This is a genomic window from Aurantiacibacter aquimixticola (assembly GCF_003605475.1).
Classification (GTDB): Bacteria; Pseudomonadota; Alphaproteobacteria; order Sphingomonadales; family Sphingomonadaceae; genus Alteraurantiacibacter; species Alteraurantiacibacter aquimixticola_B.
Genome location: NZ_RAHX01000001.1, coordinates 2,074,768 through 2,131,248 on the forward strand (window position 1 = coordinate 2,074,768; position 56,481 = coordinate 2,131,248).

The 56,481-nt window shown below is 63.9% G+C and carries 54 protein-coding genes and 2 pseudogenes (2 of these 56 cut by a window edge); 22 read left to right on the forward strand and 34 right to left on the reverse strand.

Features of this window, described 5'->3' with window-relative positions; translation table 11 throughout:
• From D6201_RS10480 to ctrA, 4 genes are all read right to left on the reverse strand, one after another.
• A protein-coding gene (locus D6201_RS10480; RefSeq protein ID WP_120048731.1) for an SLC13 family permease crosses the window boundary here: on the reverse strand, positions 1–3 show its 5' end (the start). The gene continues 1,785 nt to the left of window position 1, outside the view; only the first 3 of its 1,788 coding nucleotides appear in the window; it begins with the start codon at positions 1–3; its stop codon lies beyond the left edge, outside the window.
• Between the two features lie 70 nt (positions 4–73).
• Positions 74–760 carry an SDR family NAD(P)-dependent oxidoreductase gene (locus D6201_RS10485; protein WP_120048732.1) on the reverse strand — a complete coding sequence of 229 codons (687 nt, stop codon included), beginning with the start codon at positions 758–760 and terminating at the stop codon, positions 74–76.
• Between the two features lie 57 nt (positions 761–817).
• Positions 818–1,519: a tRNA (guanine(46)-N(7))-methyltransferase TrmB gene (gene trmB / locus D6201_RS10490; protein WP_120048733.1), complete on the reverse strand. Its 702-nt coding sequence runs from the start codon at positions 1,517–1,519 to the stop codon at positions 818–820.
• Between the two features lie 178 nt (positions 1,520–1,697).
• Entirely contained in the window at positions 1,698–2,393 is a 696-nt protein-coding gene (ctrA, locus tag D6201_RS10495; RefSeq protein WP_120048734.1) for a response regulator transcription factor CtrA, read from the reverse strand.
• 425 nt (positions 2,394–2,818) lie between these two features.
• Between ctrA and D6201_RS10500 the strand changes: the two genes are divergently transcribed.
• Complete coding sequence (locus D6201_RS10500; protein ID WP_120048735.1) at positions 2,819–4,585, forward strand: DEAD/DEAH box helicase; 1,767 nt, start codon at positions 2,819–2,821, stop codon at positions 4,583–4,585.
• Between the two features lie 287 nt (positions 4,586–4,872).
• Here the strand turns inward: D6201_RS10500 and D6201_RS10505 are convergent, their stop codons facing one another.
• From D6201_RS10505 to lptB, 5 genes are all read right to left on the reverse strand, one after another.
• Positions 4,873–5,205, reverse strand: a complete 333-nt coding sequence (locus tag D6201_RS10505; RefSeq protein ID WP_120048736.1) for a type II toxin-antitoxin system RelE/ParE family toxin — start codon at positions 5,203–5,205, stop codon at positions 4,873–4,875.
• Positions 5,156–5,410, reverse strand: a complete 255-nt coding sequence (locus D6201_RS10510; protein WP_120048737.1) for a type II toxin-antitoxin system ParD family antitoxin — start codon at positions 5,408–5,410, stop codon at positions 5,156–5,158. The genes D6201_RS10505 and D6201_RS10510 overlap by 50 nt, the downstream gene beginning before the upstream one ends.
• Positions 5,411–5,504: 94 nt before the next feature.
• Positions 5,505–5,711 (reverse strand): hypothetical protein, encoded by a 207-nt coding sequence (locus D6201_RS10515; RefSeq protein WP_133303995.1) that lies wholly within the window; start codon positions 5,709–5,711, stop codon positions 5,505–5,507.
• An 11-nt stretch (positions 5,712–5,722) separates the two neighbouring features.
• The gene (rpoN, locus tag D6201_RS10520) at positions 5,723–7,153 is read right to left on the reverse strand and encodes an RNA polymerase factor sigma-54 (protein ID WP_120048739.1); all 1,431 of its coding nucleotides are present in this window, start codon (positions 7,151–7,153) and stop codon (positions 5,723–5,725) included.
• A gap of 20 nt (positions 7,154–7,173) precedes the next feature.
• Positions 7,174–8,004: an LPS export ABC transporter ATP-binding protein gene (gene lptB / locus D6201_RS10525; protein ID WP_120048740.1), complete on the reverse strand. Its 831-nt coding sequence runs from the start codon at positions 8,002–8,004 to the stop codon at positions 7,174–7,176.
• A 160-nt stretch (positions 8,005–8,164) separates the two neighbouring features.
• On the opposite strand from lptB, the gene D6201_RS10530 reads away from it, so the two are divergent.
• Both D6201_RS10530 and D6201_RS10535 read left to right on the forward strand, forming a co-directional pair.
• Entirely contained in the window at positions 8,165–8,554 is a 390-nt protein-coding gene (locus tag D6201_RS10530; RefSeq protein ID WP_242447518.1) for a hypothetical protein, read from the forward strand.
• An 11-nt stretch (positions 8,555–8,565) separates the two neighbouring features.
• Positions 8,566–9,972, forward strand: coding sequence for a mechanosensitive ion channel family protein (locus D6201_RS10535; protein WP_193725700.1), 1,407 nt, complete (start codon positions 8,566–8,568; stop codon positions 9,970–9,972).
• Between the two features lie 304 nt (positions 9,973–10,276).
• On the opposite strand, the gene ppa is transcribed toward D6201_RS10535, so the two are convergent.
• On the reverse strand, positions 10,277–10,804 hold the full coding sequence (gene ppa / locus D6201_RS10540) for an inorganic diphosphatase (protein WP_120048741.1): 528 nt from the start codon (positions 10,802–10,804) through the stop codon (positions 10,277–10,279).
• 116 nt (positions 10,805–10,920) lie between these two features.
• Here ppa and hisS point away from each other — a divergent pair, with 116 nt between their 5' ends.
• The 7 genes from hisS to D6201_RS10575 all read left to right on the forward strand — a co-directional run bounded on the left by hisS (position 10,921) and on the right by D6201_RS10575 (position 19,133).
• Positions 10,921–12,201, forward strand: coding sequence for a histidine--tRNA ligase (gene hisS, locus D6201_RS10545; RefSeq protein ID WP_120048742.1), 1,281 nt, complete (start codon positions 10,921–10,923; stop codon positions 12,199–12,201).
• Entirely contained in the window at positions 12,201–13,268 is a 1,068-nt protein-coding gene (gene prfA, locus D6201_RS10550) for a peptide chain release factor 1 (RefSeq protein ID WP_120048743.1), read from the forward strand. Before hisS ends, prfA begins: the two co-directional genes overlap by 1 nt.
• A complete protein-coding gene (gene prmC, locus D6201_RS10555; RefSeq protein WP_120048744.1) occupies positions 13,265–14,089 on the forward strand; it encodes a peptide chain release factor N(5)-glutamine methyltransferase in 825 nt (274 codons plus the stop codon). The genes prfA and prmC overlap by 4 nt, the downstream gene beginning before the upstream one ends.
• A gap of 229 nt (positions 14,090–14,318) precedes the next feature.
• The gene (locus tag D6201_RS10560) at positions 14,319–15,002 is read left to right on the forward strand and encodes a DUF4167 domain-containing protein (RefSeq protein ID WP_242447519.1); all 684 of its coding nucleotides are present in this window, start codon (positions 14,319–14,321) and stop codon (positions 15,000–15,002) included.
• Between the two features lie 48 nt (positions 15,003–15,050).
• Positions 15,051–16,652: an apolipoprotein N-acyltransferase gene (lnt, locus tag D6201_RS10565; RefSeq protein ID WP_120049362.1), complete on the forward strand. Its 1,602-nt coding sequence runs from the start codon at positions 15,051–15,053 to the stop codon at positions 16,650–16,652.
• A 47-nt stretch (positions 16,653–16,699) separates the two neighbouring features.
• Positions 16,700–17,908, forward strand: coding sequence for a methionine adenosyltransferase (gene metK / locus D6201_RS10570; protein WP_120048745.1), 1,209 nt, complete (start codon positions 16,700–16,702; stop codon positions 17,906–17,908).
• Positions 17,909–17,930: 22 nt separating this feature from the next.
• Complete coding sequence (locus tag D6201_RS10575; protein ID WP_242447520.1) at positions 17,931–19,133, forward strand: DUF418 domain-containing protein; 1,203 nt, start codon at positions 17,931–17,933, stop codon at positions 19,131–19,133.
• On the opposite strand, the gene D6201_RS10580 is transcribed toward D6201_RS10575, so the two are convergent.
• The 4 genes from D6201_RS10580 to D6201_RS10595 all read right to left on the reverse strand — a co-directional run bounded on the left by D6201_RS10580 (position 19,117) and on the right by D6201_RS10595 (position 22,247).
• Entirely contained in the window at positions 19,117–20,391 is a 1,275-nt protein-coding gene (locus tag D6201_RS10580) for a spinster family MFS transporter (protein ID WP_165853542.1), read from the reverse strand. The genes D6201_RS10575 and D6201_RS10580 overlap by 17 nt on opposite strands.
• A 335-nt stretch (positions 20,392–20,726) precedes the next feature.
• A complete protein-coding gene (locus D6201_RS10585) occupies positions 20,727–21,101 on the reverse strand; it encodes a hypothetical protein (protein WP_120048747.1) in 375 nt (124 codons plus the stop codon).
• A 25-nt stretch (positions 21,102–21,126) separates the two neighbouring features.
• Positions 21,127–21,675 carry a hypothetical protein gene (locus tag D6201_RS10590; protein WP_120048748.1) on the reverse strand — a complete coding sequence of 183 codons (549 nt, stop codon included), beginning with the start codon at positions 21,673–21,675 and terminating at the stop codon, positions 21,127–21,129.
• 23 nt (positions 21,676–21,698) lie between these two features.
• Entirely contained in the window at positions 21,699–22,247 is a 549-nt protein-coding gene (locus D6201_RS10595; protein ID WP_120048749.1) for a GbsR/MarR family transcriptional regulator, read from the reverse strand.
• Between the two features lie 113 nt (positions 22,248–22,360).
• On the opposite strand from D6201_RS10595, the gene D6201_RS10600 reads away from it, so the two are divergent.
• Positions 22,361–23,347, forward strand: a complete 987-nt coding sequence (locus D6201_RS10600; protein ID WP_120048750.1) for an SRPBCC family protein — start codon at positions 22,361–22,363, stop codon at positions 23,345–23,347.
• Between the two features lie 40 nt (positions 23,348–23,387).
• Here the strand turns inward: D6201_RS10600 and D6201_RS10605 are convergent, their stop codons facing one another.
• The 3 genes from D6201_RS10605 to D6201_RS10615 are packed head-to-tail and all read right to left on the reverse strand — an operon-like array spanning position 23,388 to position 25,601.
• Positions 23,388–24,044 (reverse strand): CoA transferase subunit B, encoded by a 657-nt coding sequence (locus tag D6201_RS10605; protein ID WP_120048751.1) that lies wholly within the window; start codon positions 24,042–24,044, stop codon positions 23,388–23,390.
• An 11-nt stretch (positions 24,045–24,055) separates the two neighbouring features.
• On the reverse strand, positions 24,056–24,865 hold the full coding sequence (locus D6201_RS10610) for a hypothetical protein (RefSeq protein WP_120048752.1): 810 nt from the start codon (positions 24,863–24,865) through the stop codon (positions 24,056–24,058).
• A 13-nt stretch (positions 24,866–24,878) separates the two neighbouring features.
• The gene (locus tag D6201_RS10615) at positions 24,879–25,601 is read right to left on the reverse strand and encodes a CoA transferase subunit A (RefSeq protein WP_120048753.1); all 723 of its coding nucleotides are present in this window, start codon (positions 25,599–25,601) and stop codon (positions 24,879–24,881) included.
• A gap of 415 nt (positions 25,602–26,016) precedes the next feature.
• Between D6201_RS10615 and D6201_RS10620 the strand changes: the two genes are divergently transcribed.
• On the forward strand, positions 26,017–28,323 hold the full coding sequence (locus D6201_RS10620; protein WP_120048754.1) for a CDC48 family AAA ATPase: 2,307 nt from the start codon (positions 26,017–26,019) through the stop codon (positions 28,321–28,323).
• Between the two features lie 289 nt (positions 28,324–28,612).
• On the opposite strand, the gene D6201_RS10625 is transcribed toward D6201_RS10620, so the two are convergent.
• Together D6201_RS10625 and polA are read right to left on the reverse strand one after the other, a co-directional pair.
• A complete protein-coding gene (locus D6201_RS10625) occupies positions 28,613–29,689 on the reverse strand; it encodes a mechanosensitive ion channel family protein (RefSeq protein ID WP_120048755.1) in 1,077 nt (358 codons plus the stop codon).
• A gap of 54 nt (positions 29,690–29,743) precedes the next feature.
• On the reverse strand, positions 29,744–32,626 hold the full coding sequence (gene polA, locus D6201_RS10630) for a DNA polymerase I (RefSeq protein ID WP_120048756.1): 2,883 nt from the start codon (positions 32,624–32,626) through the stop codon (positions 29,744–29,746).
• Between the two features lie 224 nt (positions 32,627–32,850).
• On the opposite strand from polA, the gene D6201_RS10635 reads away from it, so the two are divergent.
• Positions 32,851–33,123, forward strand: coding sequence for a hypothetical protein (locus D6201_RS10635; RefSeq protein WP_120048757.1), 273 nt, complete (start codon positions 32,851–32,853; stop codon positions 33,121–33,123).
• A 99-nt stretch (positions 33,124–33,222) separates the two neighbouring features.
• On the opposite strand, the gene D6201_RS10640 is transcribed toward D6201_RS10635, so the two are convergent.
• The 3 genes from D6201_RS10640 to D6201_RS10650 form a co-directional block, all read right to left on the reverse strand.
• A complete protein-coding gene (locus tag D6201_RS10640) occupies positions 33,223–34,287 on the reverse strand; it encodes a serine hydrolase (RefSeq protein ID WP_120048758.1) in 1,065 nt (354 codons plus the stop codon).
• Positions 34,288–34,410: 123 nt separating this feature from the next.
• The gene (locus D6201_RS10645) at positions 34,411–34,818 is read right to left on the reverse strand and encodes a baeRF12 domain-containing protein (protein ID WP_193725701.1); all 408 of its coding nucleotides are present in this window, start codon (positions 34,816–34,818) and stop codon (positions 34,411–34,413) included.
• Between the two features lie 73 nt (positions 34,819–34,891).
• Entirely contained in the window at positions 34,892–35,680 is a 789-nt protein-coding gene (locus D6201_RS10650; protein ID WP_120048759.1) for a class I SAM-dependent methyltransferase, read from the reverse strand.
• Positions 35,681–35,801: 121 nt separating this feature from the next.
• Between D6201_RS10650 and D6201_RS10655 the strand changes: the two genes are divergently transcribed.
• The gene (locus D6201_RS10655) at positions 35,802–38,096 is read left to right on the forward strand and encodes a DUF305 domain-containing protein (RefSeq protein WP_120048760.1); all 2,295 of its coding nucleotides are present in this window, start codon (positions 35,802–35,804) and stop codon (positions 38,094–38,096) included.
• Positions 38,097–38,172: 76 nt separating this feature from the next.
• A complete protein-coding gene (locus tag D6201_RS10660; RefSeq protein ID WP_120048761.1) occupies positions 38,173–39,198 on the forward strand; it encodes an endonuclease/exonuclease/phosphatase family protein in 1,026 nt (341 codons plus the stop codon).
• Here D6201_RS10660 and D6201_RS10665 read toward each other — a convergent pair.
• The 5 genes and pseudogenes from D6201_RS10665 to D6201_RS10685 form a co-directional block, all read right to left on the reverse strand.
• Positions 39,172–40,164, reverse strand: a complete 993-nt coding sequence (locus D6201_RS10665) for a copper resistance protein B (protein WP_120048762.1) — start codon at positions 40,162–40,164, stop codon at positions 39,172–39,174. The genes D6201_RS10660 and D6201_RS10665 overlap by 27 nt on opposite strands.
• Positions 40,164–41,912, reverse strand: a pseudogene (locus D6201_RS10670) (copper resistance system multicopper oxidase). The gene D6201_RS10665 and the pseudogene D6201_RS10670 overlap by 1 nt, the downstream one beginning before the upstream one ends.
• 90 nt (positions 41,913–42,002) lie before the next feature.
• On the reverse strand, positions 42,003–43,655 hold the full coding sequence (gene groL, locus D6201_RS10675; protein WP_120048763.1) for a chaperonin GroEL: 1,653 nt from the start codon (positions 43,653–43,655) through the stop codon (positions 42,003–42,005).
• A gap of 54 nt (positions 43,656–43,709) precedes the next feature.
• On the reverse strand, positions 43,710–43,997 hold the full coding sequence (groES, locus tag D6201_RS10680) for a co-chaperone GroES (RefSeq protein ID WP_120048764.1): 288 nt from the start codon (positions 43,995–43,997) through the stop codon (positions 43,710–43,712).
• A 172-nt stretch (positions 43,998–44,169) separates the two neighbouring features.
• Positions 44,170–45,561, reverse strand: a complete 1,392-nt coding sequence (locus tag D6201_RS10685) for an MATE family efflux transporter (protein WP_120048765.1) — start codon at positions 45,559–45,561, stop codon at positions 44,170–44,172.
• Between the two features lie 119 nt (positions 45,562–45,680).
• Between D6201_RS10685 and D6201_RS10690 the strand changes: the two genes are divergently transcribed.
• Positions 45,681–46,226: an acyloxyacyl hydrolase gene (locus D6201_RS10690; RefSeq protein ID WP_120048766.1), complete on the forward strand. Its 546-nt coding sequence runs from the start codon at positions 45,681–45,683 to the stop codon at positions 46,224–46,226.
• 20 nt (positions 46,227–46,246) lie between these two features.
• On the opposite strand, the gene D6201_RS10695 is transcribed toward D6201_RS10690, so the two are convergent.
• The 7 genes from D6201_RS10695 to D6201_RS13195 form a co-directional block, all read right to left on the reverse strand.
• Positions 46,247–46,513, reverse strand: a complete 267-nt coding sequence (locus D6201_RS10695; protein ID WP_120048767.1) for a DUF1294 domain-containing protein — start codon at positions 46,511–46,513, stop codon at positions 46,247–46,249.
• A gap of 142 nt (positions 46,514–46,655) precedes the next feature.
• Complete coding sequence (gene rplL / locus D6201_RS10700) at positions 46,656–47,030, reverse strand: 50S ribosomal protein L7/L12 (RefSeq protein ID WP_120048768.1); 375 nt, start codon at positions 47,028–47,030, stop codon at positions 46,656–46,658.
• Positions 47,031–47,105: 75 nt separating this feature from the next.
• A complete protein-coding gene (rplJ, locus tag D6201_RS10705) occupies positions 47,106–47,621 on the reverse strand; it encodes a 50S ribosomal protein L10 (RefSeq protein WP_120049365.1) in 516 nt (171 codons plus the stop codon).
• A gap of 305 nt (positions 47,622–47,926) precedes the next feature.
• Entirely contained in the window at positions 47,927–48,172 is a 246-nt protein-coding gene (locus D6201_RS10710) for a hypothetical protein (RefSeq protein WP_120048769.1), read from the reverse strand.
• Positions 48,173–48,256: 84 nt separating this feature from the next.
• Positions 48,257–48,487, reverse strand: a complete 231-nt coding sequence (locus D6201_RS10715) for a helix-turn-helix domain-containing protein (protein ID WP_120048770.1) — start codon at positions 48,485–48,487, stop codon at positions 48,257–48,259.
• The gene (locus D6201_RS10720) at positions 48,487–49,032 is read right to left on the reverse strand and encodes a DUF2975 domain-containing protein (RefSeq protein ID WP_120048771.1); all 546 of its coding nucleotides are present in this window, start codon (positions 49,030–49,032) and stop codon (positions 48,487–48,489) included. Before D6201_RS10720 ends, D6201_RS10715 begins: the two co-directional genes overlap by 1 nt.
• 23 nt (positions 49,033–49,055) lie before the next feature.
• On the reverse strand, positions 49,056–49,187 hold the full coding sequence (locus tag D6201_RS13195; RefSeq protein WP_277949493.1) for a hypothetical protein: 132 nt from the start codon (positions 49,185–49,187) through the stop codon (positions 49,056–49,058).
• A gap of 84 nt (positions 49,188–49,271) precedes the next feature.
• On the opposite strand from D6201_RS13195, the gene D6201_RS10725 reads away from it, so the two are divergent.
• From D6201_RS10725 to rpoC, 6 genes and pseudogenes are all read left to right on the forward strand, one after another.
• Positions 49,272–49,478 (forward strand): hypothetical protein, encoded by a 207-nt coding sequence (locus D6201_RS10725; RefSeq protein ID WP_120048772.1) that lies wholly within the window; start codon positions 49,272–49,274, stop codon positions 49,476–49,478.
• 42 nt (positions 49,479–49,520) lie between these two features.
• Positions 49,521–49,955: pseudogene (locus D6201_RS10730) on the forward strand (SGNH hydrolase domain-containing protein); the annotation flags it as partial.
• Positions 49,956–50,007: 52 nt separating this feature from the next.
• Positions 50,008–50,388, forward strand: a complete 381-nt coding sequence (locus tag D6201_RS13240) for an SGNH hydrolase domain-containing protein (RefSeq protein ID WP_422664708.1) — start codon at positions 50,008–50,010, stop codon at positions 50,386–50,388.
• A gap of 258 nt (positions 50,389–50,646) precedes the next feature.
• Positions 50,647–54,834: a DNA-directed RNA polymerase subunit beta gene (gene rpoB / locus D6201_RS10735; RefSeq protein ID WP_120048774.1), complete on the forward strand. Its 4,188-nt coding sequence runs from the start codon at positions 50,647–50,649 to the stop codon at positions 54,832–54,834.
• A 3-nt stretch (positions 54,835–54,837) separates the two neighbouring features.
• Positions 54,838–55,065, forward strand: a complete 228-nt coding sequence (locus D6201_RS12850) for a hypothetical protein (protein WP_133303997.1) — start codon at positions 54,838–54,840, stop codon at positions 55,063–55,065.
• Positions 55,062–56,481 carry the start of a DNA-directed RNA polymerase subunit beta' gene (rpoC, locus tag D6201_RS10740; protein ID WP_120048775.1) on the forward strand. Its footprint extends 3,020 nt past the window's final position, so the window shows 1,420 of its 4,440 coding nt (coding positions 1–1,420); it begins with the start codon at positions 55,062–55,064; its stop codon lies off the right edge, out of view. The genes D6201_RS12850 and rpoC overlap by 4 nt, the downstream gene beginning before the upstream one ends.

Here is a 56,481-nt window from a genome sequence, read left to right on the forward strand (position 1 = left end):
CATCGAAAGTCAGGTGCAGCCGTCACAGCCGCGCATTTCGGACAATTCGCGCGGCCTGTCCAACGCTTTCGCTCTACCAGGGAACGGTCGAGCCATCGTAAGCGAGGAAGATGTGGCGCGGCTCGCTTTCAGCTTCGAGGAGGTCGAGCATGCCGATGACGCTGGTCTTTACGTCGAGCATGGCGTTCGGGCCGCCCATATCTGTCTGCACCCAGCCGGGGTGAAGAGAGATAACGCCTACGCCGCGCGCTTTCGCGTGGTTTTCGAACAAAGAGCGTGACAGCATGTTCTGCGAGACCTTGGACAGGCGATAGAGGTTCACGCCGCCGGAACTGTCGTCGATCGATCCCATCTTGCTGCTCATCATGCCGATCGTCCCGCCGTCCTTGACCAGCGGCAGCAGCGCGAGCGCCGCCTGTGCCGGGCCGACAGCATTGGTTTCCAGGATGTCGGCGACGCTTTCGCGCGTCAGGTCGTCCAGCGCCTGGTCGTCGCCGCCATAGATACCGGCATTGACGATAAGCAGGTCGACCGAGCCTTCGTCGCATTTACCCGTGAGCCCGGCGACACTGTCCTTCTCGGTCACATCGCAGGTGGCGATTTCGATCTGCGGTTCATACTTCGCAGCGGCGTCGCGCAGCCCTTCGCTCTGGCTACGTTCGGTGGCGATCACCTTGTATCCGCGATCCGCCAGTTCGCGAGCCAGGCCGAGGCCGATCCCACGCGATGCGCCTATGACGATGGCAGTCTTCCCGCTCATGCTATGCTCCTGTTCGTGTCTGCCCGATCAGCGAGCAGGAGCGGCGGCGGTTCCACTTCAGCGGCGGCGGAAGCGAAAATACCAGACTTCGTGCCCGAAAGTGTGCCGCGCCTTGTGCTCGTAGCGCGTTTCCGGCCAGCCCAAGGGGCGGTTGCGGAAGTCGTCCGGCCCCTCGATCACCCATTCGAAATCACCGGTGAAGCGGCGCATCACCATCAGCGCGTGGCGGACATAGATCGGATGATCCGTGCCGAAGCGAAATTCGCCGCCGGGCTTCAGCTTGTCGGCGATCATCCGCACCGGGCCGTCATTCATCATCCGCCGCTTGGCGTGGCGGTTCTTCGGCCACGGGTCGGGATGGAGGAGATAGGCCATGGTCAGCGCGCCGTCGGGGATGCGGTTCAGCACCTGAAGCGCGTCGCCGTGATGGATACGCACGTTGGCGAGCGTCTGGCTCTTCACATGGCCGAGCGCCTGCGCCACCCCGTTTAGGAAAGGCTCCGCACCGATCAGGCCGTGGTTCGGCAGAAGGTCGGCGCGATAGGCCAGGTGTTCCCCGCCGCCGAAGCCGATCTCGAAATGCAGCGGGCAATCCTCACCGAACAACCGCTCCGCCGTCACCGGGCCGTCTTCGGGCACTGCAATGCGGGGCAGCAGGGTATCGACCAATTCCTGCTGAGCGGCGCGCAGCGGCTTGCCCTGGCTGCGGCCGTAAAGCCGGTTGATCGTGGTCGGATCGCCATCCTTATGCGCTGTCATGGCGCGCGATTAGAATAATGCGCCCCGGAAGCCAACCGGCTGCCGAGGCGCATCGTATCCCGCCCAGGAGAATTAGATTTCCGGGTCGCATGACGACCCGGCAAGGCCGACCGGCCGCCGCGCGTTTCACGCGTTAGGCAAACGGGCGGATGCCCGCGCGGGCGCTTGAGGCCAAAAATTAGGCGGCCTCTTGCTCGGCCTCGGGATCGCGTAGCACGTAGCCGCGGCCCCATACCGTCTCGATATAATTATCCCCGCCGCATGCGCCCGAAAGCTTCTTGCGCAGCTTGCAGATGAATACGTCGATGATTTTGAGCTCAGGCTCGTCCATGCCGCCATAAAGGTGGTTCAGGAACATTTCCTTGGTGAGCGTGGTGCCCTTGCGAAGCGAGAGCAGCTCCAGCATCGCATATTCCTTGCCGGTCAGGTGAACGCGGGCGCCGTCGACTTCGACGGTTTTCGCATCCAGGTTCACCGCCAGCTTGCCGGTGCGGATGACGCTCTGCGAGTGGCCTTTGGAGCGGCGCACCACGGCGTGGATGCGGGCGACCAGTTCGTCCCGGTGGAACGGCTTGGTCACGTAATCGTCCGCGCCGAAACCGAAACTGCGGATCTTGGAGTCCATCTCGGCAATGCCGGAAAGGATCAGCACCGGCGTCTGCACCTTGGCGACGCGCAGCTTCTTCAGCACATCGTAGCCGTGCATGTCCGGCAGGTTCAGGTCGAGCAGAATGATATCGTAATCATACAGCTTGCCAAGGTCCAAGCCTTCCTCGCCGAGGTCGGTGGAATAGACGTTGAAGCCTTCGGTGGTGAGCATGAGCTCGATCGCCTTGGCGGTTGTCGGCTCGTCTTCGATCAGCAGAACGCGCATTGATGGTCCCCTTTGAACCCCGATGGTAACCCTCCCGTAAGAGGTGTTGCCGTGAATTAACCACGAGCCTTCTCACCAAAAAAGGTTAACAATGTGTTTCGCACGTTAAGACTTTTTGGTGAGTCCTTTTGGTGACACCCTTTAGTCTTGCGCTCGCGCCTCCGCGCGAGCGTCGTCTGTGCAGGTCTCCACGCCTTGCCGAGAACGTGCCGGGCAATCTTAAGGATTGTGCGTCGATGCATTAATATCCTGATTTTGCAGTGCAGCAAAATATCGCGGGCTATCGGGCGCGTTTGCCGCTATGCCGGCATGCGTCGGCGTTGCCGCAGCTTCTGCCCACCAAATGCCGCGTCCGAGCTGAATGCGCATTTCTCTTTTCCCTCCCCCGTCGCGACCCGGCGTGGCGTCTTCCTATGTGAGTTTGCATGTCCTTTGAAAATCTGCCGCCGATCCTTGGCGAAGCCTTGTCCGATCGCGGCTATTCCGCCCTCACGCCGGTACAGGCCGCCGTCACTGCCGCCGACGCAAAAGGGCGCGACCTGATTGTTTCGGCGCAGACCGGGTCGGGCAAGACGGTGGCCTTCGGTCTGGCGCTTGCGGACGAATTTCTGGGAGAATTGCGCGGCACCCCGCTGGTCGATAAGCCCCTGGCGCTGGTCGTCGCGCCCACGCGCGAACTGGCGTTGCAGGTCAGCCGCGAACTTGGCTGGCTGTATGCCAAGGCGGGTTTGCGGATCGCGACCTGCGTCGGCGGAATGGATGCGAGCAAGGAACGGCGCGCGCTGCGCGGTGGCCCGGCCGTGATCGTCGGCACGCCCGGCCGCCTGCGCGATCACCTGGAGCGCGGTGCGCTCGACCTGTCGGGCCTCGTCGGCGTGGTTCTCGACGAAGCGGACGAAATGCTCGATATGGGTTTTCGCGACGATCTGGAGGAAATCCTCGACGCCGCGCCGGATGGGCGGCGTACCCTGCTGTTCTCCGCCACTTTGCCCAAGCCCATCGTGCGGCTGGCCGAACGCTACCAGACCAACGCGCTGCGCCTCTCGCTTGCGGGCGAGAACCGCGGGCATGGCGATATCGCCTACCAGGCGATCACCGTCGCCCCGTCCGAGATCGAGAACGCGGTGGTAAACCTGCTGCGTTTTCACGAGGCGGAGACCGCGATCTGTTTCTGCGCCACGCGCGACAGCGTGCGGCGGCTGCACGCGACCTTGCAAAATCGCGGCTTCGGCGTGGTGGCGCTGTCCGGCGAGCATTCCCAGTCTGAGCGCAACCAGGCGCTGCAGGCCCTGCGGGACAGGCGCGCCCGCGTGTGCGTCGCCACCGATGTGGCCGCGCGCGGGCTCGACCTGCCGACGCTCAGCCTGGTGATCCATGTCGAGATTCCGCGCGATGCCGAAACGCTGCAGCATCGTTCCGGCCGCACCGGGCGAGCGGGCAAGAAAGGCACCGCCGCGATCGTGGTGCCGTATAACCGCCGCAAGCGCGTCGAGAGCATGCTGCGCGGCGCGAAGATTTCCGCCGAGTGGATGGACGCGCCCTCTGCCGAGGCGATCCGCGAGCAGGACCATGTCCGCCTGATGGAAAAGCTTACCGAGCCTGCCGAATACGACGAGGCCGACCGCAAAGTGGCGAGCGAGCTGATGAACCGCATGTCGCCCGAAGACATCGCCGCCGCGCTCGTGCAGGCGCACCGGGCAAAAATGCCGCAGCCCGAGGAATTGCTCGCCAACACGCCCGAAGCGCGCGAGAAGAGCAAGGCCGAGCGGCATCGCCCCGGTTTCGAGGATACGGTGTGGTTCAAGATGGGCATTGGTCGCCGCCAGAATGCCGAACCGCGCTGGCTGCTGCCGCTCATCTGCCGCCGGGGCCACATCACTCGCAACGAAATCGGCGCGATCCGCATCGGCCAGCACGAAAGCTGGTTCCAGGTGCCGCGCGCCGTCGCCCCCAAATTCGTCGACGCGGTTGCCCGCACCGCCTCCCCCGATGACGAGCAGGATGCGATCGCCATCGAGGAATCCGCCGAAGGCCCGCGCGTCGAAGCCCGCCAGAACCGCAAGCACGGCGGCCCGAAGGTCGCCGCCAAACCCCATCGCAAGGGCCCGGGCGGCAAATCCGGCAAGCCCGACAGGTTCAAACGCAAGCCGGGCAAGTTCAAGGGCAAACCAGCGCGTCCCGCAAAGCGATAGGTGGTCTGCGGCGGGGTTTTGTTGATGAAACACATTCGCGTCTGCGCATTGCAATAAGCGAACGAAAGTGGAGTGGGTGGCACGCGCCTCGCGCCGGGGATGGTTGAAAGATGCGGTGCCATGCCGGGGAGTGAGGCATATCGCGGGGTGTGTAGGAAAGGGGTTTTCCCATTCACGTTATCCCGGGCTTGATCCGGGATCGCGCTTCACTTCCGCAATGAAGGAAACGCCACACCCGGTACAAGGCCAGGGTGGCGTCGTCAGTTCTGAGGCCCAGTGCGTCCAGTTCAAAACCGCCGCTCGAAATCCATGCTGGCATGCAGCACGCGCACGATCAGTACGGCATCGTCGCTCGGCAGGTAGAACACGACATGTGCCTGCTGGCGAATTCGGCGCAGTCCGGGAGCGAGCTCCTCCGCGCTGCGACCCAGATGCGGATTGTCCAGCAGCGAGCGGAAGCAAGCCTGAAAGTCATCGCGACATTTGCGCGCCTGCCGTTCGCCGAATTCGCGCGTCGTATATTCGGCTATCGAGACAATGTCGCGGTCGGCTGGACCGCTGACGCGCAATTCACGCATCGGCCTGGTGCGCGCGCGCTTCCCCTTCTGCCCAGATGTCATCGAGCGAGCGGTCGCTCAGCCCGCCCGCAAGACCTTCGGCAATGGCCGCGCGCAGATTGGCGAGCTTGTCCTGCGCTTCCTGATCCCGCCGGACGAGATCGCGGATATATTCACTGTCATTGGTGAACGCCCCGCGCCTGATCTGCGCTTTGATCCAGGCGTCCTGCGTGTCGCTTAGCGTGATGGTTTTTCGGATTGTCGCCATGGGCGTGCAAGTATCATACTATTGGTGCAATCGCAATCCGGCCTTCTTTGCCAGCGTCTTCGTCGGCGCTTTGGCGGTTCGCGGCTTTTCAGTGTCAGTCGCTGGCTTCTTCCTCGCGGAGAACACCTATGTAGTAGGCCGGAAAGAGATACGGTAGCCCGACAGTTATGACCATCAGCACTCTTTCCTGAACGGATAAGGGGTCTTCGCTGCCGAATGGGAAGAAGTGCGCCTGCGCGAAAATAAAGAGCCATAACAATGCGAGCTGCATCGCCATTTTCTTGCCGTCATATCTGTCCAACATCTAGCCCCTCACATCCCCGCCAGCTTCTTCGCCCGCCGCCTCTGTACGCTCGAGCCGATTCCGATAGCTTCGCGGTATTTGGCCACCGTCCGCCGGGCGAGATCGAACCCCTCGTCCTTCAGCAGCGCCACCAGCGCATCATCCGATAGCACCTTCTTCGGGTCTTCGGCGTCGGTCAGCGCCTTGATCCTCGCCTTTACCGCCTCTGCGCTCGCGCCCTCGCCGTCGGCGGACGCGACGCCGCTGGAGAAAAAGTATTTCAGCTCGAACGTGCCCCGTTCGCAGTGGAGGAACTTGTTGCTGGTGACGCGGCTGACGGTGCTTTCGTGCATCTCGATGGCGTCCGCCACCTTGGCGAGCGTCAGCGGTTTCAGCTCGCTCACGCCGCGGCGGAAGAAGCCGTCCTGCTGCTTCACGATTTCGGCGGCGGTTTTCAGGATGGTCTTCTGCCGCTGGTCCAGCGCCTTGATCAGCCAGTTGGCGTCGGCCAGCTTTTCGCTCAGCCAGCCTTTCGCATCCTTGCCGGTGCTGCCTTCGCGCAGTTCCAGGTAATATTCGCGGTTGATGACGAGGCGGGGCAGTGTTTCGCGGTTGAGCTTGATGTCCCAGCCATCCCTCTTGGCCGAGATCAGCACGTCCGGCACCACGGCTGCGCTGGTGCTACCGCCGAAGCGCAGGCCGGGCTTGGGATCGTAGCTGCGCAGCTCGGACAGCATCTCGGCGAGGTCTTCCTCGTCCACATCGCAGATGCGGCGGATATGCGCGAAGGCCCCCTTGGCGACGAGTTCGAGATTGTCGATCATCACCTCCATGCACGGATCGTAGCGGTCCGCCTCCTTCGCCTGCAGCGCGAGGCATTCCGAAAGCGAGCGTGCGCCCACACCGGTGGGATCGAGCGATTGCACGCATTCCAGCGCGCCCTCGACCTCGGCCAGCGGGACGTTCAGCGCACCGGCAATGTCGCGCAAGGGCGTGGCGAGGTATCCGGCCTCGTCCAGCAGGCCGATAATGTGGCGGGCGATGAAAGCGGTCTGCGTGTCGCGGGCGCATGCGCCGACCTGGGCGTTCAGATGGTCGGCGAGGGAGAGATCGGCGTCCTCGCGGTTTTCGAAGTCGAACCCTTCGCCGCTGCCACCGCCCGACATCGCCTGCGACCAGTCACCAGTGTCCCGGTCCCGGTCGATTGCGCTTTCATCGATATCGAGCGCGCGTTCGCCTTCGGCAGAGGTGGCGTCGCGCGGTTCGGCCTCGGCGGGCGCTTCGCGGTCTTCGGCGCGCATCTCGCCCGCCTCGAGCAGCGGATTGTTCTCCAGCGCATCGCCGATGAAGGTCTCGATCTCGAGATTGGACGCCGCCAGCAGCTTGATCGCCTGCTGCAATTGCGGCGTCATCACCAGCGATTGCGATTGCCTGAGGTCTAAGCGTGGCCCCAGTGCCATGAGCTATCCCCCGCGTTCCATCACAGGGTGAAGTCATCGCCCAGATACAGGCGGCGCACATTTTCGTCGGCGACCAGCTCCTGCGGGCTGCCCGCGAACAGCACCTGACCGCCATAGATGATGCAGGCCCGGTCCACGATATCGAGCGTTTCGCGGACATTATGATCGGTGATGAGCACTCCGATCCCGCGGCCCTTCAGGTCCTTCACCAGATCGCGAATGTCACTGATGGAAAGCGGATCGATCCCGGCAAATGGCTCGTCCAGCAGCATGATGGAAGGCTTGGCGGCCAGCGCGCGGGCGATTTCGCAGCGGCGGCGCTCGCCGCCCGAAAGCGCCATGGCCGGGCTGGTGCGAAGGCGGGTGAGGCCGAATTCGTCGAGCAGGCGTTCAAGCTCGCTGGCGCGGACCTGCTTGTCTGGCTCCACCATTTCCAGCACGCAGGAAATATTCTGTTCCACCGTCATGCCGCGAAAGATGCTGGTTTCCTGCGGCAGATAGCCGAGGCCGAGAATGGCGCGGCGATACATGGGCAGGCGCGTCACATCGACACCGTCCATCAGGATGCGGCCGCTATCGGGCTTCACCAGTCCCATGATAGAATAGAAGCAGGTCGTCTTGCCCGCGCCATTGGGGCCGAGCAGGCCGAGCACTTCGCCCTTGGCCACGCTTAGCGAGATATCGGACAGCACGCTGCGCTTGTCGTAGCTCTTGGCGATGGAGACGACTTCGAGCCCGCCTTCGGGCGGCAGTTCCGGCGCGGCGGAGGCCGGGGCCTGCGCAATGCTTTCGGCAAGGGCTTCCTCGTCCAGGAATTCCCCGCCCAATGCTTCGTTATCCTGCGCGCTCATATTCCCGGCTCTAGCACGCCGCGCGCGGCTTTGAAGGGTGTTTGGCAAGAAACCTGCATGGTCGGCCCGCCCTGTGCCTTTTCCGACCTTTCCCGTTCATCGGCTTGAAAGAATCGCGAGGCTCTGAAATACCGATGTTCGGGATTGGAGAGGAATGGCGATGACAGACGCTACTTCGCACCATCCGCATGCGCAAAAGCGCAGCGGTGCGCACGACACCACCGGCCTGGACTGGCGCAAGAAGGTGAGCGACCACGTCGCCTTCGCGCTGCTCGTCTATACCGGCCTGCACATCTTCTGGACGATGACCCAGCTGAAATCGGGCAATGGCTCCGTCATGCCCTATTTCGCGCTGATCGTACTGGTGGCGGCGATCATTCCCGCCTGCCGCTGGATCGAAAAGCGCTGGGAAGGGCTGACCGCTGCGGATATCGGTGCTCCATCGCTGGCTCCGCTGTTCCGCCGCGAAATGGCGCTGCTGTGGCTCGCCGCCGTCGGCCTGCCCATCGCCCTGACCCTGGCGTTCAAGACGCTGGCGTCCGTTTTCTGAAAGCTCTTTCCATGACAATTCCGGCGCGCTGGCTCGCCCTTCTTCTGCTGGGCGTGGCGAGCGTGCCTGCCGCCGCGACCATTCCCGGGCTCGACGCGCCTGCCGAAGAGCAGGCGGCGGACAATTCGCCCGAGCCCGGCTCCATCGATGTCGAGCAGACGAGCGGGCAGGACGAGCGCATCGCCGTCCGCCTCGACGAGATTTTCGCCGCCGTCCCCAGCCTGGCCGAGGTGCGCGCGCGCGTGTCCGAAGGGGTGGTTACGCTGGAAGGTGTCGCGCCCGATCAGGCCGCCGTCGACCGCGCGGAGGCCATCGCCGCCGGTGTGGACGGCGTGGTGACTGTAGAGAACGGGATCGAGCGCGACGTTTCCATCGATGTTGGCGAGAGCATTGGCGGACTCGAGAGCCGGGTGAAGGATCTGCTGCGCGTGCTGCCGCTGGCAGGCTTCGCATTGCTGGTGGCGCTCCTGATCGGTGCGTTCGGCTATCTGCTCGCATCCTTCACCGGTTTCTGGCGTCGCGTCGCGCCCAACGGTTTCCTGGCCGAGCTGATGATTGGCGCGATCAAGGGCGTGTTCGTCATCATCGGCATCGTCATCGCCCTCGACATGATCGGGGCGGGCGCGCTGATGGGCGCGGTGCTGGGCGGCGCGGGCGTCATCGGCTTGGCGCTGGGTTTTGCCATGCGCGACACGGTGGAGAACTACGTCGCCTCGCTGATGCTGAGCCTGCGCCAGCCTTTCCGCGCCAACGATCATGTCATCATCGACACGCATGAAGGCCGCGTCATCCGCCTCACCAGTCGCGCCACGGTGCTGATGACGCTGGACGGCAACCACCTGCGTATTCCGAACTCGATGGTGTTTAAGGCGGTGATCCTGAACTTCACCCGCAACCCGCAGCGCCGCTTTGAGTTCGTGCTCGGCGTGGATGCGGATGACGATGCGGAGGCCGCGCGCAAGCTGGGCAAGAAAACGCTGGCGCAGATGCCCTTCGTGCTGGACGATCCCGCCCCCGAAGTCCGCATCACCGAGGTTGGCGACTCCAACGTGGTGCTGCAATTTCTCGGCTGGATCGATCAGGGCGAGACCAACTGGTTCAAGGCCAAGACCCACGCGATCGCGCTGGCGAAAGAGGCGCTGGAGGATGCAGGCTTCGCCTTGCCCGAGCCGATCTATCGCCTCCGCTTCGACCAGCGCACCGCATCCCTGCCGTTCGAGAATGTGGGCGAGGTTAAGGGCGAGCGGGACGGCGCCCCAACCCCGACACCCGCGCCGTCACCGAAGAAGCCGAAGCGCACCGCCGTCGAAGCCGATGTCTCCACCGACGACGAAATCGCCCGCATGGTCGAGAAAGAACGCGCGAGCGACGGGGAGCAGGAAAAGGACCTGCTCGATAGCGGTAGGCCGGTGGAGTGAGGGCTGTTGTTTGCTTTCCGATCCGACCTCCGTCGGATCGTCCTCGCTAGACGCGCAGCAAGCTGCGCCCGCTGCGGGCGGGCGGGCAGTTGGCCTTTGGCCATCTCCGCCTTCGGCTCCGATTCCGCCCTTGCCTCGCTTTGCTCTGATCTCCGCAGAGCCTCTGCAAGCTAGCGCTGGGATCGGGGCGCGATCAGCGAACGACAGAGCGCGAACGCGCGACGGTAGGCGCCCCGCACCCCGGACTTGATCCGGGGGAAGGGAGCAGCGCCGAGGACGAAGCCGCGGAGGCGGCTTCGCATAACTAAGATTTCGCCCGCTCGATACTCTCCAGCACGATGCGCTTCGCCTCTGCCGCATCGCCCCAGTTCCCGATCCGCACCCACTTCTCGGCTTCCAGATCCTTGTAGTGGGTGAAGAAGTGCTCGATCTGCTGGAAGATGATGCTCGGCAGGTCCTTCGTCTCACCGACATCGGAATAATACGGGAAGGTCGTGTCCACCGGCACGCAGATCAGCTTCTCGTCCCCGCCATGCTCGTCTTCCAGGTTGAGCACGCCGATGGGCCGCGCGCGCACCACGCAGCCGGCGATGAAGGGGGAACGGGCGATCACCAGCGCGTCCAGCGGGTCGCCATCGGGTGAAAGCGTGTGCGGGATGAAGCCGTAATTGCAGGGATAGCGCATCGGCGTGTGCAGGATGCGATCGACGAACAGCGCGCCCGACTGCTTGTCGAACTCGTACTTCACCGGCTCGCCGCCCGTTGGGACTTCGATGATGACGTTCAGGCTCTCCGGCGGATTGTCGCCCGTCGGGATATGTTCGATACGCATGGGGTATTTCGTTCCCTTTTTGGAATCTGAAAGGCACCCCCTCCCAAAACTGCGGCGCGCCTAGCGTAGTCGCGCGGGCATTGCCAGTGCCGAGCGCGAACCTTACAGGCACCGCCATGGCAAAGGGCAACACACCGCAGGCGATCCGCGGCACGCAGGACATTTTCGGACCCGAGGCGGAGGCCTTCGCCTTCGTGGTCGAGACGTTCGAGCGGGTGCGAAAGCTCTACCGCTTCCGCCGCGTCGAAATGCCGGTGTTCGAGCGGACCGAAGTGTTCAGCCGTGCGATCGGCGAGACGACCGATGTTGTCTCAAAAGAGATGTATTCCTTCGAGGATCGGGGTGGGGACTCGCTCACTCTGCGACCCGAATTCACCGCCGGGATCGCCCGCGCCTACCTCTCCAATGGCTGGCAGCAGCACGCGCCTTTGAAGGTGGCGACGCATGGCCCGCTGTTTCGCTACGAGCGCCCGCAAAAGGGCCGCTATCGCCAGTTCCACCAGATCGACGCCGAGATCATCGGTGCGGCGGAGCCGCAGGCCGATGTCGAGCTGCTGGCAATGGCCGACCAGGTGATCCGCGAGCTGGGCATCGAGGGCGTGACGCTGCACCTCAACACGCTCGGCGATGGCGACAGCCGCGAGGCGTGGCGCGCGGCGCTGGTCGAGTATTTCGGGGCTGTTCGCGGGGAGTTGTCGGAGGACTCGCAGGAGCGGCTGGAGAAAAACCCGCTACGCATTCTGGACTCGAAAGACCTGCGTGATCGCAAATTCGTCGCCGATGCGCCGAAGATCGATGCTTTCCTGTCGGACGAGGCGAAGGCGTTTTTCGACGCGGTGACGAGCGGGCTGGATGCGGCAGGCGTGAAATGGGTGCGGGCGGAGAGCCTTGTGCGTGGGCTGGATTATTATCGGCACACGGCGTTCGAGTTCATCCCGGACGAAGGCTCGGCGGCGGCGGACGCGCTCGGTTCGCAGAGCACGATCCTTGGCGGGGGGCGCTACGATGGGCTGATGGAGTCGCTGGGTGGTGCGCCGACGCCTGCGGTTGGCTGGGCTGCGGGGATTGAGCGTCTGGCGATGTTGATGGGAGGCAAGAGCCTGATCGACCAGCCGGACTGCGTAGCGGTAGCCGACGACGATGAGGTCATACCAGCAATGTTGACTGCGGTGCAGGCTCTCAGGATGAGCGGTGTAAGCGTTCAGATCATTGCGACTGGATCGACAAAGAAACGCCGCGACAAAGCTGTGAAGATGGACCCGAAGGCCATCGCTACTTTTAGGACGCCATCAAATGGCTTAGCGCGCGGACCTGCGTGGGGCGTCAGTGGCGGCGATGTAGAATTGCATGACCGCATTGATGCAGTATTGAGCCGGATCACCTTCGGTTCTGCTTGATGACCATCCCCGCCGAACGTCTCCACCAGATCGCCAATCGCTTCGCCGAGCTCGAGGCGCGGATGGCGTCTGGGCAGTTGGAGGGCGAGGCCTTTGTCCAGGCGTCCCGCGACTATGCCGAGCTGGAGCCGGTGGCGAAGTCGGCGGCCGACGTGCAGGCCATGCGCGAGGAGATCGCAGGGCTGGAGGAGATGCTTGCCGATCCCGAAATGAAGGCGATGGCGGAGGAGGAGCTGGCGCAGCTTCGCAAGCGCCTGCCCGAGGCCGAGCGCGCGCTTGCGCTTGCCATGCTGCCGCGCGATGCGGCGGACCAGCGGCCCGCCATGCTCGAAATCCGCGCGGGCACCGGCGGGGACGAGGCGGCGCTGTTCGCCGGCGATCTTTACCGCATGTATGAAAAGTTCGCTGCCGAGCAGGGCTGGAAAGTCGAGCCCGTCAGCATGAATGCGGCAGAGGTCGGCGGCTTCAAAGAAATCGTCGCCAACGTCACCGGGCAAGGCGTGTTCGCCAAGATGAAGTTCGAAAGCGGCGTTCACCGCGTGCAGCGTGTGCCTGTCACCGAAAGCGGTGGGCGCATCCACACCAGCGCGGCCACGGTGGCGGTGCTGCCCGAGCCTACCGAAGTCGACGTCTCCATCGACGACAACGACCTTCGCATCGACATCTATCGCTCCAGCGGCGCAGGCGGCCAGCATGTGAACACAACGGACAGCGCCGTGCGGATCACTCACGTGCCGACGGGCATCGTCGTCGCGATGCAGGACGAGCGCAGCCAGCACAAGAACCGCGACAAGGCGATGAAAGTGCTACGCGCGCGGCTCTACGAACAGCGGCGCGAGGAGGCCCATGGCGCGGAAGCGGAGGCGCGCAAGGCGATGGTCGGCAGCGGCGACCGCTCCGAACGCATCCGCACCTACAATTTCCCGCAAGGCCGCGTGACCGATCACCGCATCGGGCTGACGCTGCACAAGCTCGACGAAGTGCTTGCCGGCCCGGGGCTGGGTGAACTTACTTCCGCGCTGATCGCCGAGGACGAAGCCAAGCGGTTGGCGGCGATGGAATCGTGACGGTTGCCGAGGCGCTGCGCGCGGCGGCGGCGCGCCTGGCCACCACTTCCGACACTGCGCGGCTCGATGCGGAATTGCTGATGGCGCATGCGCTCGGCGTATCGCGGTCCGACATGCTGCTGCGGCATCCCGCTGACTCCGTGCCCGAGGCATTTGCCCCGCTGATCATGCGTCGCGCCGCGCATGAACCGATCGCGCACATCATCGGCCATCAGGAGTTTTACGGTCGCGAATTTATCGTGACGCCGGATGTCCTCATCCCCCGCGCCGACAGCGAAAGCGTGGTCGAGGCGGCGCTGGCAGCAGCCCCGCGAGCGCAGCGCGTGCTCGATCTCGGCACGGGGTCGGGCGCGCTGATGCTCACCCTGCTTGCCGAAATGCCGATGACCACAGGCGTCGGCGTCGAACGCTCGGGCAAGGCGCGCGTCGTGGCGCAGAACAACGCCGCCTCGCTCGGCCTGGCGGGCCGGGCGGAAATCCGCGCCGGAGACTGGACGGCGCGGGGCTGGGCGGATGATCTCGGCACCTTCGACCTCGTCATCGCCAATCCGCCCTATGTCGAGACAGGAGCCGATCTCGCGCCCGATGTGCGCGATTTCGAGCCTGCCGAGGCGCTGTTCGCCGGGGCGGAGGGGCTGGACGATTACCGCATTATCGCACCGCAATTGCCCGGTCTGTTGACAGATCAGGGGATAGCCGTGCTCGAAATCGGCGCATCGCAAGGCGATGCCGTCACGAAAATCGCTGAAGATCAGGGCTTTGCGACCCAAATCGTTAAGGATCTTGCTGGACGCGACCGCGCGGTCGTGTTGCGACATTAAGGCTTGGCAAAGGCGAATCGAGTAGCTACCTCTGAATGCAGGCCCCGGTTGCGGAGGAACGCCCGGGTCCACCACTCCTACATTTGCCTGGCAGGAGGCGGCTCGCCGCCCCCGCAATACGCAGATGCTGGAAGAGAAGCATTCGCATGAAGCGGTGCTTTCGATGAGGGGTCATGGATCGCGAAGCGCCATCAACGGCGTGCGATCGAAGCAAGGAAGCGAAGTTCCTTTGAACAGCAATCGAAACAACAATCGTCGCCGTGGTGGTGGTCGCAACAACAATCGTGGCGGCGGCAATCCGATGCAGAACAACCGGATCGACAGCCGGGCCCGTGGCAATGCGCCGCAGATGCTCGACAAGTACAAGAAGCTGGCGCACGAAGCCCAGCTGAACGACGACCGGGTGCAGACCGAATACTACCTGCAATTCGCCGATCACTATTTCCGCGTTCTCGCCGATGCGAAGGCGCAGAAGGAAGAGGCGCAGGCCAAGCGCGCCGCCGAACGCGGCGATCAGTCGGACGACAGTTCCGGTGACGATGAAGACGACAATCGCGGGCAGGACGGGCGCGGTCAGGATGGGCGCGGCCGCCAGCCGCGCCGGAATACGCGCCAGCGCCGGGATGAACCGCAGATCGCCGAAGGGGCCGAGGGCGAGAGCGGCGACCAGCAGGACGAGGACAATCCCTTCACCCGCGATGCGCCCAAGCCGAAAGCTGCGCGCAAGCCGCGCAAGAAGAGCGGCCCGTCCGACGCGGTGGAAAACGACGGCAGCCTCGATCCCGACATGCTTCCGCCTGCCATCGCGCGCGCCAATGATGGCGATGACGATGGCGAAAAGAAGCCGGCGAAGCCCCGCGCCCGTCGCCGCCCGAAGGATGACGGTGAAGAGGCGCTCGAAGCCGTCGGCTGAGCAACGGACACGGGATTGCAGGGCATGGCGCGCGGCGGAGCATCCACGATGTCTGACACGCGCGATCTGCCGATAATCGATACCACGCCGGGCAAGCCATGGCTCTGGGCGCTCGCGCTCGGCCTGCTTTCCGCCACCGGCTTCGAACCGCTCGGGCTGTGGCCCGTGGCGCTGCTCGCCGCCGGTCTGTTCGTCGTGCTTGCCGCGAGAGCGCCGAGCTGGAAACGCGCCGCCTGGCTCGGCTGGCTATTCGGCTGGGCGCATTTCACGCTCGCCAATTACTGGATTGCGACGGCTTTCACCTATCAGGCGGAAATGCCTGCCGTGCTCGGCTGGATCGCCGTGCCGCTGCTCGCCATCTATCTCGCGGTCTACCCGGCGCTCGCGTCGTTGGGGGCGCGCTTGGTTGTTCGGAAGGGAGCCGACTGGGCCTTCGCACTGGTTTTCGCAGGAGCCTTCGTCGTTACCGAATGGATGCGCGGCTGGGTCTTCACCGGCTACGCATGGAATCCCTTCGCAATGACGCTGCTCGGCCCTTTCGACCGGCCGGGCCTCGCCGCGCTTTCGCCCTTGCTCGGCACTTACGCGCTGTCGGGTCTCGCCATCCTCCTCGGCAGCGCAATCGCTTTGCTGGCGATGGAGCGGCGCTGGCGCGTAGGCGTGCTTGTCGCCGTGCTGATCGCCGCGGGGATGTACTGGCCCGGCACCGCACCGCGCGAGGGCGAGATCGCGGTCACGCTGGTGCAGCCCGACATCTTCCAGGAAACACTCAACGACCCTCGCGAATTCGCGAACAACTACCAGAAGCTCGCGCGCCTGTCCCCGCGCGTGCCGGCGAATGGCGATGGGCCGCGCCTTGTCCTGTGGCCCGAAAGCGGCATGGTCTTCTATCTGCGCGATGGCTATCCGCAGCGCTATTACGACCGCACGACGGCGATGGGCAGCCCCGATTTCGCGCGCCGCCTGCTCGGCGCGACGGTCGGCGAGGACAGCGTCCTGCTGACCGGCGCGGTGGACCTCGAAGTGGGCGCTGACGAAACCGGCCTGGTCCGCGCTCTTGGCGCACGAAATTCGGTGACGGCGCTTGCCGCCGATGGAGAAATCCTCGGTGGATACTCCAAGGCCGAGCTCGTGCCCTATGGCGAGTATCTGCCGATGCGCGGCTTGCTCGAACCCCTCGGTCTTTCGCGGCTGGTGGCCGGAAGCATCGATTTCTGGCCCGGCCCTGGTCCGCAGACGCTCGATCTCGGCGCGCAAGGCAAGGTGAGCGTGCAGATCTGTTACGAGATCATTTTTGCCGGCCAGGTCACCGACCGCGGCGCGCGGCCTGACTATATCTTCAATCCCTCCAATGAGGACTGGTTCGACGCTTCGGCCAAGCCGCAATTCCTCGCCCAGTCGCGTATGCGCGCTATCGAGGAAGGCCTGCCGGTCCTGCGCGCTACCACCACCGGGATCAGCGCGGTGATCGATGCGCGCGGCGTAGTTCGAGAATATCTCGCCGATCACGTTCCGGGCCGCATCGATACCCGCATTCCGCCCGCCGCTTCGCCTACCCTGTTCGCGCAGCTGGGCAATATCCTGTCCCTGATCTGGGCGGCGCTGTTCGCCATCGCCGGTGTCGTTGCCATGCGCCGCGCCGAGCGTTAGGGCCGCCCTTCGTTTTCAAAGAGTTTCACGAGAAGGCAATCTCTAACATGCGCCAATTCTACCTGTTCACGTCAGAAAGCGTTTCCGAGGGGCACCCGGACAAGGTTTCCGATCAGATTTCCGATGCCGTGGTCGACATGATGCTGCGCAAGGATCCAGAAGCGCGCGTCGCCTGCGAAACGCTCACCGCCACGCAGCGCGTGGTTCTGGCGGGCGAGATCCGCTGCAAGGGCGTGTACGAGGACGGCAAATGGGCCGACGGTGCGCTTGCGGAGATCGAGCGCACCGCGCGCGAAGTGGTGAAGGACATCGGCTACGCGCAGGACGGCTTTCATTGGGAAACGCTGATTTTCGAGAACCACCTGCACGGCCAGAGCCCGCATATCGCGCAGGGCGTCGATGCCAGCGGCAACAAGGACGAAGGCGCGGGCGATCAGGGCATCATGTTCGGCTTTGCCTGCGACGAGACGCCCGACCTGATGCCGGCGACGCTGGATTACAGCCACAAGATCCTCGAACGCATGGCCGCCGACCGCAAGAGCGGCGCGGCGCCTTTCCTCGAGCCCGACAGCAAGAGCCAGGTCACGCTGCGCTACGAGAACGGCAAGCCGGTCGCCTGCACGGCGGTGGTCGTCTCGACCCAGCATGCCGAGGGCTATGACGAGGGTGAGAAGGAAGCCGAACTGCACGCCTATGTGAAAGGCGTGGTGGGCGACATTCTTCCGGCTGGCTTCATCTCGGACGAGACCGTCTGGCACATCAACCCGACCGGCAGCTTCGTGATCGGCGGGCCGGATGGCGATGCCGGGCTGACGGGCCGCAAGATCATCGTCGACACCTATGGCGGCGCATCGCCGCATGGTGGCGGCGCTTTCAGCGGCAAGGATCCGACCAAGGTGGATCGCAGCGCGGCCTATATCACGCGATATCTTGCCAAGAACATCGTCGCGGCTGGTCTCGCCACACGCTGCACGATCCAGCTTGCCTACGCCATCGGCGTATCGAAGCCGCTGTCGCTCTATGTCGATACGCACGGCACGGGCGGCGGCGACGATGCGAGGCTGGAGGATGCGATCCGCTCGATCGAGAAGCTGGGCGGACTTACTCCGCGCGGCATTCGCACGCATCTGGGCCTCAACAAGCCGATCTATCGCAAGAGCGCGGCATACGGCCATTTTGGCCGAAAGGCGGAAGGCGACCACTTCCCGTGGGAGCGGACGGACCTCGTCGATGACTTGAAGGCGGCACTCGGCTGACTGGGCGGGGCGCTCTCACGCGATGAGCGCGCCTGGCACCTCGCTGTCTCCATCGTCGCGCATTCCCGCGCTCGATGCGCTGCGCGGCTTGGCCGTGATCGGGATCGTCCCGATGAACGTCATCGCCTTTTCCATGCCGCCGGCCGCTTACATTAACCCGCGCGCCTATGGCGGGGACGGGCCGGTAGAGGTGGCGCTGTGGGCGGTGAGCTTCGTGCTTATCGAGGACAAGTTCCGCGCGCTCTTCGCGATGATGTTCGGCGCGGGCGTGGCGATCCTGCTCGGCAAGGAGACCGCGCATTCCCTGCGCGGCCACTATCGCCGGATGATGGTGCTGCTGGTGATCGCCATGCTGCATGCGATCCTGCTGGCGAATAACGACGTGCTTCGCAGTTATGCGCTTGCGGGGCTCCTCTTGCCGATCGTCGTGCGATGGCGGGTGCGCACGCTGCTCTGGAGCGCGGCAGCGGTCATGGCCGTGCAACTGGCTTTCAGCGCGTGGTATACCTGGGGCTGGCTGACTTCGCTCGACAACCCGGCGGCGCAGGCAGTGGCGGAGAGCCTGTATGGCAACAGCCCGCAGGCTCTCGCCGATGCGACGGCCCGGGCCGAGGAGGGGCTGGGCGAGCGCGTGGTGCGCCGCTTCGCCGGTATCGCGCAGCAGGCGCGGTTCGTGATCGCTTCCCTGCCGAGCGCGCTCGCCGCGATGCTTGCAGGCATTGCACTCTGGCGCTCCGGCCTGCTGGCCGCGCAGTGGGAGCGAGGCCGTGCGCTGCGCCTCGCCGCCATCTGTGCGGTCGTGGCGCTGCCGGTGCTGGCTGGCCTCGCCGCGTGGTCGATCGCCAGTGGCTTCGATCCCATCGTGACCACCGCCAATGCGCTGGTGTGGAGCGCGCCCTTCGACCTGCTGCTCGGCGTTGGCTGGGCGGCGCTCGCCATAGCGCTTCTGGCAGGCAGACCGGCGGGCAGGCTGGCGGCGGCGGGGCGGATGGCGCTCACCAACTACCTTGCCACCAGTCTGGTCTTCGCCGCGCTGTTCTTCGGCTGGGGCTTAGGCCTGTACGGCGTCTCGCGGGTGGAGGCACTGCTCCTCGCTCTCATCCCCATCGCGGCGATGCTGACCTGGTCCCCGCTCTGGCTCGCCCGCTTCCGGCAGGGTCCGGCGGAGTGGCTCTGGCGCAGCGCATCGCAAGGGCGCATCCTGTCCCTCATACGCCGACCCTGACGCCTGCCCGAATCTTGGCGAGATCGCTCCCCATGTGCCGCGCGGCAAGGCCGTAATGCACCGCCGCCCAGACATAGACCGCGCCCGCCGCCGCCATCGCCAGCGCGAGGCCCTGCGCAGCGCCGTAAGTGGGTGCCAGCGTATCGCTCAGCGCGCCAAGCAGCGAGGGGCCGAGCCCGCCCGCGACGGTGTAGACGCCGGACAGAAGCGCCGAAGCGGTCGCCCGCATGCGTGGATGCATGAGGTTCTGCACGCTCGCATAGGTGATGCCGAGATAGCCGAGCGTCAGGAAGGTCGCGACGCTGACCAACGCCAGGAGGAGCCACAGTTCGGTCTGCAACAGGCCGATGGCGTAGAGGGGGCCGCCCGCCAGTAGCATCGCGCCGGGGATCAGCGCGTAGGCGGCGGGGCGTCGCTCGCCAAGCCTGTCTCCCAACCAGCCAGCTCCGAGGATGGAAAGCGCGGCGGGCAGGCTCGCCAGCAGCCCCGCATAGAGGCCCGCTTCGCCGAGAGAGATGCCGAAGCGGCGTATCAGCAGCGAAGCTATGAAGAAGTTCATGGCGTAGCTGAGGCCCGAGGCGAGGAAGCTGCCGATCACGAGGTTGCGCGCGCTCGGCATGCGGAAGAGGCGCGAGAGGACGGCGGAGAACGGGGGCACGTCCTCGCCTGCGCCGGGGTCGAACTGGCCGCGCGGCGGCTCTTTCACACAGAACCAGGCGACGAAGCCGAGCAGGAAGCCCGGTATCGCGGCGATGAGGAAGGTCGCCTGCCAGCCCAGCTCCTGTGCGATCCAGCCACCACCGACGAAGCCGATGAAGGCGCCCAGCGGTGGGGAGAGGAGCAGGATGGAGATGGCGAAGCCGCGCCGGTTTGCGGGGAAGTAGTCGGAGATGACCGACTGGTTGGAGGGCAGTCCGATCGCCTCGCCCAGCCCCACGCCCATGCGCGCGGCGAGCAGCTGCCCCCAGCTCGCCGCCGCGCCGCACAGCGCCGTCGCCAGCGACCACAGCACCACGCCGGCCGAGATGAGCGTCAATCGCCGCACCCGCTCGGCAAAGCGCGCGGTGACGAGGCCGCCCACCACGTTGAGGAGCGCGAAGGCCCAAGCCATCAACGAGACCTGCAGGTCGGTCAGCCCGAACTCGGCCTTCACCGGTTCGACCAGCACATTGACCACGATCCGGTCGATGAAGCCGACCGTCGCGATGCTCGCCAGCACGGCGAGCGCGAACCACGGTGACCGGCTGCGTGACCTCATCGAACCTCCCTTGCCGCCAGCTTGCACGAGAGGGGGGGTGTGACAAGTGTGACAGTGTTCAGGAGCAAAACCGGCCGTCTGTGACCTCTGGCGCGGCAAAGTGTGACCTTGCGACCCGATCCCGTGACCTTTGGCCGTAAATGCGTGACCTTTCCCGGCCCGATCCGTGACGTCACGGGTGTCACCTAGCGAAGCGAAAGTGTCACCCGGGGATGCCGGAGCGATGGAGAACGGTAAGCCGATCATGCGCGCGGACGAAGCACATCGCCGCGCCTGTAGGACAGCGAAACGGCGGCCTCCCGAAGGACGCCGCCGCTTGCTGGTTAGAGCGGATGTCAGGCTTGCGTCGCCAGCTTGTTCTCCCGCACCCAGTGTCCGACCTTTCGGCCGTAAAGCGCGATGGCGCGCATGTTGAAGAAGTGCCAGCAGCCCAGCACCAGCACGGCAAGGCCGACCTTGGTCGCAACGAAGCGGATGGCCTCGGTCAGCGTGGTCGGTTCGGTGCCGAGGCTGATGGTCAGCAGGATGAAGCCGATATTGACGAGGTAGAAGCCCACCACCAGCAGGTGGTTGGTGCTGCGCGCCAGCACCTCGTCATGGCCGAAACAGTCGATCAGGAACACCTCGCCACTGCGGCTGAGCGTGCGCGCCACCCATGCGGTGATGGCGATGGCGATGATGAGATAGGCGAAATAGCTGGCTTCGGTCATTGGTCTTCTCCTTCTTTCCTTCGGTTCAGTGCAGGAGCTCGTGAATTTCGTTTGGGGTTCGCGGGGGCCGACGATCGCGATACTCGCGGTAAGGGCAGATGCGCTCGACCCTATTGTCGCAGCGCCACGTGCCCCATGAACTTCCAGCGGACAGCCCAGCCACTCCGCCGAAGAAGGCGAAAAAAATGCTAAAGCCCGGCGGCAGCGCGATGAGCTGGCAGAATACCGGTGGGATTATCAGGCCGCCGACCAGCCCGATACATTCGTAAACGCCTCTGCTCTCGACCTTGCAGGCGGTGAGCAGGACCGTCGCTGGAAGCATGATCGTGAACATGAGAATGACGGTGCCGATAAATGCGATGAAAAGCGGCACGAAGCTGATGACGAACATAGCGCCATCGCCAACGAGCAATCCGATCAGGCCAAGCGGTATGAGCAAAATCGCAACCGGACCGCCTGCCCAAAGTCCGCCTGCGCGGATAGCCGCGTCGATCTGCTCCGCAGCTTCCTCGTCTCGCCAAAACTGTCCTTTCGGTAATAACAGAAATCGCTTGTCATGAGTGCGGCCGGTCATCGTATCGTCCTTTCTGCGGGAGCCTAGTGCTTGGTCGCCTTGCCGCCCGGCACGAAGCGGGCGACTTTACCGCCGAGCTTCATCAGCGCGACCAGCGTGCCTTTGGGCAGGCGGCGCACGTCATCGTACCAGCCGCCCAGCGTGCCGAGGAATTCGTGCATCCGCCCGATCCGCTCTCGCACATGGGCGGGAACGTCCTTGCGGCCTTCCAGCCGCTCGGTGAGTTCGCGCAGAGTGGCGATGGTGGGGTCGATCTCGCGCTTCTTGCGCTCGACCGCGATCTTCATCAGCATGTCCCACAGATCGGTTTCGGCGACGAAGTGATCGCGCCGGTCGCCGATCACATGGGTGCGCTTGACGATGCCATAACTCTGCAATTCCTTGAGCGCGGTGGAGATATTGGAGCGGGCAAGGCCCAGCGTGTCGCAGATCTCCTCCGCATGCAGCGGCCTGTCACTCAGATAGAGCAGCGCATGCACCTGGCTGACCGAGCGGTTCACCCCCCAATGGCTCCCCATCTCCCCCCAGTGGAGGATAAAGGCTTCGGCCTCGGGGATATCGATGATTTTCACGCGATGCCTTTCATTTCTGTAAAAACTGAAATAGAGGAAATCAGCGAGTCGGTCAAGCGCGTTTGCGCGGCGCGGCTCGAACCAAGGATTGGCCCGCGAAGAGGGGACACGACATGGCGACGGACATGCAGATCGAGGCCGGCTGGCGCATCGCTCGCGCGTGCCTGGTGGCAGCGGGGTGGGCGATTGCCTGCTTCTTCTTCGTCGAATGGGCGCGGCCCGATAGCGGCGTCGTTTCGGTGAGCTTCGCGATCATCCAGCCCGCCGCGATCAATGCCTTTCTCGCCTGTGTGGCCGACCCGATGCGGCGTCGTCCCTTGCGCTTCTACCTGCTGATTCCGGTGGTGAGCGCCATCGGCATGGTGCTCGTCTCGATTTTCGTCTTGCAGGAAGGCGCGGTGTGCATCGCCATGCTCTCGCCGTTGTGGATCGGTTTCGGCATGATCGGCGCATGGCTTGCCTACACGCTTCGCCCGCGCGCCGAGCGGGAGGCGGACCTCCGCGATACCTTCGCCGTCCACGGCCTGCTCGTGCTGCCGATGCTCGCGCTGATCTTGGAAGGCCTGGTGCCCGTGCCGATAGACACGCGCACGGTGACGCGCGAAGTGGTGATCGCTGCGCCTGCAGAGGACATCTGGCCGCTGATGCAGGGCATGGGCGACGTGCCCGACAATGCAGGCCACTGGACGGTTTCTCACAGCATTATCGGCCTGCCGCGCCCTGCTCTGGCAAAGCTCGATGGCAAGGGCATCGGCGCGCGTCGCCACGCCCGCTGGCAGCACGGCGTCCGCTTCGACGAAGTGGTTGACGGCTGGCAGGAGGGCCGCGCCATTCATTGGCAATTCGATTTCGCCCAGAGCGCCGGGTGGGAAATCACCGATCCGCATCTGCGGCCCGACGGCCCGTATATGCGCATCCTTTCGGGCGGCTACGATCTGGAGCCGCTCGGCGATGGCCGCCATCTCTTGTCGCTGCACACCACTTACGAGGCGCAGACTCATTTCAATGGCTACGCCTCGCTATGGGGTGAGCTGTTCCTCGGCGACATTCACGACAATGTGCTGGCCGTGATCCGCCAGCGCGCCGAGGGCGCAATCTAGGCGCGAAGGTTTTCCAGACGAAATGCGCGGTTCGCTGCACCTAAAGCGCGACCTCGTACTTCGCGCTCGTCTTTTCCGCCACCTCGTCCGCCGTCACGCCCGGCGCCAGTTCGATCAGGCGGAAGGGGCTGTCATGGTCCGCCCGGTGGAACACGGCGAGATTGGTGACGATCATGTCGACCACATTCGTGCCCGTCAGCGGCAGCGTGCATTCGGGGATGAACTTCGGATCGCCGTGCTTGGAGGTGTGATCCATCACCACGATGATCTTCTTGACGCCCGCGACCAGATCCATCGCGCCGCCCATGCCCTTCACCATCTTGCCGGGGATCATCCAGTTGGCGATGTCGCCATTCTCGGCCACTTCCATCGCGCCCAGCACGGTAAGGTCGATATGCCCGCCGCGGATCATGGAGAAGCTGGTGGCGCTGTCGAAATAGGCGCTGTGCGGCAGTTCGCTGATGGTCTGCTTGCCCGCATTGATCAGGTCCGCGTCGACCTCGTCCGGATAAGGGAAGGGGCCGATGCCGAGCATCCCGTTCTCGCTCTGCAGCGTCACCTGCATGCCCTCGGGAATGTGGTTGGCGACGAGCGTCGGAATGCCGATGCCAAGATTGACGTAATAGCCGTCCTCCAGCTCCTTGGCGGCGCGGGCGGCCATTTCGTCTCGCGACCAACCGGCGGGTTTATCGGACATGGGCTGTTCCTTCAGTCGATGGGATTGGGGATGAGAAACCACCCCTCGCCGATCATCGCTTCAAGCGCGGCGGCGGCATCGGGATAGCGGAGATGAAGATAGACGTCGTCGAAATCGGCGCGCGTGTCGCCGGCGATGGCAATGGGGCAATGCGTTTCGAGCAGGGCACGCCGGCGGACCTGCTTCTCCTCGCCCGGGAAACGTTGGACAAATAGAGGATCGCGGCCGGTGGGGTCGAGCCCGCTTTCGCGAAGTATCGTGCGGATGCGCCCGGCATCGCCCGGTTCGCGGTCGGTCATCCAGGCGACGGCGATTTCGCTCTGGCGCAGCGCACCGAGTGCGGTGACGAGCTGCCCGTCGACCTGCGTACCAGGCTCGAGCGGCATGAGCCGGCCTTCGGGATCAAGATCGACCAGCACGACCGGCGTCGGTGCTTCGCATTGCGCCCGGTCGGGCTGCAGATCCGTCGGCTTGGCGAGCATGGCGGACGCGGGCAGGATTGGCGTTTCCACACCGCGATCGGACACGGCAGCGAGCGTATGATCGCGCAGCGCGGCATAGGCGCTTCCGGCCAGCAGAGGCGTGGCGGGCGCGGGCAGCTCGCTCATGTCGAGCACGACGAAATCGCCAAGCGCTTCCAGATCGACATCCTCCGCCTCGAACGGATTGCCTTCCGCTATCGCTTCGCGCGTGCGCTCTCCCGACAGGCCCGAATAGGCCATCGCCCCCGTGCTCGCGACGATCGGCACCGCGGCGAGCGCGATGCAGCCCTGCAGCAGCAGGGTCGCGAGAATGAGGGGGAGGGCGCGGGCGATAGTCATGCCGGAGAAGAAGCTAGGCCGCTTCCCGCTCGCGCGTCGTGGTGAATTCGATCTTCTTGTCGTAGGGCGCGCCAACAACCATGCGGTTCACGAACACGCCGGGCAGGTGGATGCTGTCGGGATCGAGCTCGCCCGCTTTCACCACTTCTTCCACCTCGACCACGCAGATCTTGCCGCAGGTCGCGGCGGGCTGATTGAAATTTCGCGCGGTCTTGCGGAAGACGAGATTGCCGGTCTCGTCCGCTTTCCATGCCTTGACGATGGAAAGGTCGGCAAAGATGCCGCGTTCGAGGATGTAGTCCTCGACCACGCCGTCGCGATTGGGAAACTGCTTCACTTCCTTGCCTTCGGCCACTTGCGTGCCGACGCCCGTCTTGGTGTAGAAGCCGGGAATGCCCGCGCCGCCTGCGCGCATCCGCTCCGCCAGCGTGCCCTGCGGGCAGAACTCCACTTCCAGCTCGCCCGAAAGAAACTGCCGCTCGAATTCCTTGTTCTCGCCGACATAGCTGGAGATCATCTTGGAGACCTGCTTGGTGCGCAGCAGCTTGCCGATGCCTTCATTGTCGATCCCGGCATTGTTGCTGGCGAAGGTCAGGTTCTTCACGCCGCTATCCTGGATCGCGACCAGCAGCCGTTCGGGAATGCCGCACAGGCCGAAGCCGCCCGCCGCAATCAGCATGTCGTCGCGCAGCAGCCCGTCGAGAGCGGCGGCGGCATCGGGATAGAGTTTCTGCATCGGGCAAGTCCTTCCGGGCGCGAGAAGTTTCGGGTGCCGGATAGATGCAAGCGGCGGCGATGTCACCCCGGCAGCACTATGTTGCGGTGCAGCGAAAATGTCCCGTCAAAGATCGCGCATACGCATGCGCAGCATGGATGACTGGAGAGATAACGCCCTCTTCTCAGACGGATATAGCCAGGTTGCATCTCACGCAACGCAGCTTGCCCTTTTCGCACTTGCGAAATGCTGCCCGCCCCAGCATATGTCTCCCTGCCTTTCAGGCATCCTCTCCCAAAACTTTTCAGGCCCGGTCGGTTTCGACCGGGCCTTTTCTTTTGTCCGCTCGGCACCATCGCGCAGCTGGCCTGTTTGCAAAGTGGCGGGGGCGCTCCTAGCTCCTCTATCGACACGAAATGCAGGACAAGGGCGGCGCATGGCTGAAAGTGATGCAGCGGTAATCGAAGAAGGCACGGTCAGGTTGCAGGTGGCGGCCGCCCGGCAGGAAGAATCGGGACGCGGTGTGGTGCGCATGCCGCGTAGCGCGTTCCAGGCGCTCGGCATCACCGAAGGCGATCCGGTCGAAATCGAAGGCAAGCGCGCCACTGTCGCCATCGCCGCTGCGGCCTATAATGAGGACGAGGCGCTCGACGTCATCCGGCTGGACGGCCTCCAGCGCGGCAATGCCGAAACCGCATCGGGCGAGCACGTGATGGTGAAGCGCGCCGAAAGCCAGCCCGCCACTCGCGTGGTGTTCGCACCCGCACGCCGCGAAATGCGTCTGCAGGGCCCGACCGAGGCGCTGAAACGCGTCTTCTTCAAGAAGCCTGTGGTTGCCGGCGATCTCGTCGCCACGCATGGCCAGCAGCCCGTGCAGAACGTGCCGCCCGAAGTGCGCCGAATGTTCAACGCGCCCGCTTATGCGCTGACGCAGATCCGCCTGCAGGTCGTCTCCACCACGCCCAAGGGCATCGTCCATATCGACGAGAACACCGAAGTCGAGCTGCGCGCCGAGTTCGAGGAGCCGCGCGATGCGCGCGGCATGATCAATTACGACGATGTCGGCGGGATGGAAGAGACCATCAAGGCGCTGCGCGAAATGGTCGAGCTGCCGCTGCGTTATCCGGAGCTGTTCACCCGGCTCGGCGTCGATCCGCCCAAGGGCGTGCTGCTCCACGGCCCGCCCGGCACTGGCAAGACGCGGCTGGCGCAGGCCGTCGCCAACGAGTCCGATGCAGAATTCTTCACCATCAACGGGCCGGAGATCATGGGCAGCGCCTATGGCGAGAGCGAGAAACGCCTGCGCGAAGTGTTCGAGGAAGCCGAGCGCAGCCAACCCGCCATCGTCTTCATCGACGAGATCGATTCCATCGCGCCCAAGCGCCAGAACGTGCAGGGCGAGGCGGAGAAGCGGCTGGTCGCCCAGCTGCTGACGCTGATGGACGGATTGCAGGCGCGCGCCAATCTTGTCGTGATCGCTGCCACCAATCGCCCGGATGCGATCGACGAGGCGCTGCGCCGCCCCGGCCGGTTCGATCGGGAAATCGTGATCGGCGTGCCGGACGATAACGGCCGGCGCGAGATACTGGCGATCCATACGCGCGGCATGCCGCTTGGCGAGGGCGTGGACCTCGCCGAGCTTTCGCGCTCCACGCATGGTTTCGTCGGCGCGGACCTTGCTGCGCTAACCCGGGAAGCGGCGATCGAGGCGGTCCGGCGGATCATGCCAAAGCTCGACCTCGACGCGCGCGAAATTCCTGCACAGGTTCTCGAGGAATTGTGCGTCGAGAAGAACGATTTCCGCGAGGCGCTCAAACGCGTGCAGCCATCGGCCATGCGCGAAGTGCTGGTGCAGGCGCCGACCGTCGGCTGGGACGATCTCGGCGGATTGCAGGACGCAATCGACAAGCTGAAGGAGGGCGTGGAGCTGCCGCTCAAGAACCCGCAGGCGTTCGACCGGTTGGGCATTCGCCCGGCCAAGGGCTTCCTGCTTTATGGCCCGCCTGGCACCGGCAAGACCTTGCTCGCCAAGGCGGTGGCCAAGGAAGCCGAGGCCAATTTCATCTCGATGAAGAGCTCGGATTTGCTGTCCAAATGGTATGGCGAGAGCGAGCAGCAGATCGCCCGCATGTTCGCCCGCGCCCGCGCGGTTGCACCCTGCGTCGTCTTCATCGACGAGATCGACAGTCTCGTACCCGCCCGCGGCTCCGGTGCAGGCGAGCCGCAGGTGACGGCGCGCGTGGTGAACACGATCCTGGCCGAAATGGACGGGATGGAGGAGTTGTCCTCCATCGTCGTGATCGGCGCGACCAACCGCCCGACGCTTGTCGATCCTGCCTTGCTGCGCCCCGGCCGGTTCGACGAGCTCGTCTATGTCGGCGCGCCGGACGAGGAAGGCCGCAAGCATATCCTCAAGATCCATACGGCGAATATGCCTCTGGCGGACGATGTCGATCTCGGCGCGGTGGCCAAGCAGGCGGAGCGCTTCACGGGTGCCGATCTGGAGGACGTGGTCCGCCGCGCCGGCCTTGTCGCCATCCGCCGCGCGGACGGTGCTCCCGACCAGGTGACGAAGGCCGATTTCGACGAAGCGATGGAAGACAGCCGCGCCACCGTCACCGCGAAGATGGAGCAGGAATATGCGAAGATGAAAGGCGAGCTGAAAAAGCGCGCCGCATCGCCGCAGCCCATCGGCTTCATCACCGAGGGCATGGTGGAGAGCACGCGGGATAGTAAGCATTAGGCTCGCTTGTTTTTCGATCCGACATCCGTCGGTTCGTCCTCGCTAGAGGCGCGGCAAGCTGCGCCCGCTGCGGGCGGGAGTTCGCCCTTGCCTCGCTTTGCTCGGAGCTCCGCGACCAGCCATCTTGGAAAGCGCAAGCATCGGGCGCGATCAGCGCTCGACAGAGCGCGAACGCGCGACTGCGGGCGCCCCGCACCCCGGACTTGATCCGGGGGAAGGGAACAGCACCGAGGACGCACCCGTGGATGTGGGTGCATGAAACAAAAAATCTACGCCACGTATGTTAGCATTATTTCGCAACCCGCGCATTCGCCGATTCGACTTCCAGCCGGTGTCGGATCAGCGCACCGGGCATTTCGCGGCGCAACCAATCGAGCATGTGTTCCCGCACCGCGCAGCGCAGGTTCCAGACGTCGGGAATGGTCGCGGCGCTGACCGAAATGCGCAGCTCCATGCTTTCGGGATAGGCTTCGGTCATCAGCACGGCGGCGGTGCGTCCGTCCCACAATTCGTGCTGGCCGACGAAACGCTCCAGCTCGGCGCGGATTGGCGCGACTTCGGTGGCTGGGTCGAGATGCAGGAACACCGGCCCGGTCAGTATCTCGCTCTTGCGCGACCAGTTCTCGAAGCTGGAATCGAGCACGGAGGCGGTGGGCACCACCACGGCGCGCTCGTCCCAGGTGCGCACGATGATGAAGGCCATGTGGATTTCCTCCACCCGGCCGGTATGCCCTTCGATCACCACCATGTCGCCTAGCCGCAGCGGCTCGGTGATGGCGATCTGTAATCCCGCGATCAGCGATTTGAGCGCAGGTTGCGCGGCGGCACCGACCGCCAGCGCGGCAAGACCTGCGGAGGCGAGCAGCGTCGCGCCGATGTTCTTTACGGCCGGGATGGTGAACAGCATCAGACCGACGGTGATGAAGATGATCGCGAAGGTCGCCGTGCGCGACAGGATGGAAATGCGCGTGCGGCGACTGCGCACGGCAACGGGATCGGTCGCCGCATCCAGCCGCAGCTCCATCGCCCCGGTAAAGGCCTTCACTAGCGAATAAACGATCCAGCCGAGCAGGGCGGGGCGCAGGAACTGGCCGAGCGGCTCCCACACGGCGGCAAGGGAGGAATCGACCTGCGCCGCCAGCGTGATGGCGATGGCGATGAGCGACCATTTGATCGGCGATGCAATCTTGCGCAGCACCAGGTCGTCGATTTCTGAGTCGGACTTGCTGGCAATCTTCATCACCACGGCGAAAGAGACGCGGTAGATCAGCCACGCGATCAGGATGGCGGCCACGAGCACCACCAGCGCCTCGCTCACCTCAAGCCACTGGACTTCGAAATTGTGCGGATCGTATTTGTCGAACATGCCGCGCGCCCTAATGGTGCGGCGCGGCAAATTCAACGAAAGTCGGCTGCTGACTTAATGCGCGTCGTCCCAACTCGGCCCGTGCCCGATCTCGATGCCGAGCGGCACGTCCAGCTCTACCGCGGGCAGCGCCGCTTCGGCCATCACCCGCTCGATCACCGGGCTGGCGGCTTCGACATCGCCCTTCGGCAGTTCGAATACCAACTCGTCATGCACCTGCAGCAGCATGCGCACATGGCCGAGACCGGCATCGTCGAGCGCGGGATTCATACGCGCCATGGCCCGCTTGATGATGTCGGCGCTGGTGCCCTGGATCGGCGCGTTGATGGCGGCGCGCTCGCTACCGGCACGCTCGTTGGGGTTTTTCGCACTGATGCGGGGGAACCACGTCTTGCGGCCGAAAAGCGTTTCCGAATAGCCTTTTTCGCGCACCGTCTCGAGCGTGCGGACGATGTATTTCTGAATGCCGGGAAAGCGCTGGAAATAGGTATCGATCATGTCCTGCGCTTCGTCCGCCTCCACGCCGAGGCGACCGGCAAGCCCCCAGCGCGAAATGCCGTAGAGGATGGCGAAATTGATCGTCTTGGCAGCCGCGCGGCTGTCCCGCGTCACTTCGCCATACATTTCCTTCGCGGTGCGGGAGTGGATGTCCTCCCCGCTGGCGAACGCCTCCTTCAGCGTTTCGACATCCGCCATATGCGCGGCGAGACGCAACTCGATCTGCGAATAGTCGGCGGCAAGCAGCACATTTCCCTCATCCGGCACGAAGGCCTTGCGGATCTGCCGCCCGATCTCAGTGCGGATGGGGATATTCTGCAGGTTCGGGTCGGTAGAGGAGAGCCGCCCGGTCTGCGCGCCGACCAGGCTGTAACTGGTATGCACGCGGCCCGTATTCTCGTTGATCGCGGCCTGCAAGGCGTCCGTATACGTACTCTTGAGCTTGGAAAGCTGGCGATATTCCAGCACCTTGGTGGCGATCGGCGCGCCTTCCTTGTCGAGCCGCTCGAGCACGCTCTGATCGGTCGAATGCTGACCGCTCTTGCCCTTCTTGCCACCCTTGTAACCGAGCGTGTCGAACAACACTTCGCCCAACTGTTTCGGGCTGCCGATGGTGAATTCCTGACCCGCCTCGGCATGGATTTCCTTTTCCAGCCGCCCGATTTCCTCGGCAAAGGTTTCGGAGAGGCGCGAAAGCTCGGCGCGGTCGACCTTGATACCGTGGCGCTCCATCGCGGCGACCACCGGGATCAGCGGACGATCCACCCGCTGGTAAATGCGCGCCGCCCCTTCCATCGGCATTCGGCGAGCAAGATGCATGTGCAGCCGCCAGGTGACATCGGCATCCTCGGCGGCATATTCGGTCGCCTTGCCCAGCGGCACTTCGCCGAAAGGGATCGCCTTCTTGCCGGTGCCGCAGACATCCTTGTATTTCAGGCATGTGTGGCCGAGATGGCGCTCCGCCAGTTCGTCCATGCCGTGCCCGCCGCCGATCCCGTCGAGCGAGCGCCCGGCATCGAGATCGAAACTCATCACCATCGTATCATCGATGGGGGCGATATCGATCCCGTTCCGCGCCAGCACATTGATATCGTATTTGATGTTCTGCCCGATCTTGAGCACCGCATCGCTTTCGAGCAGCGGCTTCAGCGCGGCGAGCGCCTGTGCCTTGCCCACCTGCTGCGGAGGATTGGCGAACATGTCGCTGCCACCCCCATCTTCATTGAGGTGCGCGAGCGGAATGTAGCAGGCATCGTTCGGGCCGAGCGCGAGGCTGATCCCGACCAGATCGCAGACCATGCAGTCGAGATCGCTGGTCTCGGTATCCACCGCGACCCTATGCGCAGCCTGGGCGCGGGCGATCCATTCCTGGAGCCGCTCCATCGTCTGCACGGTTTCGTAGGCAGAACGATCGACGTCGGGCATGTCCGGCAGAGGCTGGACATTGCCGCCCGGCGAAGCAGCGGCGCCCTCAGTGTCGGCACGATTGCGCCCTTCGAGATTGGTCGTACGGCCCGGACTGCCGGAGCCTGCTTCCAACCGCTTGAGCAGCGAATTGAAGCCGTGGAGTTCGAGAAATTCGGCGAGCGGTTCGGGCGCGATGCCGTCCAGCTTCATATCCTCGAGCGCGATGGGTAGCCCGCAATCCTTTTTGAGCTCCACCAGCACGCGGCTGAGTTCCGCGCTTTCGCGGCCTTCGAGCAGGCGTTCCTTCAGCTTGGATTTTTTCATGTCCGGCGCGGCGTCGAGCGCGGCGGCGAGCGAGCCATTGTCGTTGATCAGCTTGGACGCCGTCTTCGGGCCAACGCCGTAAATGCCGGGGATATTGTCGACGCTGTCGCCCATCAGCGCAAGAACGTCGCCCAGCAATTCGGGCGGCACGCCGAATTTCTCCTCGACCTCCTCGCGCCCGATGCGCGCATCCTTCATCGTGTCGAGCATGTCGATGCAGCCGCCAGTCTCCACGCCGGGCTCGAGATCCTCATCGGCGCATTGGCCGATCAGCTGCATCAGATCCTTGTCGGAAGATACGATGGTGACGTCCCATCCCTTTTTCGTCGCGGCGATGGCGTAGCTGGCGATCATGTCGTCCGCCTCGACATCGGGCTCCTCGATCATGGGAAGCGAGAATGCGCGCGTCGCGTCGCGAATCAGCGGGAATTGCGGCACCAGATCCTCGGGCGGGTCGGGGCGGTGCGCCTTGTAATCGGGATAAAGATCGTTCCGGAAGGAATGGCTCGACTTGTCGAGCACTACGGCGAGGTGAGTCGGACCGTCGGCCTTGTCGAGATCGTCTGCCAGCTTCCACAGCATGGTGGAGTAGCCATAGACCGCCCCAACGGGTGTCCCTTCAGGGTTGGTGAGCGGCGGCAGGCGGTGATAGGCGCGGAAGATATAGGCCGAACCATCGACCAAGTAGAGATGCTGTTTTTCGGCCATGCGCGCCTGCTAGCACGCGTTTCGGGCCCGGTCAGCCAAGAAAAATGATGGCGAAAAAATGGCGGAATTGCGCGGTTTGTGCCGCAATCGCGCCCAATTGTGGCCACATTTGGCTTGCGCCGCCCCAATTGTGGCATTATTTAGGCAATCGAGCCGGTCATCAGACTGGCTTCGGGCCGGAACGTTTCCAGCCCTGAATGTTCGCAGATTAAGGGGTTTATCCTATGCGTAAGATCGTTCTCGCCGCTGCCGTCGCCGGCGCCGCTCTCTCCCTCTCGGCTTGCTCCGAGCAGACCGAAGCCGATGCCGAAGGTGCCGTTGAAGGCGCCATGGCCGACACCGAAGCCAATGCCGACGCCATGGGCGACGACATCGACGCGGCCGCTGCCGACGCCGAAGTCGCCATGGACGACGCTGCCGCCGACGTCGACGGCGAAATGACCGAAATGGAAGCCGAAGTCGAAGGCGAAACCATGACGGAAGCCGAAGAAGACTGATTTCAGTCCTTCGACTACACGAACAAAGAAGGGCGTGGCCAGCGATGGCCGCGCCCTTTCTTTATGCGCTGGTGATGGGAGCCGCGCTGGCGCTCGGCTTTACCGAACAGCGTTGTATTGCGCGTTGGCGTAATTGCGACGCGAGGCCTCTTCGGCGAAACCGTCATAGATGCCGCGTGCGATGGAGGCGATACGCGCATCGCGGCGTAGGCGGGAGCGAGTCTTGTTCGCATTCTCATCCGCCTGGTTGGCGCTTTGACCGGTGACGTAGATCGCCATGGCAATGGCTCGCCCATCGGGCATTTCGATGATCCCGATATCGCTCGCCGTGCGATTGAGCGTGCCGGTCTTGTGCGCGACATTCACGTAGCTGGGCATCTGCGCCGGAATACGCCGCGTCCCGGTGCGACAGCGTTCCATCGCGGAAATGATCACATTGCGGCTCGTCCCGCTGAGCCAGCGCCCCTGATAGATACCGGCAAGCATCTGCACCATCGTATTGGGCGTCGCGCTATCGCGACGGTCGATATAGGTCACCGGGTCATGCTCGCCATCGTCGCGCACCAGCGTGGCGATGTCGCGATCCAGGCTGAAATCTTCGAGGCCGGCGCGGCGCGCCCAGTCGTTCACGGCCTGCGGGCCGCCGACGGCGGCAAGCAGAGCATCGGTGGCCGGGTTGGAACTGCGCGTGATCATCAGGTCGATCAGGCGATGCGCGGTCATGTATTCGCCTTGGCGAACCGGCGCCGCGGCGCTGGAGAAGCGGCGGGAACGTACGGCCCACAGAAGCGGAAACTCGCTCGTCAGGCTCCACCGGCCCTGATCGACACCTTCGAGGAAAGTCGCGGCGATTGCGATCTTGCTGGTGCTGGCCATCGGGAAGCGCTGATCGCCCAGGATCGAGATCGATTCCCCGGTCGTCAGGTCGATCGCGGCGACGCCGATACGGCCCTGGCTGCCTTCCGCAAGTTGCGAGATGCGCTGCTGGACGGCGCTGTTGGTGCTGGCGGAATTGGTGGCGAAGTCGCGCGGCGCGCGGACCTCGGTGCCGAAGGCGTTGTCGAAAGCGTTTTCGAACCCCGCTTCCTGAGCATTTGCAGGGGCCAGTGGCGCAAGTGCAAGCGCCACCAGTGAAACGAAACGACCGATCCGTGATACCTTCATTTCACTCACCTGCCCGAAACATGCTTTGCAAATGCTTAACATGTTTCACGCTGGCGATAAGAGCGCGACGAAGCGCGCGGATTTGTAGCCGGACCGAGTCGTTTCGTGGGTTTTCGTTGAAAATCAGGCGGCAATGAGCGCCTGCTCGATCTTGTCGAGAGGCTCGCTGGTCAGCGTCTTGTCGAGTTCGCCGACCACGCGCTTTTCCAGTTCCTGATGATAATGGCGGCGCATTTCGCCGAGCGTCTTGGGATCGGCGATGATCACGATGTCGTCGATTTCGCCCTTCATCGCCTTGTCGTTGAGGTATTCCGTCACCGCTGCGCCGTGCGCCAGTTCCTCGAGATCGGTATTGCCCTTCAGCTTGCTGGCGGCATCCTGGTGCTTGACCCCGGCGCTGTAATTGCTCGGGTCGAGATTCGGCTCGCTCACCTTGCTCAGCTTGGGCTCGAAGATCTGTCCGTCATTGCGCAGCAGGACGAAACGCTCTCCATCGACCAGGGCGACGTGGGCTTTGTGCGGGACTTTCACTCTCGTATTCTCCTTGGATGTGTCTGTTGCACAACCAACACGCGAGGAGGGCGATGGTGCCGCGCGGCTGCGCCTATTCAGGTTTGCGCAGACGCCAGGCGAACTGGTCCGTCCGGCCACGGATTTCATCATCGAACACATTGGCAGTGCGCGGATCGCCTGGCCGGGCATAGAGATCGCTCTCGGCCTCCAGCTCGAAGCCGGCATCGGTCAGCAGGCGCATAGCCATTTCGCGGTCCATTCGGTGCAGCGTGTTCGCCGCTTCCGCGCCGCCCCCTTCCGCCGCCAGGTGATCGACCACGACCAGCGTACCGCCGGGCTTCAGCGCGTCGAAGAGCATGCGCGCAGTGCGTTCGGGAGTGTCCTCGGGGAATTGCTCGAGCCAAAGATCGTGCAGGTTCATCACCGTGACGATGGTGTCGAGCGGTTCGGGCCAGCCCGGCGCGGTCAGCGGCGCGCGCAGCGCAAAGACGCGGATGGGATTGCCGTCATTATCGGAATAGCGGCGCACGGTCTGGTCCTGATCCGCTGCATAATCGGCATTGAAAGCGATGAACTCTTCCGGCTGGAAGGCGTAAACTCGCCCGTCGCCGCCCACCGCCGTCGCCAGCAGGCGCGTGACATAGCCGCCGCCCATGATGAAATCGCCGACCACGTCGCCGCTATCGATCTGCGCGAAGGCCAGCAATTCTGCCGGTTTGCGCGCGTCGTCCTGCGCCACATCGTCCGTCCGGGCGATGTCGCTCACGGCCTGGCGATAGCGGTCGGGCGAATATTCCGCAGACGCTTCGGGCTGTTCGGGCGCATCCTGCGCGCATCCGGCCAAAACCAGCGCGGCGGCAGTTAACGTTATCAATCGCATCGGTGCCTCCCTGCAATCAGCCCGGATTAATCGACGAACGGCAATGCGCAAAGTGTTGACGCGGACCGCCCAACTGGGCTTCGTGCACGCCGAACGGAATTTACCCCTATCGGAGCCCTTCATGACATTTACCCGTCCTGCCCTTGCTTCCCTGTCCTTTGCCGCGATGCTGATGGCGTCTGCCGCGCCCGCGCTCGCGCAGGATGTGCAGATCGTGCAGCCAGGTGCGCCGGGCAGTGGCCCTCGCGTGCTGAGCGAAGCGGAAGCGACGCAGCTGGCGCGTATCGAATATCTGCCTGCCGACATTTCCTTCATGCGCAACATGATTGTCCACCATGAGCAGGCGGTCGAAATGTCGGCGCTGGTGGCGGACCGCACCAATAACGAGACGGTCATCGCCATCGCCGACCGGATCGACGCCTCGCAGCAGGACGAAATCCAGTTCATGACCGACTGGCTGACCGATCGCGGCCACCAGCCGCAAATGCACAGCGCCGGCCACATGAACCACATGGACATGGCGGGCATGGCGAGCGCCGATCAGATGGCCGAGCTCGCCGCATCGCGCGGCATCAATTTCGATCGCCTGTTCCTGCAACTGATGAGCGAGCACCATCGCGGCGCGCTCGAAATGGTCAGCGATCTCTACCAGGTGCAGGGCAGCGCGACCGATCCGGTGCTGTTCGATTTCACCGCCGAGGTCCGCAGCGACCAGATGGCCGAAATCGCCCGGATGACGCAGACGCTGTCCGAACTGTCCGACGATCCGCGTGCGGGTCTCGCGGGCGGCCTTTTCGATGCGGAAGAAGCGATCAGCAATCTTCGCCATGTCGCGTTTCTGCGCAAGCCTGCAGGTTTCTTCGATCCCGCCAACCCGACCGGCGGCCGGATGATCATCCCGCCGGTAATCGAGGAGCACGCCGAGGGACATGAGGGCCACGAAGGCCACATGGCCGCGGGCGCTGCCGAGGAGGGCGATGGCGAAGCGACCGAGACAAGCGGCGAGGAACTGGCCGAAGCCGCCGTGGCCGCACGCCCGGCCCAGCCCGTGCGCTATGCCCAGCGCGGCGGTCTTCTGGACTTCGCCAATACCGACATGGCCTTTTCCGGCGACCTGATGGTCGCGGGCAATTATCACGGCTTCAACGCCTATCGCCTCGACGATGAAGGCGTACCGCAGCTGATGAGCTCTGTCGTGTGTCCCGGCGGACAGGGCGACGTTTCGATCGTCGGCGATCTACTGATCATGAGCGTCGAGCAGACGCGCGGGCGCGTCGATTGCGGCCTTGAAGGCGTAGTGCAGGATGTCAGCCAGGAACGCTTCCGCGGCCTTCGCATATTCGACATTTCCGACATTCGCGCGCCCGTGCAGGTCGGCCAGGTGCAGACGTGTCGCGGCAGCCACACGCACTCTGTCGTCAATGCCAATGACGAGCGGATCGTGGTCTACAATTCGGGCACGTCGGGTGTGCGTGACGAGGAAGAGCTGACAGGCTGCATCGGCTTCATCCCCGGCGACGACCGCACCGCGCTGTTCAGCATCGACGTGATCGAAATTCCGGTGGCAGACCCCAGCCGCGCCCGCATCACCTCCTCCCCGCGCGTCTTCGCCGGCGAGGACGGCACGCCGGGCGGCCTGTGGCTGGGCGGGGACCATGGCGACGGCACCCAGCGGACCGCGCCGACGGACCAGTGCCACGACATCACCGTGTTCCCGACGAAGAATCTCGCAGCGGGCGCCTGTTCGGGCAATGGCATCATCTTCGACATTTCGGACCCGTACAATCCGCGCCGCCTCGACGCGGTGACCGATGACGGCTTCGCCTATTGGCACTCCGCCACCTTCAACAATGATGGCAGCGTGGTGCTGTTCACCGATGAATGGGGTGGCGGCGGGCGTCCGCGCTGCCAGGCGACCGATCCGCGAAATTGGGGCGCCAATGCGTTCTACGAGATCGTCGACGGCCAGCTGGAGCGCCGCGGCACTTACAAGATCCCCGCGCCGCAGGGCGAGATGGAGAACTGCGTTGCGCATAACGGCTCGATCATCCCGGTGCCGGGCCGCAACATCTTCGCGCAGGCCTGGTATCAGGGCGGGCTGTCCGTGATCGATTTCACCGACCCGAACAATCCGTTCGAGATCGCCTTCTTCGATCGCGGCCCGGTGGATGAAAGCCAGCTGGTCACCGGCGGCTACTGGTCGGTCTACTGGTATAACGGCAAGATCTACGCGACCGAGATCGCGCGCGGTGTCGACGTGTTCGAACTGACGCCGAGCGAGCACCTGACACAGGCGGAGATCGACGCGGCGGAAAATGCCGATATGGGCGAGACCTTCAATCCGCAGACGCAATATCCGGTGACGTGGAGCCAGGATCTGATCCGTGCCGCGGAGCGCAGCCGCCGCGGCGGGTGATCCGTCTGAAACAATTGCTCAACAGAAAGGGGCGCGCTGACGACAGTGCGCCCCTTTCTCATTTGGAAATACCTGCATGAAATCGACCTCCAGAGCCGCCAAGCTTCTGCTCGCCCTTGCCGTCATTCTACTGCTGGCCACGCTCATTTCGCTGGTGGACACCAATCGCGGCGTGGTTCGGATGCTCGACACCATGCGCGAACCGATGATCTATCTCGCGGCGATAGTGGCCGCGCTGGGCCTGATGTTCGCCAGGTCCGCGCGCTGGCTCGTACTGGCCATGACGGGCGCGACCATCGCGATCAATTTGTGGCGCATCTGGCCCTACACCATGTTGGCCGCCGCCGAAGTGCCGCTGCCCGACGATGTGGACGGTATGAGCTGCGCGCGCGTGCTGTCGCTCAACGTCAAGCAGTCGAACACGCAATACGATCGCACCGCCGCGCTGATCGACCGGGTCGATCCCGACATCCTGCTGCTGATGGAAACGAATGCGCGCTGGCTTGCCGAGCTGGAACCGCAGCTGGCACGCTATGGCGAGCGGGTGGAGCGGCCGCTGGAGAATACCTACGGGATGATTTTTGCAACGCGACTGCAAGTCGATGCTGCGCAAATGGTCGCAAACACCTCTGCCGATACGCCCACGCTCTATGCGACATTGCGCGTAGCCGATGGCGCCCGGTTCGCGCTGATCGGCCTGCATCCGCGACCTCCGCTTCCGGGCGAAAGCACCGCCAGCCGCGATGCCAATATCGCCAATGCCGGCGCGCGCACGCCGGACGACTTGCGCAACGTTCTCGCGATCGGCGATTTTAATGATGTGCCGTGGTCGGAGACGACGCAGCGTTTCGTGCATGAAGGCGGCTACCGCGATCCGCGCGCCGGTCGCGGCTCCTACGCCACCTTTCCGGCGGATTACGCACTGCTTGGCTGGCCGCTCGATCAGATCTTCGTGAAGGAGGGCGTTAAGGTCGAGACGCTCGACATCGGCGAGGATGTCGGATCGGATCACCTGCCTCTGATCGCGAAGATCTGCGTGGACCCGGCCGCAGCGGATTCCGATGTCGGCGGCGCGTCAGAACCAGGCGCGCAGGCCGAGTAGGAAGACGATGCCGTCGGGGTCGTCCCCAGCGGCGCGGATTATGTCGGCGGTGCGGCCGGTCGCGGCTTCGTACTCGACGCCTACATAGGGCGCGAACTCCGGCACGAATTCGTAGCGCAGGCGCAGTCCGGTCTCGATCTTGGGCAGGCCTGCGCCGAGACCGCGTTCGGGAATGTCCTGCGCCGACAATTCAAATTCGATGCGCGGCTGGAGAACGAGCTTCTGCGTCAGGCGCATGTCGTGCTCCGCCTCGACCCGGGCGAGCAGATTCCCGTCGTCCGAGAGGAAGGCGGTTGCATCGAGGTGGATCATGTAAGGGGCCAGACCCTGCACGCCGATTGCGGCATAGGCTGTGGTGCCGGGCTCCACATCGAGCCTGATGCCGCCTTGCAGATCGAAGAATGGCCCGATGGCGCGGCTGTAGAGCAGCTGCACTTCGGCACCTTCCAGGTCGCCGCCGAATTCTCCTTCGCCCTCGGTCTTGAACACCACGCGGTTCACGGCCGTTCCGTACCAAGCCTGCGCGTCCCACAGATATTCGTCCTCGTCCCCGCCGAGCCGGGCCTCGAGCCGTTCGATCAGCGGGAAGAAGAAGGTCTGGTCGCCATGCGTCGCGCGATTGTAGCCGCGCGCGGCGACCATGTTTTCCTCGCCCCAGATGGCATCGGCGGCATGCGCCGGTCCCTCGAAAGCGCGGGGCGGCGGTGGGCCTGTCGGGATCTCCATCCCGGCGTGGTCGTGCTGCGGCTGTGTTGCCGGAGCCGGACGCGCGGTCGGGCCGAGCCTGATCTGGCCAAGTGGATTGGCCTGCGCCTCGCTCGGCGCGTCTTCCTCGGGCATGCCGTGCCCCGTATCGTCCTGGTCTTCGGGCTCCTCCTGAGCATCGTGGCCTCCATGCGCCGAATGATCCTGCGCCGCGGAAGGCGAAGCGATCAGCGCGGCGCCCGCGAACAGAAGCGCTCGCATCAGCCCTGCGCTTCCGCTTCGGGGAAGGGTCGCACGGTCACCACCTGCATCATACCGGCATGCATGTGGTAGAGCAGGTGGCAGTGGAAGGCCCAGTCGCCTGGCTCGTTCGCGGTCAGGTCGAATGTCGCCGTCCCGCCGGGCTGCACCACAACAGTATGCTTGAGCGGCTGGTTCATCATCCCCGCGCCGTTCACCAGCTCGAAGAAATGGCCATGCAGGTGGATCGGATGCGCCATCATCGTGTCGTTGACGAGCTTCACGCGCACACGCTCGTCAAAGCCGAAGCGGATCGGATCGTCGGTGACGGCTGAGAACTGCTTGCCGTCGAAGGACCACATGTAGCGCTCCATATTGCCGGTGAGATGTATCTCCAGCTGGCGTTCGGGCATGCGGTGCGGATTGGCGCGTTTCGCCTTCAGATCGATGTAGCGCAGCACGCGGTGATCGACACTGTCGAGGCCGAGGCCGGGAAAATCCATGCGATCCACCGGCATGGGCGCAACCATGTCGAGGCCGGGGCCGACCTTCACGGCGGGCGGCAATAGCGAGGTATCGCGCATGTCGTGGGACATGGCCTCTCCGCCACCATTGGCGGGCATGGCATGACCCATCGCCCCATGGTCCATCCCGCCATGGCCACCGGAACCATGCTACATGCCGCCCATCCCCATATCGACCATGGTGAGTGTCGGTATCTGTCGCAGCGGCGGCGGGCTGGCGCGGCGACCGGGCTGCGATGTAAGTGAGGCGGCGCCCATGCCCGAGCGGTTCATCGCCTCTGCCACCAGCGCATGGCTGCCCGCGCCCGGCTGCACGATCACGTCATAGGTTTCGGCAACGCCGATCTGGAATTCGTCCACCTCGACATCGTCCACATCCTGCCCGTCCGCCGCGATCACCGTCATCGGCACGCCGGCAAGGCGGACATTGAAGAACGTCATGGCGGAGCCGTTGATGACGCGCAGGCGAATGCGTTCGCCCGGAGTGAAATCGAACAGCAGATCGTCCGCCGGGCCGTGGCCGTTGACGAGGAAGGTGTAGGTCGCGTCGGTCACGTCGGAGATGTCGCGCGGATTCATCCGCATGGCACCCCACATCAGCCGGTCTTCCATGCTCATCTCGCCATCGGACAGCGTCTGCATCTGGCGATTGAAGTAATGCTCGCCCACGGCCAGCATGCGCGCGATCTCATGCGGGTGGCGCGGTGTGAACTCGCTCAGCAGCACCACATAGTCGCGGTCATAGCGGGGGTCCGGCTCGGCCGCGTCGATCACGATTGGGCCATAATGCCCTGCCTGCTCCTGCAGCCCCGAATGGCTGTGCCACCAATATGTCCCGTTCTGGCGAATGGGGAAGCGATACCGGAACGTCTCACCCGGCTTGATGCCGGGAAAGCTGACGCCCGGCACCCCGTCGAACTGGAAGGGCAGCAGCAGGCCGTGCTAGTGGATCGAGCTGTCTTCATCGAGACCGTTGGCGACATTGAGCGTCACATCCTGGCCTTCGGTCAGCCGGATCAGCGGGCCGGGGACAGTGCCATTGACAGCAATGGCATGGCCGCTGCGAGAGCCCGTGGTGAAATGATGCTCGCCGATCGAAAGATCGATGCTCTCGCCCGAAAGCGTGCCGAAGCCGTTGCGCGCATGGGTCAGCGAACGCTTCCGCGCCCAGGCGGGCACGGCAAGCCCCGCGGCGGCCAGCGCGCTGCAACCGGCGAGGAAGCGGCGGCGGGTCGGATTAGGCATGATGGGCATATAGAATTCGCGCCGCGGATGAGAAAGGGGCCGAAAGACCAAGTCTTCCGGCCCCGCTCTTTGGGTCGAGAAGCGGGCGCTTTAGAAGCCGCCCATGCCACCCATGCCGCCCATGCCGCCCATATCGGGCATGGCAGGTGCGTTGGACTTGTCTTCCGGCTTCTCGCTGATCGCCGCTTCGGTGGTGATCAGCAGGCCGGCGACGGAAGCCGCGTCCTGCAGCGCGGTGCGCACGACCTTGGTCGGATCGATCACGCCGGCATTGACCAGGTTCTCGTACTGGTCGGTGGCTGCATTGAAGCCGAGGCTGTCATCGTTGCCGTCGATCAGCTTGCCCGCGACGACTGCGCCGTCATGGCCGGCATTCTCGGCGATCTGGCGGATCGGCGCCTGCAGCGAGCGGCGGACGATGTCGACGCCGCGCGTCTGGTCGTCATTCGCGCCAGTCAGGCCTTCGAGAGCCTTGGTGGCGTACAGCAGCGCGGTACCGCCGCCCGGGACAATGCCTTCTTCGACGGCAGCACGGGTGGCGTGCAGCGCGTCGTCGACACGGTCCTTGCGCTCCTTCACCTCGATTTCGGTCGCACCGCCAACCTTGATGACGGCGACGCCGCCGGCCAGCTTGGCGAGGCGTTCCTGCAGCTTTTCCTTGTCGTAGTCGGACGAGGTCGTCTCGATCTGCGCGCGGATCTGCTCGACGCGGGCCTTGATGGCATCCTGGTCACCGGCACCGTCGACGATGGTCGTATTGTCCTTGTCGATGGTGACGCGCTTGGCTTCACCCAACATGGAGAGGCCGACATTCTCGAGCTTGATGCCGAGATCTTCGGAAATCATCTCGCCATTGGTCAGGATCGAGATGTCCTGCAGCATGGCCTTGCGACGATCGCCGAAGCCCGGTGCCTTCACCGCCGCGACCTTCAGGCCGCCGCGCAGCTTGTTGACCACGAGGGTCGCCAGCGCTTCGCCTTCGATGTCCTCGGCAATGATAAGCAGCGGACGGCCCGCCTGCACGACGGATTCGAGCACCGGCAGCATGGCCTGCAGGTTGCTGAGCTTCTTTTCGTGGATCAGGATGTAGGGATCGTCGAGCTCGACGGTCATCTTTTCCGGATTGGTCACGAAATAGGGGCTGAGATAGCCGCGATCGAACTGCATGCCTTCGACGGTTTCGAGCTCGAATTCGAGGCCCTTGCTCTCGTCGACGGTGATCACGCCTTCCTTGCCGACCTTCTCCATCGCCTCGGCGATCTTCTCGCCGACTTCACGGTCGCCATTGGCGGAGATGATGCCGACCTGGGCAATCTCTTCCGAACCGGCGACGTCCTTCGAACGCGACTGGAGATCCGCAACGACCTTGTCGACGGCAAGATCGATGCCGCGCTTCAGGTCCATCGGGTTCATGCCGGCGGCGACCGACTTCATGCCTTCGCGCACGATGCTCTGGGCGAGCACGGTGGCGGTGGTGGTGCCGTCACCGGCGCTGTCATTCGCCTTGCTGGCGACTTCGCGCAGCATCTGCGCGCCCATGTTCTCGAACTTGTCGGAAAGCTCGATATCCTTGGCGACGGTGACGCCGTCCTTGGTGATGCGCGGTGCGCCGAAGCTCTTGTCGAGCACGACATTGCGGCCCTTGGGGCCGAGGGTGACTTTCACGGCATTGGCCAGCGTGTCTACGCCCTTGAGGATTCCCTCGCGAGCGTTGCGGCCGAACTTTACGTCCTTGGCAGCCATTGGTGTTTCTCCTGAAATTCGGTGTTAGTTGATGAAGTGCATCCGGGAATCGGCTCAGCCGATCACGCCCATGATGTCGCTTTCCTTCATGATCAGCAGGTCTTCGCCATCGAGCTTGACCTCGGTGCCGGACCACTTGCCGAAGAGCACGCGATCGCCGGCCTTGACGTCGAGAGCGACGCGGTTTCCGGAATCGTCACGCGCGCCTTCGCCGACGGAGACGATTTCGCCTTCGCTCGGTTTTTCCTTGGCGCTGTCGGGGATGATGATGCCACCGGCCGTCTTTTCTTCGGCCTCGATGCGGCGGACCAGTACGCGGTCGTGCAGCGGACGGAATGCCATTATATGACCTCTTCCTGTTACGAGAGTTGATGTTGGTTGGCACTCTCCGGGTGAGAGTGCCAGCGGGCCGCAGATGGTGCCCGGTTCACGTGGAGTCAATGGGCTGGCGGCGGAAAAAGTTTCGCCCGATACGCCAGGGCGTGGGCTATGTGCGTTCGCGCCTTTCGTGCCGTCAGATTTCGCGCCGCGTCAGGCCGAGCGTCTCGCGCGCGTTCCAACGCTGGAGGAGCAGCGCGGCGGCTACGGTCAGGCCGGTGGCGAGGCCGATCCACACGCCCCTGCCGCCCATCGCGGTGCCAAGACCGAGGCCCGCGGCAAGCCCGAAGCCGGGCAGCCAATAGCTGAAGATCGCGATCCACATCGGCACGCGCGTATCGGTAAGGCCGCGCAGCGCTCCGGCCGCAACCGCCTGTATCCCGTCCGAGAGCTGGAACGCCGCAGCGATCAGCAGGAAGCCGGTCGCGGCTGCGACCAGTTGCGCATTCGCCGGATCGGCGGGATCGATATAGACCGACAGCAAAGCTTCGGGCGCAAGCACCATCGCCAGCGCCGTCACCACCATGAAGCCGCTGCCCATCACGATGCTCGTCCAGCCCGCGCGGCCCATACCGAGCGGATCGCGCGCGCCGAAAAAATAACCGACCCGGATAGTCGCCGCCTGGCCCACGCCGAAAGGCACCTGAAAAGCGAAGGCGGCAAGGTTGAGCGCGAGCGTGTGCGCGGCCAGCTCCAACCCGCCGACGCGGCCCATCAGGAAGGCTGCCGCGCCGAACACACCTGCTTCGGCGAGCACGGTAATCGCGATAGGCGTGCCGATGCGCAGGATGTCCATGAAGCGCGGCCAGTCGGCGCGCCAGAAGAAGCCCATGATGCGATAGCGGTGCAGGCGCGGATCGAGTCTGATTGCAGCGGCATACATGGCAAGGATCGCCAGCGAGGTGATCAGCGTCGCCACAGCCGCGCCGGGCAGGCCGAGTGCGGGCGCGCCGAGATTGCCGAAAATGAAAGCGTAATTCGCCAGCGCATTCACTCCGATGCCGAGCGCGGTGATGAAGGTGGCGAAAAGCGGGCGACCCAATGTGGAGACGTAGTTGCGCAGCACGCCCGCCAGCACCATCGGCGCGGTCGACCAGAGCAGCACCTGCATGTAGCTGGCGGCGAGCGCGGCGATCTGCGGTTCCTGCCCGGTCAGCCGCATCAGCGGGCCGATGAGCGCACACAGCGCCATGCCGACGATCGAGACGATCAGCGACAGCCACAGCGCCATGCGCATGGCGCGCCGCACCGGGCGCAGGGCAGGCCCGCGCGCGCCGATTTCTGCCGCCATGATCGGCGCGACCGCTCCGGTCAGCGCCTGCAGGCTCCAGACGATCAGCCCGAACAGCGCCACCGCCAGCGCCGATGCCGCAAGCTCGTCCGCACCCAGCCGCGCGATGAACATGACGTCGATCGCATAGGTCAGCATCTGCAACAGGTTGGCGAGCGCCAGCGGCCCGGCAATGCGGAAGGTTGCGCGCGTCTCGACCTTCCAGCCGGGCGTTTCGGGGTGGGCGACGGGCCGCATGTCGTTTCGCTGCAGCGCGACTCGCGAAGGCCCGCACAGCCGGTCCGAATAGGCGCGATGGCGGTGTCGGGGAAGGGCAGTCAGCTTTTGGAAAGCGAGGCTGCGCTAGGAAATGCGCCATGCACAAAACACGCGCCTTCGCCGCGGCCGCTGCCGCGCTCATCGCCCTGCCGGGTTCCGCCCAGGCCCAGGAAGTCTTCGGCGGGGTCTACGCCCACGCGGTCGACACGCCGTTCACGCTGGAGACGACCGAAGGCGGCACGGTCGATATCGCCGCGGGCATCCGCTTCGACGGGATCGAGGCTCTGAGCGCCATCGGCTCGCCCGAGCCCTATATCGTCGCGAATGTGAATACGTCGGGCTTCACGAGTTTTGCAGGCGTAGGCGTCGCATGGACCATCGGCGACGGCCCGGTCTATGTCCGCCCCGGTATCGGCCTTGTCGTGCATGACGGCCCCGAATTCCGCGTGAACCCCGAAACCGGCTTTCGCACCGATCTGGGCAGCCGCGTCCTGTTCGAGCCAGAGATCGGCGTGGGCTACCGCCTGTCGGAGCGCGTCTCCGCCGAAGCGCACTGGATGCATATAAGCCAGGGCCAGATCTTCGACGGCGATCAGAACCCCGGCATCGACATGATCGGGGTGCGGGTGAATGTGGGGATTTAACGGTTCGTCGATCCCAATTCCTACCACATCAGGACGCCGATAATCATTCCGATCTGGACCACGACAATAAGCTGAAGACACGTCGAGAACGGCTCTTTGCGGGTTTTATGCCGGAACAGATGCCGGCCAAGAAACGCGCCTGGCGTCCCGCCGATCAGCGCCAGCCCCAGCAAATCCGATTCCGCAACGCGTCGACCGCCTTTGCGCGCGCGATCTTTGTCCTGCCAGAAGCGATACACCGTCCAGATATTCAGAAGCACGAGTGCTGGAAAAATCGACGTGGTCATGCAGTCGCCATTGCAGGCGAGTTCCTAAAGCTACGTTATGGCGGAAGGTTTGCAACTCATACCGCTGGAACAGAAAGGGCGCCACCATCGCTGGTGACGCCCCTTGGTGATCCGGTTCCGGACCGAAGCGTAAGCTTGTGACTTACTTCAGTTCGACGGTACCGCCGGCTGCTTCGATCTTGCCCTTGATCTCTTCGGCTTCCGCCTTGTTCACGCCTTCCTTGAGCGGCTTGGGCGCGCCTTCGACGAGGCCCTTGGCTTCGGTGAGGCCGAGACCGGTGATGGCACGGACTTCCTTGATGACCTGGATCTTCTTGCCACCGTCGCCGGTGAGGATGACGTCGAATTCGTCCTTCTCTTCGGCAGCGGCTTCACCACCGCCACCGGCGGCGGCAGGTGCGGCGACGGCAGCAGCGGCGCTCACGCCCCACTCTTCTTCCAGCGCCTTGGCGAGTTCCGCCGCTTCCATGACGGTCAGCTTCGAAAGGTCTTCTACAAGCTTGGCAATATCAGCCATGATGTTTCACTCCAATTGGGTGGGGCGCAAAATCGGCCCCGCGTATGTTTCGTATCGTGTGCGAGAAAGCGTCTGTTACGCCGCGTCCTTGGCGCCATAGGCACCGAAGACACGGGCAAGCTTGGCCGCCGGTTCGTTGACGACGCGGGCGATTTTCGTCGCCGGGGCGTTGACAAGACCAACGATCGTGCCGCGCAGTTCGTCGAGGCTGGGCATCGAAGCCAGAGACTTGATACCTGCTTCGTCGAGCACCTGCGTGCCCATCGATCCACCGACGATTTCCAGCTTGTCGTTCGACTTGGCGAATTCGACAGCAGCCTTGGCAGCCGCAACCGGGTCTTCGGACCAGGCGAGGCCGACGGGACCGGAGAGATATTCCTCGATACCCGTGTAATCGGTGTCTTTCAGGGCGAGCTTGGCGAGACGGTTCTTCGCAACCTTGTAGCTGGCGCCAGCATCACGCATCTTCCCGCGCAGATCGGTGGACTGATCCACCGTCAGGCCGAGATTGCGGGTGACAACCACCACGCCAACCTCGTTGAAGACCTTGTTCAGCTCGGCGACCGCTTCGGTTTTTTGCGAACGATCCATGCCGTACTCCTTCACTAATGGTCGCCCGCTTGGGACGGACGACCGGCTCAAATCGCCACGCCGCTCATGCGACATGGCAAAGGTCCGTTGATGGGGAAGGAGATGCGCCTGGAGCGCGAAGGACGGTTCCCGTTAAGGGGCCGCCTGAAACTCGTATCCCCGTCTAGGCTGGAAATTAAGAGCCGCAAATCCGGCTCACCAACTGTCTCGGACGGATGACCGAAAAGCGAAAGGCCCGCCGGTCAGTGGCGGGCCTCTACGGATTTGCAGGCCGGAGTCAAGACAACTCCGGTCAGCTTGTGCGATCAGATTTCGTCGGCGGCTTCTTCGAGCTGCTCGGCTTCCTGCTCGGCAGCGGCTTCCATGTTGTCATTGCCCATTTCTTCGGCGAGTTCGGCTTCGGCTTCGGCAACACCGGCTTCGGCGTCCATCACTTCGGCTTCCATCTCTGCGATGTCGTCGGCCTGCTCGCCGGCTTCTTCGGCCGGGCCATCACAGGCTGCGACCAGTGCGAGGGCGGGTGCGATGGCAATTGCGATAATCTTTTTCATGTAACTTCCCCTTCATCGAATGGCGCGGAACTGCGCCCGTTCACATACCCAACGGTCTGTGATGGCCACAGTTCCGCCACAATTTCAACTGCTCCTTTCATAGCCCAGCAGGTCGCCCGGCTGGCAGTCGAGCTCCCGGCAGATCGCCTCCAGGGTGGAGAAGCGGATCGCCTTGGCCTTGCCGGTCTTGAGGATGGACAGGTTGGCGAGGGTGAGGCCCACGCGCTCGGCCAGTTCGGTCAGCGTCATGCGGCGTTCGTGCAGCAAGTCGTCGAGTTTCACCACGATGTTGGTTCCTTCCGTTTCGTTGCCCATCACACGGTCCCTTCGAGATCTTCGCGCATGCGTGCACCGAGCTTGAACACACGGGCGAGGATGAAGAGGACGATGACCATCAGGATGCCGGTCAGATCGATCCCGGCATCGATAGTGATGTCGTCGTGGCCAACCTCGTCGGCCCATTTGGCGACCATCAGTCCGATGCCCATGATCGGCACCTGAATGAGCTGCACGGCGAGCAGTAGCCAGGCCATGACATTCAGCCGGTCCGCATTCTCCGGCGCGAAGGGATCGCCATGGCCCACGGTATCGATGATGCGGCGTAGCCTTCCGAAGAACACGAAGATGATGCCGACCGCGATCAGCGCGAGAGCGATTACGGCGAGGGCGGAGCCCAGCGGAAAGTCGCCCGCCTGCGGGCCAAGCTCTGTGGCGAGTTCGGCGGAAATGTCGTCCCGCCAGAAATACAGCACGGGCATGGCGATCAGCAGCGCGGCGGCTGCGAGGCCCGTTACGCCTTGCATGAAAATGGTGATGGCCTTTCCGGCCAGCAGCAGTGGATCGGTTCGCTTCTCGGTCATTGCGATATCTCCTCTCGATCGGGTCAGGCGAGGACCGGCGCGGACGCGACGGCGAGCTGTGGCTGGAGGGGCGTGGAGGTGACGGCGGCGAAGCTGGTGGCGGTGATCATCACGGCAGCGACGACGGCGAGCATTTGATTGGCGAAACGTGTCATTTATCGATCTCCTTTATCTGACTTATTGAAAAACAATATGCCCGAGTCGCTTCATATTGTCAATCGATAATATCGAAAAACAATATGGCGCAGTTTCTGCGCGAAACCGTGCCCGCAATTTGGTCACCGGCGCGCGAGCGGCTAAGCGGCGGCGCGATGGGCGGGACGACGGCTTTCAGGGGGGATATTCAAGGACTGCGCGCGCTGGCTGTGCTGTCCGTCGGAGGGTTGGCGCTTGCCTTCTTGCTGGCATGGCTGTCCTACCGTGTCATCGAGCGACGGCTGCTCTGAAATGACGGCCCCGGGCGCTAGTTCGTCTGGGGCGCGGCGATGATGGCGGTGGCCATTGTGGCGGCCCTGGCGACCGTCGCGGCGCGCGGTCTTTCGCAGCGTTTTACGCAGACGCAGCTTTCGCTGCTCGCCGCCACGAAAGATTTCAACCTTCGCCGGGACGCGTGCCATAGCGGCGCGACCGATCCCATTCCCTACGCGCGCACCTGCACCATCGGTGCGGAAGGTCAGACGGCGGCCATTGCCGTGTGGGGTGACAGTTTCGGGGCGGAGCTGGCGCTGCCGCTGGGCGAGATGGCGGCCGAACGCGGCGGTGCGGTGCGGCAGATAACGGCATCGGCCTGTCCGCCAACCTTGGGGCGCAGCGTCGACGTGCGCCCCTATTGCCGCAACTACAATATGCGCATGGCCGAAGCGTTGGCTAATGACGGCACTGTGCGAACCGTGGTGATGGTCGCGAATTATCATGGCTATGGCGACGCTGCGCGACCCATCATCCGGCAGGGCTTTGGCGAAAGCGTCCGGGGCCATGCGGACGGCAGGCAAGTGGGTGGTGATCGTCGAGCCTATTCCGAACTTTCCCCTTCTCGGTGCCGCATCACCCTATGCTCGAAAGGCGCCTGGCAGGGGAGCCTGCCAGCGTCGTGGTGCCGCGCCGCGAATTCGAAGCGGACACCGCGGATATTACCCGCGCCCTGAGACAGCTTGCGCAGGAAACGGGCGCGCAAACCATCGACGCATCGACGCATCGGCGCCCCTTTGCAGCGAAGGTGGCTGCCGGTCGCGTGCCCCCGATGGCACGGTGCTCTATTTCGATGAAAAGCACCTCAGCGTGGGTGGTGCGCGCTACCTGCTGGGCGGATCGCAAGGCAATATCGCGGAATGGCTCGCGGCGCCCGATCGTCCTTGACTCCGAGGGGTGCGAATCCTACATCGCGCCCATCGCCGGAAAGCTTCGAGCAAGGTGGGCCTGACGCGGGGGCCTGTCCAGGAACGGAAGATCCGGCATCTGCGCGAGACACGATTGACCAAGGCTGCGAAGGCGGTGCCGATAGAGGCGCGCCTGTCCGCGGCCTCTTTTGCGTTTCGCCGCCACCGCTCCTGACATATCCCCGGCGCACGGCGAAGATCCGTGTGCCAAACGCGAAGAAGAGGCCACGGCACCATTATGGCAAGCAAGGCGAAAGCTCCCGAATTCCAGGGCAGCAAGAAGAAGCGCATCCGCAAGATTTTCGGCGACATCCACGAAGCGGTGCAGATGCCGAACCTGATCGAGGTGCAGCGCGAGAGCTACGAGCAGTTCCTGCGCTCCGATCCGTCGATCGATTACGTGTCGGGTCTCGAAAAAACGCTCCGCAGCGTCTTCCCGATCCGCGACTTCGCCGGCACCGCCGAACTCGACTTCGTGAATTACGAGCTCGAGCCGCCGAAATACGACACTACCGAATGCCGCCAGCGCGGCATCACCTATGCCGCTCCGATGAAGGTGACGCTGCGCCTCATCGTGTTCGAAGTGGACCAGGAAACCGAAACCCGCTCCGTGCTCGATATCAAGGAGCAGGACGTCTATATGGGCGACATGCCGCTGATGACCGGGAACGGCACGTTCCTGATCAACGGCACCGAGCGCGTGATCGTCTCGCAGATGCACCGCTCGCCCGGCGTGCTGTTCGATCACGATCGCGGCAAGACGCACTCTTCCGGCAAGTTCCTGTTCGCCGCGCGGGTCATTCCGTATCGCGGTTCGTGGCTCGATTTCGAATTCGATGCGAAGGACATCGTCAATGTCCGTATCGATCGCAAGCGCAAGCTGCCGGTCACCTCTTTGCTCTATGCCCTCGGCCTCGATAGCGAAGACATTCTCGCTCACTTCTACGACACCATCACATGGAAGCGTGCGGGCGGCAAAAAGAAGACCGGCGAAGGCTGGGAAATCCCGTTCAGCGCAGAACAATGGCGCGGTTCCAAGCCGGCCTTCGCGCTGGTCGACGCCAAGACGGGCGAGGAAGTGTTCCCCGCCGGCCAGAAGGTTTCGCCCCGCGCCGCCAACAAGGCGGAGAAGGACGGGCTCAAGACCCTGCTGATCCCGACCGAGGAAATCTTCGGGCGCTATGCCTCTAAGGACCTGATCGACGAAAAGACGGGCCGCATCTACATCGAAGCGGGCGAGGAAGTTTCGCCCGAAAACCTCGAAAAGCTGGACGGTGCGGGCATCGACCAGCTCGAGTTGCTCGATATCGACCACGTCACCACCGGCGCGTGGATGCGCAACACGCTCGCCGCCGACAAGGCCGAGAACCGCGAAGAAGGCCTGGAGGCCATCTACAAGGTCATGCGCCCGGGCGAGCCGCCGACCAAGGAAACCGCCGAAGCGCTGTTCGAAGGCCTGTTCTTCGATGGTGAGCGTTACGACCTTTCCGCCGTCGGCCGCGTGAAGCTCAACATGCGTCTCGAGCTCGACGCCGAAGACACCGTCACAACCCTGCGCAAGGAAGATATCCTTGCCGTGGTGAAGGAGCTTGTCGACCTGAAGGACGGCAAGGGCGACGTCGACGACATCGACAACCTCGGCAATCGCCGCGTGCGTTCGGTGGGCGAGCTGCTGGAAAACCAGTACCGCGTCGGCCTGCTGCGCATGGAACGCGCGGTGAAGGAGCGCATGAGCAGCGTCGACGTGTCGACCGTCATGCCGAACGACCTCATCAATGCGAAGCCCGCCGTTGCCGCCGTGCGCGAATTCTTCGGCTCCAGCCAGCTTTCGCAGTTCATGGACCAGACCAATCCACTGTCGGAAGTCACCCACAAGCGCCGCGTCTCCGCGCTCGGCCCGGGCGGCCTGACCCGTGAGCGTGCCGGCTTCGAAGTGCGCGACGTGCACCCGACGCATTACGGGCGCATCTGCCCGATCGAAACGCCGGAAGGCCCGAATATCGGCCTGATCAACTCGCTTTCGACCTTCGCCCGCGTGAACAAGTACGGCTTCATCGAAACGCCGTATCGCGCCGTGAAGGACGGCAAGGTGTCGAGCGAGGTGAACTACCTCTCCGCGATGGAGGAGCAGAAGCACACCGTCGCCCAGGCCTCGGCCGAAACCGACAAGAACGGCAAGTTCGTGGAAGAGCTTGTCTCCACTCGCCAGAACGGCGAATTCGTGATGGCTCCGAACGAGCAGGTCACGCTGATGGACGTTTCGCCCAAGCAGCTCGTCTCGGTCGCCGCATCGCTCATTCCGTTTCTGGAAAACGATGACGCCAACCGCGCGCTGATGGGATCGAACATGCAGCGCCAGGCCGTGCCGCTCGTGAAGGCGGAAGCACCGTGGGTCGGCACCGGCATGGAAGAGACCGTGGCGCGCGATTCCGGCGCCGCGATCGCCGCCAAGCGCGGCGGTATCGTCGACCAGGTCGATGCCAGCCGCATCGTGATCCGCGCCTCGGGCGAAGTCGATACGACCAATCCGGGCGTCGACATCTACACGCTGCAGAAGTTCCAGCGCTCCAACCAGAACACCTGCGTCAACCAGCGTCCGCTGGTGAAAGTGGGCGACACGGTGGACCAGGGCGACATCATCGCCGACGGTCCCTCGACCGATCTCGGCGAGCTGGCGCTGGGCCGCAACAGCCTCGTCGCGTTCATGCCGTGGAACGGCTACAACTATGAGGATTCCATTCTCATCTCCGAACGCATCGTGAAGGACGATGTCTTCACCTCGATCCATATCGAGGAATTCGAAGTGATGGCGCGTGACACCAAGCTCGGGCCGGAAGACATCACCCGCGACATTCCCAATGTCGGCGAGGAAGCGCTGCGCAATCTCGACGAGGCGGGCATCGTCTATATCGGTGCGGAAGTGCATCCGGGGGACATTCTGGCGGGCAAGATCACGCCCAAGGGCGAGAGCCCGATGACGCCGGAAGAAAAGCTGCTGCGCGCGATTTTCGGCGAAAAGGCCAGCGACGTGCGCGACACCTCGCTCCGCCTGCCGCCGGGCGTTGCCGGCACCGTCGTCGAAGTTCGCGTTTTCAACCGCCACGGTATCGAGATCGATGACCGTACCCGCGCCATCCAGAACGAGGAAATCGAACGCCTCAAGAAGGACAGCGAGGACGAGCGCGCGATCCTGAACCGTGCGACCTACAACCGCCTGGAAGAAATGCTGGCCGGCCAGACCGCGTCGGCCGCTCCCAAGGGCGTGAAGAAGGGCACCACAATCGACGCCGCGACGCTGGAAAGTGTCGACAAGCGCGAGTGGTTCAAGTTCGCCGTCGCCGACGACAACATGCAGTCCCAGCTGGAAGCGGTGAAGGGCCAGTATGACGAGGCGGTAAAGGCCATCAAGGACAAGTTCGACGACCGCAAGGAGAAGCTCGAGCGCGGTGACGAACTGGCGCCGGGCGTGCTCAAGATGGTCAAGGTCTTCGTCGCGGTGAAGCGCAAGCTGCAGCCGGGCGACAAGATGGCCGGACGTCACGGCAACAAGGGTGTCATTTCGCGCATCCTGCCCGCCGAGGACATGCCCTTCCTGGAAGACGGCACCCCGGTCGATATCGTGCTCAACCCGCTCGGCGTGCCTTCGCGCATGAATGTCGGGCAGATCTTCGAAACGCATCTGGGCTTCGCCGCGCGCGGGCTCGGCATGCAGATCGCGGAACAGCTCGACGAATGGCGTAGTGCAAATCCCGATATCTCGGCAGGCAAGCCGCCCGCCGCGCTCGTGGACAAGCTTAAGGACGTATACGGCGAGAACTATCACGACGATATCGACAGCCGCTCCAACGAAGAGCTGGCCGAACTGGCGCACAATGTGCGTGCGGGCGTCCCGATGGGCACCCCGGTGTTCGACGGCGCGCGCGAAGGCGACGTCACCGACATGCTGCTGAAGGCGGGCTACGATTCTTCGGGCCAGTCCACGCTGTATGACGGCCGCACCGGCGAGGCGTTCGACCGGAAGGTGACGGTGGGCGTGATCTACATGCTCAAGCTGCACCACCTGGTCGACGACAAGATCCACGCCCGTTCGATAGGCCCCTACTCGCTCGTCACCCAGCAGCCGCTGGGCGGCAAGGCGCAGTTCGGCGGACAGCGTTTCGGCGAAATGGAAGTCTGGGCGCTGCAGGCCTACGGCGCGGCCTACACCTTGCAGGAAATGCTGACGGTGAAATCCGACGACGTGATCGGCCGCACCAAGGTCTACGAAGCGATCGTCAAGGGCGACGACACCTTCGAAGCCGGCATTCCGGAGAGCTTCAATGTGCTCGTCAAGGAAATGCGCTCGCTCGGCCTTAATGTCGAACTGACTTCGCTTAACGATGGCGACGAAGACGAAGACGGCTTCGGCCAGATCGCAGCGGAGTAAGAAGTGTTTCCGAAGATCGAGAATCGCATGGAATGGCTATCTGTTTTCGCAGCTCTTTGCTGCGTGGCCATTCTTGCGATTCAGAAGTGGAACCCACAGAACATCTTCGATCAAGCCATTTCCATGGTTTTGGCGCTCTTATCGCTAGCAGTCGCAGCCAATTTAGCTCGTAATTTCGCAGCGCTCCGCCAGACAAAAGATAACCCCCCGACCGAGGGATCAGAAAAATGAACGAACTGACCAAATTCACGAACCAGCTGGCGAAGCCCGAAACCTTCGACCAGATCCAGATCGGCCTCGCTTCGCCGGAGCGCATCCGCAGCTGGTCTTTCGGCGAGATCAAGAAGCCGGAAACGATTAACTACCGCACGTTCAAGCCCGAGCGTGATGGCCTGTTCTGCGCGCGCATCTTCGGTCCGGTGAAGGACTACGAATGCCTGTGCGGCAAGTACAAGCGCATGAAGTACAAGGGCGTCGTTTGCGAAAAGTGCGGCGTCGAGGTCACCGTCACCAAGGTGCGCCGTGAGCGCATGGGCCATATCGAACTGGCCGCGCCGGTCGCGCATATCTGGTTCCTGAAGTCGCTGCCCAGCCGCATCGGCCTGCTGCTCGACATGCAGTTGAAGCAGCTCGAGCGCGTGCTGTATTTCGAAAGCTACATCGTCACCGAACCGGGCCTGACGCCGCTGGAGAAGTTCCAGCTGCTGACCGAGGACGAGCTGCTCGACGCGCAGGACGAATATGGCGAGGACGCCTTCACCGCCGGCATCGGTGCCGAAGCGGTCAAGCTGATGCTGATGGACCTCGATCTCGAGCAGGAGAAGGCCGACCTTCTCGAAGAGCTGGAGACCACCAAGTCCAAGCTGAAGCCAGCCAAGATCATCAAGCGCCTGAAAGTCGTCGAAAGCTTTATCGATTCCGGCAACCGCCCGGAATGGATGATCCTGGAAGTCGTGCCGGTCATTCCGCCGGAACTGCGCCCGCTCGTCCCGCTGGATGGCGGTCGTTTCGCGACGTCCGATCTCAACGATCTTTATCGCCGCGTCATCAACCGCAACAATCGCCTGAAGCGCCTGATGGAGCTGCGCGCGCCGGACATCATCGTCCGCAATGAAAAGCGCATGTTGCAGGAATCGGTCGACGCTCTGTTCGACAATGGCCGCCGCGGGCGCGTGATCACGGGTGCGAACAAGCGCCCGCTGAAGTCGCTGTCCGACATGCTGAAGGGCAAGCAGGGCCGCTTCCGCCAGAACCTGCTCGGTAAGCGCGTCGACTATTCGGGCCGTTCGGTCATCGTGACCGGGCCGGAATTGAAGCTGCATCAGTGCGGCTTGCCCAAGAAGATGGCGCTCGAGCTGTTCAAGCCGTTCATCTACGCCCGCCTCGACGCCAAGGGTCTGTCCATGACCCTGAAGCAGGCGAAGAAGTGGGTCGAGAAGGAGCGCAAGGAAGTCTGGGACATTCTGGATGAAGTCATCCGCGAACACCCGGTCCTCCTGAACCGCGCGCCGACGCTTCACCGTCTCGGCATCCAGGCGTTCGAGCCCGTGCTGATCGAGGGCAAGGCGATCCAGCTGCACCCGCTCGTCTGCTCGGCCTTCAACGCCGACTTCGACGGTGACCAGATGGCCGTGCACGTGCCGCTTT

Bases quoted from the DNA above. Each gene is read 5' to 3' on its own strand.
- D6201_RS10485 (WP_120048732.1), bottom strand. From the start codon at position 760: ATGAGCGGGAAGACTGCCATCGTCATAGGCGCATCGCGTGGGATCGGC.
- trmB (WP_120048733.1), bottom strand. From the start codon at position 1,519: ATGACAGCGCATAAGGATGGCGATCCGACCACGATCAACCGGCTTTAC.
- ctrA (WP_120048734.1), bottom strand. From the start codon at position 2,393: ATGCGCGTTCTGCTGATCGAAGACGAGCCGACAACCGCCAAGGCGATC.
- D6201_RS10500 (WP_120048735.1), top strand. From the start codon at position 2,819: ATGTCCTTTGAAAATCTGCCGCCGATCCTTGGCGAAGCCTTGTCCGAT.
- D6201_RS10505 (WP_120048736.1), bottom strand. From the start codon at position 5,205: ATGACATCTGGGCAGAAGGGGAAGCGCGCGCGCACCAGGCCGATGCGT.
- D6201_RS10510 (WP_120048737.1), bottom strand. From the start codon at position 5,410: ATGGCGACAATCCGAAAAACCATCACGCTAAGCGACACGCAGGACGCC.
- rpoN (WP_120048739.1), bottom strand. From the start codon at position 7,153: ATGGCACTGGGGCCACGCTTAGACCTCAGGCAATCGCAATCGCTGGTG.
- lptB (WP_120048740.1), bottom strand. From the start codon at position 8,004: ATGAGCGCGCAGGATAACGAAGCATTGGGCGGGGAATTCCTGGACGAG.
- D6201_RS10530 (WP_242447518.1), top strand. From the start codon at position 8,165: ATGACAGACGCTACTTCGCACCATCCGCATGCGCAAAAGCGCAGCGGT.
- D6201_RS10535 (WP_193725700.1), top strand. From the start codon at position 8,566: ATGACAATTCCGGCGCGCTGGCTCGCCCTTCTTCTGCTGGGCGTGGCG.
- ppa (WP_120048741.1), bottom strand. From the start codon at position 10,804: ATGCGTATCGAACATATCCCGACGGGCGACAATCCGCCGGAGAGCCTG.
- hisS (WP_120048742.1), top strand. From the start codon at position 10,921: ATGGCAAAGGGCAACACACCGCAGGCGATCCGCGGCACGCAGGACATT.
- prfA (WP_120048743.1), top strand. From the start codon at position 12,201: ATGACCATCCCCGCCGAACGTCTCCACCAGATCGCCAATCGCTTCGCC.
- lnt (WP_120049362.1), top strand. From the start codon at position 15,051: ATGTCTGACACGCGCGATCTGCCGATAATCGATACCACGCCGGGCAAG.
- metK (WP_120048745.1), top strand. From the start codon at position 16,700: ATGCGCCAATTCTACCTGTTCACGTCAGAAAGCGTTTCCGAGGGGCAC.
- D6201_RS10575 (WP_242447520.1), top strand. From the start codon at position 17,931: ATGAGCGCGCCTGGCACCTCGCTGTCTCCATCGTCGCGCATTCCCGCG.
- D6201_RS10580 (WP_165853542.1), bottom strand. From the start codon at position 20,391: ATGAGGTCACGCAGCCGGTCACCGTGGTTCGCGCTCGCCGTGCTGGCG.
- D6201_RS10585 (WP_120048747.1), bottom strand. From the start codon at position 21,101: ATGACCGAAGCCAGCTATTTCGCCTATCTCATCATCGCCATCGCCATC.
- D6201_RS10590 (WP_120048748.1), bottom strand. From the start codon at position 21,675: ATGACCGGCCGCACTCATGACAAGCGATTTCTGTTATTACCGAAAGGA.
- D6201_RS10600 (WP_120048750.1), top strand. From the start codon at position 22,361: ATGGCGACGGACATGCAGATCGAGGCCGGCTGGCGCATCGCTCGCGCG.
- D6201_RS10605 (WP_120048751.1), bottom strand. From the start codon at position 24,044: ATGTCCGATAAACCCGCCGGTTGGTCGCGAGACGAAATGGCCGCCCGC.
- D6201_RS10610 (WP_120048752.1), bottom strand. From the start codon at position 24,865: ATGACTATCGCCCGCGCCCTCCCCCTCATTCTCGCGACCCTGCTGCTG.
- D6201_RS10615 (WP_120048753.1), bottom strand. From the start codon at position 25,601: ATGCAGAAACTCTATCCCGATGCCGCCGCCGCTCTCGACGGGCTGCTG.
- D6201_RS10620 (WP_120048754.1), top strand. From the start codon at position 26,017: ATGGCTGAAAGTGATGCAGCGGTAATCGAAGAAGGCACGGTCAGGTTG.
- D6201_RS10625 (WP_120048755.1), bottom strand. From the start codon at position 29,689: ATGTTCGACAAATACGATCCGCACAATTTCGAAGTCCAGTGGCTTGAG.
- polA (WP_120048756.1), bottom strand. From the start codon at position 32,626: ATGGCCGAAAAACAGCATCTCTACTTGGTCGATGGTTCGGCCTATATC.
- D6201_RS10635 (WP_120048757.1), top strand. From the start codon at position 32,851: ATGCGTAAGATCGTTCTCGCCGCTGCCGTCGCCGGCGCCGCTCTCTCC.
- D6201_RS10640 (WP_120048758.1), bottom strand. From the start codon at position 34,287: ATGAAGGTATCACGGATCGGTCGTTTCGTTTCACTGGTGGCGCTTGCA.
- D6201_RS10650 (WP_120048759.1), bottom strand. From the start codon at position 35,680: ATGCGATTGATAACGTTAACTGCCGCCGCGCTGGTTTTGGCCGGATGC.
- D6201_RS10655 (WP_120048760.1), top strand. From the start codon at position 35,802: ATGACATTTACCCGTCCTGCCCTTGCTTCCCTGTCCTTTGCCGCGATG.
- D6201_RS10660 (WP_120048761.1), top strand. From the start codon at position 38,173: ATGAAATCGACCTCCAGAGCCGCCAAGCTTCTGCTCGCCCTTGCCGTC.
- D6201_RS10665 (WP_120048762.1), bottom strand. From the start codon at position 40,164: ATGCGAGCGCTTCTGTTCGCGGGCGCCGCGCTGATCGCTTCGCCTTCC.
- groL (WP_120048763.1), bottom strand. From the start codon at position 43,655: ATGGCTGCCAAGGACGTAAAGTTCGGCCGCAACGCTCGCGAGGGAATC.
- groES (WP_120048764.1), bottom strand. From the start codon at position 43,997: ATGGCATTCCGTCCGCTGCACGACCGCGTACTGGTCCGCCGCATCGAG.
- D6201_RS10685 (WP_120048765.1), bottom strand. From the start codon at position 45,561: ATGCGGCCCGTCGCCCACCCCGAAACGCCCGGCTGGAAGGTCGAGACG.
- D6201_RS10690 (WP_120048766.1), top strand. From the start codon at position 45,681: ATGCACAAAACACGCGCCTTCGCCGCGGCCGCTGCCGCGCTCATCGCC.
- D6201_RS10695 (WP_120048767.1), bottom strand. From the start codon at position 46,513: ATGACCACGTCGATTTTTCCAGCACTCGTGCTTCTGAATATCTGGACG.
- rplL (WP_120048768.1), bottom strand. From the start codon at position 47,030: ATGGCTGATATTGCCAAGCTTGTAGAAGACCTTTCGAAGCTGACCGTC.
- rplJ (WP_120049365.1), bottom strand. From the start codon at position 47,621: ATGGATCGTTCGCAAAAAACCGAAGCGGTCGCCGAGCTGAACAAGGTC.
- D6201_RS10710 (WP_120048769.1), bottom strand. From the start codon at position 48,172: ATGAAAAAGATTATCGCAATTGCCATCGCACCCGCCCTCGCACTGGTC.
- D6201_RS10715 (WP_120048770.1), bottom strand. From the start codon at position 48,487: ATGGGCAACGAAACGGAAGGAACCAACATCGTGGTGAAACTCGACGAC.
- D6201_RS10720 (WP_120048771.1), bottom strand. From the start codon at position 49,032: ATGACCGAGAAGCGAACCGATCCACTGCTGCTGGCCGGAAAGGCCATC.
- D6201_RS13195 (WP_277949493.1), bottom strand. From the start codon at position 49,187: ATGACACGTTTCGCCAATCAAATGCTCGCCGTCGTCGCTGCCGTGATG.
- D6201_RS10725 (WP_120048772.1), top strand. From the start codon at position 49,272: ATGGCGCAGTTTCTGCGCGAAACCGTGCCCGCAATTTGGTCACCGGCG.
- D6201_RS13240 (WP_422664708.1), top strand. From the start codon at position 50,008: ATGCGGACGGCAGGCAAGTGGGTGGTGATCGTCGAGCCTATTCCGAAC.
- rpoB (WP_120048774.1), top strand. From the start codon at position 50,647: ATGGCAAGCAAGGCGAAAGCTCCCGAATTCCAGGGCAGCAAGAAGAAG.